Origin of the sequence: Mycolicibacterium anyangense, assembly GCF_010731855.1 — a bacterium.
Taxonomy (GTDB): domain Bacteria; phylum Actinomycetota; class Actinomycetes; order Mycobacteriales; family Mycobacteriaceae; genus Mycobacterium; species Mycobacterium anyangense.
In genome coordinates this window covers 397775-455445 of sequence record NZ_AP022620.1, presented here as the reverse complement: position 1 = coordinate 455445, position 57671 = coordinate 397775, and the positions used below count along the sequence as shown (strand labels likewise).

General features: G+C 68.8%; 52 protein-coding genes and 2 tRNA genes (2 of these 54 running past the window's edge). 13 read left to right on the top strand and 41 right to left on the bottom strand.

Translation table 11 applies throughout. The features are described from left to right. The 3 genes from G6N35_RS02090 to ftsY form a co-directional block, all read right to left on the bottom strand. Positions 1 to 229, bottom strand: the 5' portion of a protein-coding gene (locus G6N35_RS02090; protein ID WP_059020834.1) for a P-II family nitrogen regulator. It extends 110 nt beyond the left edge of the window; the window shows 229 of its 339 coding nt (coding positions 1-229); it begins with the start codon at positions 227 to 229; its stop codon lies beyond the left edge, outside the window. Positions 230 to 268: 39 nt separating this feature from the next. Continuing rightward, on the bottom strand, positions 269 to 1585 hold the full coding sequence (locus G6N35_RS02085; RefSeq protein ID WP_163802740.1) for an ammonium transporter: 1317 nt from the start codon (positions 1583 to 1585) through the stop codon (positions 269 to 271). Positions 1586 to 1780: 195 nt separating this feature from the next. Then, positions 1781 to 3145: a signal recognition particle-docking protein FtsY gene (gene ftsY / locus G6N35_RS02080; protein ID WP_163802739.1), complete on the bottom strand. Its 1365-nt coding sequence runs from the start codon at positions 3143 to 3145 to the stop codon at positions 1781 to 1783. 66 nt (positions 3146 to 3211) lie between these two features. Here ftsY and fni point away from each other — a divergent pair, with 66 nt between their 5' ends. Continuing rightward, positions 3212 to 4243 carry a type 2 isopentenyl-diphosphate Delta-isomerase gene (gene fni / locus G6N35_RS02075; RefSeq protein WP_163807416.1) on the top strand — a complete coding sequence of 344 codons (1032 nt, stop codon included), beginning with the start codon at positions 3212 to 3214 and terminating at the stop codon, positions 4241 to 4243. Here the strand turns inward: fni and G6N35_RS02070 are convergent. The 16 genes from G6N35_RS02070 to G6N35_RS01995 all read right to left on the bottom strand — a co-directional run bounded on the left by G6N35_RS02070 (position 4240) and on the right by G6N35_RS01995 (position 21574). Beyond that, the gene (locus tag G6N35_RS02070; protein WP_163802738.1) at positions 4240 to 5199 is read right to left on the bottom strand and encodes a DUF7064 domain-containing protein; all 960 of its coding nucleotides are present in this window, start codon (positions 5197 to 5199) and stop codon (positions 4240 to 4242) included. The two genes, fni and G6N35_RS02070, sit on opposite strands and share 4 nt — an antisense overlap. Further along, positions 5196 to 6260 carry a phosphotransferase family protein gene (locus tag G6N35_RS02065; RefSeq protein ID WP_163802737.1) on the bottom strand — a complete coding sequence of 355 codons (1065 nt, stop codon included), beginning with the start codon at positions 6258 to 6260 and terminating at the stop codon, positions 5196 to 5198. The genes G6N35_RS02070 and G6N35_RS02065 overlap by 4 nt, the downstream gene beginning before the upstream one ends. A gap of 91 nt (positions 6261 to 6351) precedes the next feature. Beyond that, positions 6352 to 9942, bottom strand: coding sequence for a chromosome segregation protein SMC (gene smc / locus G6N35_RS02060; protein WP_179967304.1), 3591 nt, complete (start codon positions 9940 to 9942; stop codon positions 6352 to 6354). 26 nt (positions 9943 to 9968) lie between these two features. Continuing rightward, on the bottom strand, positions 9969 to 10259 hold the full coding sequence (locus tag G6N35_RS02055; protein ID WP_407664595.1) for an acylphosphatase: 291 nt from the start codon (positions 10257 to 10259) through the stop codon (positions 9969 to 9971). Continuing rightward, positions 10240 to 10659, bottom strand: a complete 420-nt coding sequence (locus G6N35_RS02050) for an OsmC family protein (RefSeq protein WP_163802736.1) — start codon at positions 10657 to 10659, stop codon at positions 10240 to 10242. Before G6N35_RS02050 ends, G6N35_RS02055 begins: the two co-directional genes overlap by 20 nt. A gap of 44 nt (positions 10660 to 10703) precedes the next feature. After that, the gene (locus G6N35_RS02045; RefSeq protein ID WP_163802735.1) at positions 10704 to 11162 is read right to left on the bottom strand and encodes a cupin domain-containing protein; all 459 of its coding nucleotides are present in this window, start codon (positions 11160 to 11162) and stop codon (positions 10704 to 10706) included. 20 nt (positions 11163 to 11182) lie between these two features. Further along, positions 11183 to 12046 carry a bifunctional DNA-formamidopyrimidine glycosylase/DNA-(apurinic or apyrimidinic site) lyase gene (gene mutM / locus G6N35_RS02040; RefSeq protein ID WP_163802734.1) on the bottom strand — a complete coding sequence of 288 codons (864 nt, stop codon included), beginning with the start codon at positions 12044 to 12046 and terminating at the stop codon, positions 11183 to 11185. Positions 12047 to 12065: 19 nt separating this feature from the next. Beyond that, positions 12066 to 12758: a ribonuclease III gene (gene rnc / locus G6N35_RS02035; RefSeq protein WP_163802733.1), complete on the bottom strand. Its 693-nt coding sequence runs from the start codon at positions 12756 to 12758 to the stop codon at positions 12066 to 12068. Beyond that, on the bottom strand, positions 12755 to 13351 hold the full coding sequence (locus tag G6N35_RS02030) for a YceD family protein (protein WP_163802732.1): 597 nt from the start codon (positions 13349 to 13351) through the stop codon (positions 12755 to 12757). The genes rnc and G6N35_RS02030 overlap by 4 nt, the downstream gene beginning before the upstream one ends. A gap of 96 nt (positions 13352 to 13447) precedes the next feature. Beyond that, positions 13448 to 14185 (bottom strand): cell division protein SepIVA, encoded by a 738-nt coding sequence (gene sepIVA / locus G6N35_RS02025; protein ID WP_163802731.1) that lies wholly within the window; start codon positions 14183 to 14185, stop codon positions 13448 to 13450. Positions 14186 to 14418: 233 nt separating this feature from the next. Beyond that, entirely contained in the window at positions 14419 to 14901 is a 483-nt protein-coding gene (coaD, locus tag G6N35_RS02020) for a pantetheine-phosphate adenylyltransferase (protein WP_163802730.1), read from the bottom strand. Between the two features lie 22 nt (positions 14902 to 14923). Beyond that, positions 14924 to 15478 carry a 16S rRNA (guanine(966)-N(2))-methyltransferase RsmD gene (gene rsmD, locus G6N35_RS02015; RefSeq protein ID WP_163807413.1) on the bottom strand — a complete coding sequence of 185 codons (555 nt, stop codon included), beginning with the start codon at positions 15476 to 15478 and terminating at the stop codon, positions 14924 to 14926. Continuing rightward, the gene (locus G6N35_RS02010) at positions 15475 to 18876 is read right to left on the bottom strand and encodes a pyruvate carboxylase (RefSeq protein ID WP_163802729.1); all 3402 of its coding nucleotides are present in this window, start codon (positions 18874 to 18876) and stop codon (positions 15475 to 15477) included. Before G6N35_RS02010 ends, rsmD begins: the two co-directional genes overlap by 4 nt. A 35-nt stretch (positions 18877 to 18911) precedes the next feature. After that, the gene (locus tag G6N35_RS02005) at positions 18912 to 19550 is read right to left on the bottom strand and encodes a vitamin K epoxide reductase family protein (protein WP_163802728.1); all 639 of its coding nucleotides are present in this window, start codon (positions 19548 to 19550) and stop codon (positions 18912 to 18914) included. Beyond that, entirely contained in the window at positions 19547 to 20401 is an 855-nt protein-coding gene (locus G6N35_RS02000; RefSeq protein WP_170313106.1) for a DsbA family protein, read from the bottom strand. The genes G6N35_RS02005 and G6N35_RS02000 overlap by 4 nt, the downstream gene beginning before the upstream one ends. A gap of 75 nt (positions 20402 to 20476) precedes the next feature. After that, the gene (locus tag G6N35_RS01995; RefSeq protein WP_163802727.1) at positions 20477 to 21574 is read right to left on the bottom strand and encodes an alpha/beta hydrolase; all 1098 of its coding nucleotides are present in this window, start codon (positions 21572 to 21574) and stop codon (positions 20477 to 20479) included. A gap of 192 nt (positions 21575 to 21766) precedes the next feature. Here G6N35_RS01995 and G6N35_RS01990 point away from each other — a divergent pair, with 192 nt between their 5' ends. After that, on the top strand, positions 21767 to 22606 hold the full coding sequence (locus tag G6N35_RS01990) for an aldo/keto reductase (protein WP_163802726.1): 840 nt from the start codon (positions 21767 to 21769) through the stop codon (positions 22604 to 22606). On the opposite strand, the gene G6N35_RS01985 is transcribed toward G6N35_RS01990, so the two are convergent. The 4 genes from G6N35_RS01985 to G6N35_RS01970 all read right to left on the bottom strand — a co-directional run bounded on the left by G6N35_RS01985 (position 22603) and on the right by G6N35_RS01970 (position 27523). Beyond that, positions 22603 to 22848, bottom strand: a complete 246-nt coding sequence (locus G6N35_RS01985; protein WP_163802725.1) for a fibronectin-binding protein — start codon at positions 22846 to 22848, stop codon at positions 22603 to 22605. The genes G6N35_RS01990 and G6N35_RS01985 overlap by 4 nt on opposite strands. Before the next feature lie 69 nt (positions 22849 to 22917). Beyond that, positions 22918 to 23625 (bottom strand): HNH endonuclease family protein, encoded by a 708-nt coding sequence (locus G6N35_RS01980; RefSeq protein ID WP_163802724.1) that lies wholly within the window; start codon positions 23623 to 23625, stop codon positions 22918 to 22920. After that, entirely contained in the window at positions 23622 to 25841 is a 2220-nt protein-coding gene (recG, locus tag G6N35_RS01975) for an ATP-dependent DNA helicase RecG (RefSeq protein WP_163802723.1), read from the bottom strand. The genes G6N35_RS01980 and recG overlap by 4 nt, the downstream gene beginning before the upstream one ends. A 2-nt stretch (positions 25842 to 25843) precedes the next feature. Continuing rightward, positions 25844 to 27523 (bottom strand): fatty acid kinase ATP-binding subunit FakA, encoded by a 1680-nt coding sequence (locus G6N35_RS01970; protein WP_163802722.1) that lies wholly within the window; start codon positions 27521 to 27523, stop codon positions 25844 to 25846. 330 nt (positions 27524 to 27853) lie between these two features. Here G6N35_RS01970 and G6N35_RS01965 point away from each other — a divergent pair, with 330 nt between their 5' ends. Next, positions 27854 to 29083, top strand: a complete 1230-nt coding sequence (locus G6N35_RS01965; RefSeq protein ID WP_163802721.1) for an SfnB family sulfur acquisition oxidoreductase — start codon at positions 27854 to 27856, stop codon at positions 29081 to 29083. 136 nt (positions 29084 to 29219) lie between these two features. Beyond that, on the top strand, positions 29220 to 29414 hold the full coding sequence (gene rpmB / locus G6N35_RS01960) for a 50S ribosomal protein L28 (RefSeq protein WP_163802720.1): 195 nt from the start codon (positions 29220 to 29222) through the stop codon (positions 29412 to 29414). Positions 29415 to 29480: 66 nt separating this feature from the next. Here rpmB and G6N35_RS01955 read toward each other — a convergent pair whose 3' ends face one another. Then, the gene (locus tag G6N35_RS01955; protein WP_246224168.1) at positions 29481 to 30209 is read right to left on the bottom strand and encodes a uracil-DNA glycosylase; all 729 of its coding nucleotides are present in this window, start codon (positions 30207 to 30209) and stop codon (positions 29481 to 29483) included. Between the two features lie 22 nt (positions 30210 to 30231). Continuing rightward, positions 30232 to 31188 (bottom strand): thiamine-phosphate kinase, encoded by a 957-nt coding sequence (locus tag G6N35_RS01950; protein ID WP_281356951.1) that lies wholly within the window; start codon positions 31186 to 31188, stop codon positions 30232 to 30234. A 160-nt stretch (positions 31189 to 31348) separates the two neighbouring features. Here G6N35_RS01950 and G6N35_RS01945 point away from each other — a divergent pair, with 160 nt between their 5' ends. Next, positions 31349 to 31585: an Lrp/AsnC ligand binding domain-containing protein gene (locus G6N35_RS01945; RefSeq protein WP_163802718.1), complete on the top strand. Its 237-nt coding sequence runs from the start codon at positions 31349 to 31351 to the stop codon at positions 31583 to 31585. Further along, positions 31575 to 32141, top strand: coding sequence for a DUF3515 domain-containing protein (locus G6N35_RS01940; protein ID WP_163802717.1), 567 nt, complete (start codon positions 31575 to 31577; stop codon positions 32139 to 32141). The genes G6N35_RS01945 and G6N35_RS01940 overlap by 11 nt, the downstream gene beginning before the upstream one ends. Here G6N35_RS01940 and G6N35_RS01935 read toward each other — a convergent pair. From G6N35_RS01935 to G6N35_RS01925, 3 genes are all read right to left on the bottom strand, one after another. After that, positions 32138 to 33235: a D-alanine--D-alanine ligase family protein gene (locus tag G6N35_RS01935; protein ID WP_163802716.1), complete on the bottom strand. Its 1098-nt coding sequence runs from the start codon at positions 33233 to 33235 to the stop codon at positions 32138 to 32140. The genes G6N35_RS01940 and G6N35_RS01935 overlap by 4 nt on opposite strands. A 77-nt stretch (positions 33236 to 33312) precedes the next feature. Further along, positions 33313 to 34422: a cystathionine gamma-lyase gene (locus G6N35_RS01930; RefSeq protein ID WP_163802715.1), complete on the bottom strand. Its 1110-nt coding sequence runs from the start codon at positions 34420 to 34422 to the stop codon at positions 33313 to 33315. A gap of 4 nt (positions 34423 to 34426) precedes the next feature. After that, positions 34427 to 35425: an NAD(P)H-dependent glycerol-3-phosphate dehydrogenase gene (locus G6N35_RS01925; RefSeq protein WP_163807410.1), complete on the bottom strand. Its 999-nt coding sequence runs from the start codon at positions 35423 to 35425 to the stop codon at positions 34427 to 34429. Positions 35426 to 35525: 100 nt separating this feature from the next. Here G6N35_RS01925 and cofC point away from each other — a divergent pair, with 100 nt between their 5' ends. The 3 genes from cofC (at position 35526) to mutT1 (ending at position 39421) form a co-directional block, all read left to right on the top strand. Continuing rightward, positions 35526 to 36167: a 2-phospho-L-lactate guanylyltransferase gene (gene cofC, locus G6N35_RS01920; protein ID WP_163802714.1), complete on the top strand. Its 642-nt coding sequence runs from the start codon at positions 35526 to 35528 to the stop codon at positions 36165 to 36167. 50 nt (positions 36168 to 36217) lie between these two features. Continuing rightward, entirely contained in the window at positions 36218 to 38383 is a 2166-nt protein-coding gene (locus tag G6N35_RS01915; RefSeq protein WP_163802713.1) for an RNA degradosome polyphosphate kinase, read from the top strand. A 123-nt stretch (positions 38384 to 38506) separates the two neighbouring features. Beyond that, a complete protein-coding gene (gene mutT1 / locus G6N35_RS01910) occupies positions 38507 to 39421 on the top strand; it encodes an 8-oxo-(d)GTP phosphatase MutT1 (protein WP_246224537.1) in 915 nt (304 codons plus the stop codon). Between the two features lie 70 nt (positions 39422 to 39491). Here the strand turns inward: mutT1 and G6N35_RS01905 are convergent, their stop codons facing one another. The 3 genes from G6N35_RS01905 to leuC all read right to left on the bottom strand — a co-directional run bounded on the left by G6N35_RS01905 (position 39492) and on the right by leuC (position 42424). Continuing rightward, positions 39492 to 40178, bottom strand: a complete 687-nt coding sequence (locus G6N35_RS01905; protein ID WP_163802711.1) for an HU family DNA-binding protein — start codon at positions 40176 to 40178, stop codon at positions 39492 to 39494. A gap of 199 nt (positions 40179 to 40377) precedes the next feature. Beyond that, on the bottom strand, positions 40378 to 40974 hold the full coding sequence (gene leuD / locus G6N35_RS01900) for a 3-isopropylmalate dehydratase small subunit (protein ID WP_163802710.1): 597 nt from the start codon (positions 40972 to 40974) through the stop codon (positions 40378 to 40380). 19 nt (positions 40975 to 40993) lie between these two features. After that, the gene (gene leuC / locus G6N35_RS01895) at positions 40994 to 42424 is read right to left on the bottom strand and encodes a 3-isopropylmalate dehydratase large subunit (protein WP_163802709.1); all 1431 of its coding nucleotides are present in this window, start codon (positions 42422 to 42424) and stop codon (positions 40994 to 40996) included. A gap of 76 nt (positions 42425 to 42500) precedes the next feature. Here leuC and G6N35_RS01890 point away from each other — a divergent pair, with 76 nt between their 5' ends. Together G6N35_RS01890 and G6N35_RS01885 are read left to right on the top strand one after the other, a co-directional pair. Further along, a complete protein-coding gene (locus tag G6N35_RS01890) occupies positions 42501 to 43202 on the top strand; it encodes an IclR family transcriptional regulator (protein WP_163802708.1) in 702 nt (233 codons plus the stop codon). A gap of 68 nt (positions 43203 to 43270) precedes the next feature. Beyond that, positions 43271 to 43768 carry a pyridoxamine 5'-phosphate oxidase family protein gene (locus G6N35_RS01885; protein WP_163802707.1) on the top strand — a complete coding sequence of 166 codons (498 nt, stop codon included), beginning with the start codon at positions 43271 to 43273 and terminating at the stop codon, positions 43766 to 43768. A gap of 10 nt (positions 43769 to 43778) precedes the next feature. Here G6N35_RS01885 and G6N35_RS01880 read toward each other — a convergent pair whose 3' ends face one another. From G6N35_RS01880 to G6N35_RS01855, 6 genes are all read right to left on the bottom strand, one after another. Beyond that, positions 43779 to 45317 carry a zinc ribbon domain-containing protein gene (locus tag G6N35_RS01880; protein WP_163802706.1) on the bottom strand — a complete coding sequence of 513 codons (1539 nt, stop codon included), beginning with the start codon at positions 45315 to 45317 and terminating at the stop codon, positions 43779 to 43781. Further along, a complete protein-coding gene (locus tag G6N35_RS01875; protein ID WP_163802705.1) occupies positions 45310 to 46947 on the bottom strand; it encodes a S53 family peptidase in 1638 nt (545 codons plus the stop codon). The genes G6N35_RS01880 and G6N35_RS01875 overlap by 8 nt, the downstream gene beginning before the upstream one ends. 126 nt (positions 46948 to 47073) lie before the next feature. Then, positions 47074 to 47149 (bottom strand) — tRNA-Glu (locus G6N35_RS01870). Between the two features lie 95 nt (positions 47150 to 47244). Beyond that, a tRNA-Gln gene (locus G6N35_RS01865) sits at positions 47245 to 47316 on the bottom strand. Between the two features lie 115 nt (positions 47317 to 47431). Continuing rightward, on the bottom strand, positions 47432 to 48910 hold the full coding sequence (gene gltX / locus G6N35_RS01860; RefSeq protein WP_163802704.1) for a glutamate--tRNA ligase: 1479 nt from the start codon (positions 48908 to 48910) through the stop codon (positions 47432 to 47434). Next, on the bottom strand, positions 48910 to 49686 hold the full coding sequence (locus G6N35_RS01855) for a fumarylacetoacetate hydrolase family protein (RefSeq protein ID WP_163802703.1): 777 nt from the start codon (positions 49684 to 49686) through the stop codon (positions 48910 to 48912). Before G6N35_RS01855 ends, gltX begins: the two co-directional genes overlap by 1 nt. Positions 49687 to 49838: 152 nt before the next feature. On the opposite strand from G6N35_RS01855, the gene G6N35_RS01850 reads away from it, so the two are divergent. Next, on the top strand, positions 49839 to 51029 hold the full coding sequence (locus G6N35_RS01850; RefSeq protein WP_163802702.1) for an MFS transporter: 1191 nt from the start codon (positions 49839 to 49841) through the stop codon (positions 51027 to 51029). Here G6N35_RS01850 and G6N35_RS01845 read toward each other — a convergent pair. Next, complete coding sequence (locus G6N35_RS01845; RefSeq protein WP_163802701.1) at positions 51026 to 52036, bottom strand: 3-isopropylmalate dehydrogenase; 1011 nt, start codon at positions 52034 to 52036, stop codon at positions 51026 to 51028. The genes G6N35_RS01850 and G6N35_RS01845 overlap by 4 nt on opposite strands. Next, positions 52033 to 53619 carry a phosphoglycerate dehydrogenase gene (gene serA / locus G6N35_RS01840; protein ID WP_163802700.1) on the bottom strand — a complete coding sequence of 529 codons (1587 nt, stop codon included), beginning with the start codon at positions 53617 to 53619 and terminating at the stop codon, positions 52033 to 52035. Before serA ends, G6N35_RS01845 begins: the two co-directional genes overlap by 4 nt. Positions 53620 to 53741: 122 nt before the next feature. Here serA and G6N35_RS01835 point away from each other — a divergent pair, with 122 nt between their 5' ends. After that, positions 53742 to 55169, top strand: a complete 1428-nt coding sequence (locus G6N35_RS01835; RefSeq protein ID WP_163802699.1) for a phytoene desaturase family protein — start codon at positions 53742 to 53744, stop codon at positions 55167 to 55169. Between the two features lie 8 nt (positions 55170 to 55177). Here G6N35_RS01835 and G6N35_RS27010 read toward each other — a convergent pair whose 3' ends face one another. Both G6N35_RS27010 and G6N35_RS01825 read right to left on the bottom strand, forming a co-directional pair. After that, the gene (locus G6N35_RS27010) at positions 55178 to 57112 is read right to left on the bottom strand and encodes a hypothetical protein (protein ID WP_179967303.1); all 1935 of its coding nucleotides are present in this window, start codon (positions 57110 to 57112) and stop codon (positions 55178 to 55180) included. A 398-nt stretch (positions 57113 to 57510) separates the two neighbouring features. Then, on the bottom strand, positions 57511 to 57671 hold the end of the coding sequence (locus G6N35_RS01825) for a PecA family PE domain-processing aspartic protease (RefSeq protein ID WP_163802698.1). The gene runs 2122 nt beyond the window's last position; 161 of the gene's 2283 nt are visible here — the last part of the coding sequence; the start codon falls outside the window, past its right edge — the gene reads right to left on this strand; the stop codon is at positions 57511 to 57513.

Here is a 57671-nt window from a genome sequence, read left to right as displayed (position 1 = left end):
TGACGTCCACCACCTTGTCGACGGCGGAATCATCGACCAGGACCTCCACTCGGACCTTGGGCACGAAGTCGACGGAGTATTCCGCACCGCGGTAGACCTCGGTGTGGCCCTTCTGGCGGCCATACCCCTGGACTTCGCTGACGGTCATTCCAAGGATACCCGCCTGCTCCAGACCGGTCTTGACGTCTTCGAGCGTGAACGGCTTGACGATCGCAGTGATCAGCTTCATTTGGTCGATCCCTTCCAGGTCGCTGTCAATTCTTCCCGATCATGCGAGTTCATAGGCGGTTTCCGCATGCTCAGCCTCGTCGATGCCACTGGCTTCATCCTCTTCGTCAACGCGCAAGCCGATCGTGAACTTGAGGATGTAGGCCAAGATCGTCGTGACGATGAACGAGTATGCCAACACCGCGAATGCACCGACAGCCTGGCGCCAGAGCTGATCGAAACCGCCGCCGTAGAACAGACCCTTGACCGCGGCGGGCGCCTCCGGGGTGGCGAGGAACCCGATCAGCAACGTGCCGGTGAGACCACCGACCATGTGCACGCCGACCACGTCGAGTGCGTCGTCGAAGCCGAACTTGAACTTCAGGCCGACTGCCAGTGCACACACCGCACCACCGATCGCACCGACGGCGATGGCGCCGAGGACGTTGACCGAGGAGCAGGACGGAGTGATGGCGACCAGGCCGGCCACGATGCCCGAAGCAGCACCCAGGGACGTCGCGTGGCCATCGCGGATCTTCTCCACGAGAAGCCAGGCGAGCATCGCGGTGCCGGTGGCAACGGTGGTGGTGACGAACGTCGTGGCGGCGATGCCGTTGGAGTTCAGTGCCGAACCGGCGTTGAAGCCGTACCAGCCGAACCACAGCAGACCGGCACCCAGCATGACGAACGGCAGGTTGTGCGGACGCATCGGAGAGCCCGGCCAGCCCTTACGCCGACCGAGAACCAGACACAGGGCAAGACCTGCAGCACCGGAGTTGATATGGACCGCCGTGCCGCCCGCGAAGTCGATCGCCTTGAGCTTGTTGGCAATCCAGCCGCCGTGCTCACCGGTGAAGCCGTCGAAGGCGAACACCCAGTGTGCCACCGGGAAGTACACGATCGTGGCCCACAGGCCGGCGAAGACCAGCCAGGCACCGAACTTCAGACGGTCGGCAACCGCACCGGAAACCAGCGCGACGGTGATGATCGCGAACATGAGCTGGAACATCACGAAGACCAACTGCGGGATGGTCCCCGCGAGCGGAATCTCTACCGCTGCCTTGGCCGCAGTCCCGGTGGCCGGGTCCGCGGCGACCGCCGCGGCCGCGTTACCACCGATCAGCCCCTTGAGACCCCAGTACTGGGTGGGATCGCCGAAGAGGTTGAACTTGTCGTTGCCGAAGGCCAGCGAGTAGCCGAACAGCACCCACAGCACGGTCACGACACCCATGGCGCTGATGCTCATCATGATCATGTTGAGCACGCCCTTGGCGCGAACCATGCCGCCGTAAAAGAACGCAAGGCCCGGCGTCATCAGCAGAACCAACGCCGAACTCACCAGCATCCATGCAGTGTCCCCGGTGTCGGGGACACCCATTATCGGGAAGCCATCCACTCGCAGTTTCCTCCTTCACCCATGCCGCGGTTAGTCACCGTCGACCTAGGCCAAGACAATGCGCAGTGGTTGTTTCCGCGACGACGCCTCTGTGTTTCGCGAATGTGAACGGATCTGCGGTATTCGTTTCGCGGTTGTTACATCCCGCAATTCGGGCCGCTCGGAAGGGATTTGCGGCTATCCGAGCAGCGCATCCACGAAGGCACCCGGCTCGAACGGAGCCAAGTCGTCAGGGCCTTCGCCCAGGCCGACCAGCTTCACCGGGACACCCAGCTCCTGCTGCACGCGGAACACGATGCCGCCCTTCGCGGTGCCGTCGAGCTTGGTCAACGCCACACCGGTGATGTCGACGACGTCGGCGAACACACGTGCCTGTGCCAGTCCGTTCTGACCGATCGTGGCGTCCAGCACCAGCAGCACCTCGTCGACGGCAGCCCGTTTGCTCACGACGCGCTTGACCTTGCCCAGCTCGTCCATCAGGCCGGTCTTGGTGTGCAGACGCCCGGCCGTGTCGATGACGACGACGTCGGCGCCAGCGGCGATGCCCTTGTCGACGGCGTCGAAGGCCACCGAGGCCGGGTCGGCGCCCTCGGGGCCGCGCACCACCTCGGCGCCCACCCGTGACGCCCAGCTCTGCAGCTGATCGGCGGCCGCCGCGCGGAAGGTGTCCGCCGCGCCGAGCACCACCCGGCGGCCGTCGGCCACCAGGACGCGGGCCAGCTTGCCGACGGTGGTGGTCTTGCCGGTGCCGTTGACGCCGACGACCAGCAGCACCGAGGGCTTGTCGGCGTGCGGCAGGGCCTTGATGGAACGGTCCAGGCCGGGGTTGAGCTCGGCGATCAGCACCTCGCGCAGCACCGCGCGGGCGTCGGCCTCGGTGCGGACGGTGCTGCTGGCCAGCCGGCTTCGCAGCTGTTCGATGACCGAGGCGGTGACCACCGGGCCCAGATCGGCGATGAGCAGGGTGTCCTCGACCTCTTCCCAGGACTCCTCGTCGAGGTCACCACCGCCGAGCAGGCCGAGCATGCTGCGGCCGAGGGCGTTCTGCGACTTGGCCAGGCGGCCCCGCAGGCGCTCCAGGCGGCCTTCCGGAGGCGCTATGGCGCCGACATCAGGGCCGGCAGGCGCTATGGCGCCGACATCAGGGGCGGTAGACGCAGCTGGGGCTTCCGGTGCCGGGGTCTCCGGAACTTCTGGGGCGACCGGCGCTTCCGGCGCCTCCTCCACCACCGGCGGTTCGGGCAGCCGGACCTCGGAGATCGGCCGCTTGACCGAGTCGCGGGGCAGCGCGGCGTCGTCACCGACCCCGGGGCGTCCCACGCCGGAATCGGCCCCCGAATCCAGCGTCGCCGTTGCTGACGATTGTGTGAACGATATGCCCGACGAGGCCGTATAGCCGCCCGACCGGTCAATCGGTGTGGCAGCCTCTGAGCTGCGGCGCAAACTGATCTGCCGCCGCCGATACCGAACCAGACCGATGATCAGTGCAGCGACGACCAGGACGGCGATGACCGCGATAGCGATCCAGAGACCCTCTGACACCGTGCCATTCTTTCAGGGCGCGATGCGGGGCCGTGTCGCGCCCGGACAACCGGGTAGGCCGTGACCATGGACCGCGGCCCGCTGGCGACCCGCAAACTGCGCCACATCGACGCCTGCCTGACCGGCCCGGTCGAGTACGTCGGCGTCACCACCGGCTTCGAGCGCTACGAGCTGCCCTACAACGCGCTCACCCAGACCAGCCTGACCACCATCGACCTCGGCACGCAATTCCTCGGCGCGCAGCTGAGGGCGCCGGTCCTGGTCGGAGCGATGACCGGCGGGGCCGAGCTGTCCCGCACCATCAACCGCAACCTCGCCGAGGCCGCTCAGAAGCTCGGCGTCGGGATGATGCTCGGGTCGCAGCGCATCATGCTCGACAGTGATGAGGCCGCCCGCAGCTTCGAGGTGCGCGAGCTGGCCCCGGACGTGCTCTTGATCGGCAACATCGGGCTCGCACAACTGTCGGATGCGGTCATCCCGAAGCTGGCGGCCGCGCTGGAGCGCGTCGGAGCGAACGCCCTGGCCGTGCACACCAACCCCCTGCAGGAGGCCATGCAGGACAACGGCGACACGGACTTCAGTGGTTCGCTGGACCGGCTGCGCCAGCTGGCCGAGGCGCTGCCCTGCCCGGTGATGGTCAAGGAGGTCGGCCACGGGATCGGCACCGCCGCGGCGCAGCAGCTGCGTGGTCTGCCGATCGCGGCCGTCGACGTCGCCGGTGCCGGCGGCACCTCGTGGGCCCGGGTGGAGCAGCTGGTGCGCTACGGCGAGGTGCGCTACCCCGCGATCGCCGAGTGGGGCGTGCCCACCGCACAGGCACTGCGGGAGGTCCGCCAGACGCTGCCGGACATGCCGCTGGTGGCCTCCGGCGGCATCCGGACCGGGATGGACGCGGCCAAGGCGGTGGCGCTGGGCGCCGACGTGGTGGCGCTGGCCCGGCCGCTGCTGGCACCCGCGATCGAATCCCCGGCCGCCGCGCTGGATGCTCTGGAGGGGTTCGTCGAGGAGCTGCGGATCTGCCTGCACGGCTGCGGGGTGGGTGACCTGTCGGCGCTGCGCCGGCTCGGTGTCACCGCGGTGAGCCAGCGGCTGGGCTAGCGACGGGCCCGGGCGAGGAACCCCCTGGCGAACTCGCGCTGGCCGGCCATGCTCCAGTTGTCGTGGTCTTCGCCGTAGGCGGTGATGCCGTCCCACGTCCACTCGGTCAGGCAATTCCACGTCCACAGATTGGGGTTGATGGCGAACCCCAACCGGTTGAGGGCCGATCCGGTCGCCTCGATGGTGCGGCCGTGTTCGTCGGTCACGGTGAGCAATACCCGGGTGGGTGCCCCCGATGACGCATCCCGGTCCAGGACCTCGCGGCGTCCGCCGGTGAGCTTGCCCCACAACCCGTCCCGGACGATGTAGCCGTGAATCGCGATCGCGCCGCCGTCGCCGAAATCCATGGTGATCGCATGGAACCCGTCACGTTCGGAGGCGGTGGCGTAGCTGTACCCTCCGCGCTTGCTCGGGGTCCCGTGGATACCGGTGCCGTGCTGGGTGCGCCTGCCCCAGGACCGGTCCCGGAAACCGTAGGCGTCTACCGGGATTCGGTCACCGTGCAGGATGATCTCGCCGGTGAATCGCCCCGGCTGGTCGAGGTGGCTCTCACCCAGGAGGTGTGCCTTCGCGACACCGGTGAAGGTCAGATCGACGTGCAGTTCGTCGCCGTCGGGATCGTGGTAGCCGATCCGGTAGCGGTTACCCGGGTCGAGCACCTCGTAGGACGCCCCGTTGGCCAACCGAAGATCGGACAGTGGTTCCTCCGGTAGCGGGAGGTGCCAGAAGTTCTTGGCGTACAGGCAGTTCCAGATCTGGTCACCGGTGTCATCCCAGAAATACGCGCCGGCTGCAAGCACCCCGAGCGTCGGTTTGAAGAACGGGTACAGCTGCCCGGACAATCGTCGTTGTGGGACCGTGAAGGTGAACCAGCAGGTTTCGGCCCACTCCGGGTCGGCCGGATCGGCCGGCGGGTGGAACTCGTCGTCGCTGTCCGCGTGCGGGCCGATGATCACGACGGCGCCCCGTCCGCGAGGATCGCCGCAATGAGTTCGGTGGCGGGATTGTCACGCCAGATGGTGTGGTCGGCGGGCAGCGCGCCGGCCTGCTCCCACTGGTTCATCACGAAGACCACGGTGGTGGCGAATCGGTAGGCCGCAAACAATTCGTACCAGTCGAGTGGGGCCACAAGGTGTCCGGCGGCGGATTCGTAGATCGCCACCTGCTCGGCGCGGGTGGGTTCACCGGCCAGCCGGGCCGCCCCGGAACCCTCGTGCATCCAGCGGTCGGCCATCAGCCACCAGCCCAGGTCCAGCTCACGCTCCCCTAGCGCGGCACCCTCGAAGTCGGTCAGGGCGCGCACAGTGCCCCGCGCCGGGTCCCAGATGATGTTGCCCAGCCGGGCGTCTCCCCACAGCAGCACGACGTCCTCCGCGGCGGGTTGAGCCGGCAACGTCGAGCGCAGCCGATCCAGCGCGGTGTCGAAGATGTGGGCGCCACGACCCCGTAAACCCTTGCGCAGGTGACTGCTCCAGAGTTCGAGCTGACGGGCGGAACCGGGCGCCTCGGTGGCTACGTCGAGAACCGCCAGCTCGCCGTCGCGCCAGGGCACGGCGTGGACGGCCGCCAGCGCCTGCAGCCCGTGGGTGATCATCGCCGTCCGGAGTTCGGGGTCGGCGTCGAGGTAGAAGCCTTCTGCGGTGTACGGCGGAGTCTCCTTGGGCACGACCCCGTCGACGAAATCCATCACCAGGAACGGAGCGCCCAGGACCGCGGCGTCGTGCTCCACCCCGAGAACCGGTGCCACCGGGGCCCAGCGGCCCACGGCCTGCATGACAGCCGATTGCAGGGCCACCCCGGTGCCCAGACCGGCGGACTGCTCCGGATAGGGCTGCGCGTGGGGCGAGTCGACCCGCAACACATGGGTCGTGGTGCGCTCCCCCACGGTCGCGGTGAAGATCAGGTTGTCCGCCGAGAACCCGCTGCCGGGACGACCGCGGGCCGCCAGCTCGAGCGGACCGCCGAGCCGGGCGGCCAGCCAGCCCCGTACCTGATCGAGCGGCACGTCGTCGGTCATCGGTGGGCCGCCCAACGGGATTGATGCACTCCCGGAGTGTACAGATTGTGAAATCCGTCTACTGGAGGTTTCGCGGCCCCGCCAGCCCCGACTAGGTCGGGGTGGCGACCAGTTCCTGGCCGCGCAGGCGCTGCGAGATCACGGTGGTGATGCCGTCGCCCTGCATGGTGACGCCGTAGAGCGCATCGGCGACCTCCATGGTCGGCTTCTGGTGGGTGATCACGATCAGCTGGGACTGGTCGCGTAGCTGCTCGAACAACCCGATCAGGCGGCGCAGGTTGACGTCGTCGAGGGCGGCCTCGACCTCGTCCATCACGTAGAACGGGGACGGGCGGGCGCGGAAGATCGCCACCAGCATCGCCACCGCGGTCAGCGACTTCTCGCCACCGGACAGCAGCGACAGCCGCTTGACCTTCTTGCCCGGCGGGCGCGCCTCCACCTCGACACCGGTGGTCAGCAGATCATTGGGGTCGGTGAGCAGCAGTCGGCCCTCGCCGCCCGGGAACAAGGTCGCGAACACCTGCTCGAACTCACGCTCGACGTCGGCATAGGCCTCGGCGAACACTTGCAGGATCCGGGTGTCGACGTCGGCGATCACGTCCAGCAGGTCCTTACGGGCGGCCTTGACGTCTTCGAGTTGGGTGGCCAGGAAGTTGTAGCGCTCCTCCAGCGCTGCAAACTCCTCCAGCGCCAGCGGGTTCACTCGGCCCAGTTCGGCGAGCTCTTTTTCGGCCCGCTTGGCGCGACGTTCCTGGGTGGGCCGGTCGAAGGGCATCGGCGCCGGGGCCATCACCTGTTCGCCGCGCTCCTTCGCCTGCTCGTATTCGGCCATCTCGAGCTCCGAGGGCGGCAGCGCCACCTCGGGCCCGTACTCGGCGACCAGGTCGTCGGCTGCCATCCCGAACTGTTCGAGCACCATCTCCTCGAGCTGTTCGATCCGCAGCGCCGCCTGGGCCTTGGCCACCTCGTCGCGGTGCAGCGAGTCCGTCAGCGCGGTGATCCGACTGTTCAGAGCGGTGACTTCCTCGCGTGCGGCGGCCATCGCGGTAGCCCGGTCCTGCCGTTCGGCGGCCAGCGCATCGCGACGCTGTGAGGCCGCCGCGACAATCCCCCCCAGCCGCTCGGCGACCGTGCGGCCGGACTCTGCCACCGCAGCGGCGACGGTCGCGGCGTGGGCTCTGGCGGCACGGGCTCGCTGCGCACGGATCCGGGCCTCGCGTTCGGCGGCGGCGGCGCGGCGAAGCGAATCAGCCCGTCCGCGAACGGCATTCGCCCGCTCCTCGGCGGTCCGAACGGCCAGCCGGGCTTCCACCTCGATCGCCCGCGCACCCTCGGCTGCGGCCTGCATCTGCTGGCGGTCCACCGGCCCGTCCTCGACGACGCTCTGCGTCTCCTGAGCCGCGGCGAGCCGGCCCTCCAGCGCCGTCAGCTCCTCGACGGTCTGCACCCGGCTGGCCTCGAGCTCGTCGCGCTGAGCGAGCTGGCGACGCCACTCCTGCTCGGCGGCGCGGGCATCCTGTCCGAGCCTGCCGAGCTGTTCGTAGATCGCCGAGATCGCCGCATCGGACTCGTTGAGCGCGGCCAGCGCCTGCTCCGCGAGGTCCTGCCGGTTGGCCTGCTCGCTCAGCGCACCGGCCAGTGCGGCGGACAACTCCTCAACCTGCGTCTCGGCCGCGGCGAGTTCTGCTTTGGCCTTGTCGATTTCGGAGGCGATCTCCAGCGTGCTCGGCTTGCGGTCCGAGCCCCCGCTGACCCAGCCAGCACCCACCAGATCGCCGTCGAGCGTCGCGGCGCGCAGCACGGGACGAGCCGCCACCAGATCCAAGGCCGCAGCGAGGTCCTCGACGACGGCGACGTCGGCGAGCATTGCGCTCATCGCGCCCTGCAGCCGCGGCGGAGCATCCACCAGATCGACGGCCCAGTGCGCTCCGCCGGGAAGTGGCGCGCTGTCACTTCCGGGCCGAACAGGCCAGTCCCCCAACACGATCGCCGCACGGCCGCCGTCGGCCTCCTTCAGCGCACGCACTGCCGATCGGGCGGCGTCGAAGTCGTCGGCGGCAACGGCGTCGGCCGCCGCACCCAGCACCGCCGCCAGCGCCACCTCGTAGCCGGTATGCACCTTGACCAGCTTGGCAATGGTGCCGAAAAGTCCGGCGCCCCCGCGGTTCTGCACCAGCCAGGCCGCGCCGTCCTTACGTTCGAGGCCCACGGCCAGCGCGTCGATCCGGGCCCGCAGTGAGGCCACCTGACGCTCGGCCGCCCGCTCGGCGGTCTGCAATTCCGCGACCCGCTCGTCGGCCAGTCGCAGCGCGGCGATGCTGCGGTCGTGCTGTTCGTCCAGGCCGACCTCACCCTGGTCGAGTTCACCGACCCGCCCCTGCACCGTCTCGAACTCGGCCTTGGCCTGCTGCGCGCGCGCGGCGGCCTCTTCGATGGCAGTGGTCAGCCGGACCACGCCGTCGTCGATCGACTCGACCCGGGCGCGCTTCGTCTCCACCTGACCGGCCAAGCGCGCCAATCCTTCTCGGCGATCAGCCTCGGCGCGGACGGCAGCCATGTGGGCGCGCTCGGCCTCGGCCGCGGCACGTTCCTTCTCGGTCAGGTCGGCGCGGGCGGCCTCCAGCCGGGTGCGCGCCTCGGCCAGCTCGGCCTGCAGCTTCTGTTCGCGCGCGGCGACCTCGTTGGCCTCGGCCTCCAGCCGGTCAGGATCGGGACCGGTGCTGGCAGTCGGCTCGGTGTCCAGGTACTGGGCGCGCTCGCTGGCGATGCGCACTGTCGCGCTGACCCGCTCGGCCAGCGCCGAGAGCCGGAACCAGGCCTGCTGGGCGGCATCGGTGCGCTCCGAGAGTGTCGCGACCGCCGCTTCGTGGGCGGCCAGCGCCTCGGTGGCCGCGGCGAGGCGCTCGGCAGCCTCGTCGTGCTCGCGGCGCAGCGTGGTCTCGGTGCTGTCGGCGCCGGCGAACTCGGTGCGCCGGGCCACCAGGTCGTCGGCCGCCAGCCGCAGCCGCGCATCGCGGAGGTCGGCCTGGATGGTCTGGGCTCGACGCGCCATCTCGGCCTGCCGGCCGAGCGGCTTGAGCTGGCGGCGCAGCTCGGTGGTCAGGTCGGTCAGCCGGGCCAGGTTCGCCGCCATCGAGTCCAGCTTGCGGACCGCTTTTTCCTTGCGCTTGCGGTGCTTGAGCACGCCGGCGGCTTCCTCGATGAAGGCTCGGCGGTCCTCCGGGCGCGACTCGAGGATCTGCGACAGCCGGCCCTGACCCACGATGACGTGCATCTCGCGGCCGATGCCCGAGTCCGACAGCAGCTCCTGAATGTCCATCAGCCGGCAGCTGCTGCCGTTGATCTCGTACTCACCGGCGCCGTCACGGAACATCCGGCGGGTGATGGACACCTCGGAGTACTCGATCGGCAGCGCGTTGTCGGAGTTGTCGATGGTCAGGGTGACCTCGGCGCGACCCAGCGGGGCTCGGGACGACGTACCGGCGAAGATGACGTCCTCCATCTTGCCGCCGCGCAGAGTCTTGGCGCCCTGCTCGCCCATCACCCAGGTCAGGGCATCGACGACGTTGGACTTACCGGAGCCGTTGGGACCGACCACGCAGGTGATGCCCGGTTCGAAGCGCAGAGTCGTCGACGAGGCGAAGGATTTGAAGCCCTTCAGCGTCAGACTCTTGAGGTACACGAGCAGTGAGATTACCGGCGGTCGGCTCAGCGTTCGCGGAAGCCCACGATCGGCTCGCCGGGTTCGGTCAGGTCGGCGACCACATTGTCCACCGATCCGGGAGTCTGGCCACCGCGCAGCAGCTCGAGAAGCCGCTCACAGTCGGCCCGGGGCCCCTGGGCGACCACGAGCACGCGGCCGTCGGCCTGGTTACTGGCGTAGCCGGTCAGGCCCAGCTCGAGCGCCCGCGAGCGGGTCCACCAGCGAAAACCCACGCCCTGCACGTGGCCGTGCACCCAGGCGGTCAGGCGGACGTCATCACTCACGATGCCCGGTATCGGTGATGTCGAAGCTGACCGTGGCCCCGTTCTTCAGGGTGCGCCCAACGGTGCAGACCTGGTCGATGGCCCGGTTGACCACCACGACCAGGCGCTCCACCTCCTCGGGCGACAGGCCGGACAGGTCGATCTCGAGTTTCTCGGTGAGCACCGGGTATCGCTCCTGCTCCCGGTCGGCCTCACCCGAGACCCGGATGACGGCCGGGTAGTCGTCGCCGAGCCGGCGGCGCAGCGGCTGATCGCTGCTCAACCCGCTGCACCCGGCCAGCGCGATCTTGAGCAGCTCACCAGGAGTGAAGACGCCCTCGTCGGTCTGCGAGCCGATGAGAACCTCGGCTCCTCGGCTGCTGCGCCCCGTATAGCGCCGGATACCGGTGCGTTCCACCCACAGTTCAGTCATGGCACATTCCTACATCCCCCGGCCCGGGGATATTCCACCCACCGTCACAGCCGCGGTGTTTCCGGGGCGGCGCCGCGGCCGAGCAGCCGCCGCAGCAGATGTTTGGCCCGTCTGCCCCAGATGACCTGCAGGCGCAGCGGCCCGGGCAGGTTGGTCCGCACCACGGCGTGTTTGCGGACATAGGTCGGCACGTACCAGGTGGCCCAGGTGCCGGTGCGGAAGATCGCCGAGTCCCCGGCGCGCAACCAGACCGGGGCGATACCCTCGGTGCTCACCTCCACCTCGCCCTCGATGATGTGGACCGTCTCGTCACATCCGAAGTACCAGCGGAAGCGTCCGGCCGTGCAGTCCCAGACGAAATTGCCCGCCAGCCCGTCGGTGTCACTGGACCACCAGGTGCACCGGATCTGCGGGTCACCCTCGATGACCCAGTCCGGGTTGATGGTGTCGGGAGCCAGGTCGACGGGCGCGCCGGGGCGCACCTCGATGGGACGTTGGGTCATGTGACAGTAGTACCAGGCCGCTACCCGCGCGGGCGTGGCCTGCGCGGAACCGGTTGACAGATCGGGCAGTAGAACGACGAGCGGTTCATGAACTTGTCCCGGCGGATCACCGCCCCACAGCGCCGGCAGTTGCGGTCTTGGCGCCCATAGACGTTCAGCGAGCGGTCGAAGTATCCGGATTGCCCGTTGACGTTGACATACAGCGAGTCGAACGACGTCCCGCCCTGGCCCAGCGCCTCCCGCATCACCTCTGCGGCGGCGTCGAGCAGTTCCTCGAGTTGGCGGCGGGTCAGCTTCTCGGCCAACCGTGCCCCGTTGATCTTGGCCCGCCACAGCGCCTCGTCGGCGTAGATGTTGCCGATTCCGGAGACCACGGTCTGATCGAGCAGCTGTCGCTTGATCTCAGAGTGCTTGCGGCGCAAGACCGTTACCACAGCATCGCGATCGAATAGCGGGTCCAGCGGGTCACGGGCGATATGCGCCACCGGGGCGGGCACCCGACTACCGTCGACGGTCACCAGATCAGCCAGTTGCCACCCGCCGAACGTGCGCTGATCGACGAAGCTGAGTGCGGTGCCGTCGTCGAGCAGGGTGGCGATGCGCAGGTGATCGGTGTTGGGTACCGGACCGAGCAACATCTGCCCGCTCATTCCGAGGTGCACCACCAGCGCCTCGTCGTCAGAAAGGTTGAGCCACAGGTACTTTCCTCGCCGATCGGTGCCGAGCACCTGCGCCCCGAGCAGCCGGGCGGTCAGGTCGGCGGCACCGGCTTCGTGTCGGCGCACCGCCCGCGGATGGTGCACCCGCACCGCGGTGATCGTCCTACCGGCGACGTGGGCCTGCAGACCGCGGCGAACCACCTCGACTTCGGGCAGTTCAGGCATCAGCGAATCAGGTTGGGAGTCACGCTGTATCCAGCGCGTTCCACGCCGCCGCGGCGGCCCGCTGTTCGGCTTCCTTCTTGGACCGGCCGACACCGCTGCCGTACTCGGTGTCCATCACGACCACGACGGCGGTGAACTCCTTGTCGTGGTCGGGTCCGGTGGAGGTGACGACGTAGGACGGCGGGCCCAGGTTTCGGGCGGCGGTGAGTTCTTGCAGGCTGGTCTTCCAGTCCAGGCCGGCACCCAGGGTCGGGGCGGTGTCGAGCAGAGCACCGAACAGGCGCAGGATCACGTCGCGGGCGACCTCGATGCCATGGTGGAGATAGACCGCACCGAGCAACGACTCCATTCCGTCGGCCAGGATGCTGGACTTGTCCGCTCCGCCGGTGTTCATCTCGCCGCGCCCGAGGAGCAGGTGGGCACCGAGCCCCTCCCCGGTCAGCCCCCGCGCCACGTCGGCAAGCGCCTGGGTGTTGACCACACTGGCCCGCAGTTTGGCCAGGTCGCCCTCGGTGCGTTCGGGGTGGCGGTGAAACAGTTCGTCGGTGACCGTCAGTCCCAGCACGGCGTCACCGAGGAATTCCAGACGTTCGTTGGTGGGCAGCCCACCGTGTTCATAGGCATAGCTGCGGTGGGTCAGTGCCAGGGTGAGCAGATCCTCGGGCAGCTCGACTCCGAGGGCGTCCAGGACGTGCTGTCGCGGCGCCGTCATGAGCGGCCCGCTTCCGGCCCGGACCCGTCCCCCTCGTCCAGCATCCCGGCCAGCTTGGCCCAGCGCGGGTCGATCTTGTCGTGCTGATGACCGGGTTCCGCGGTGGCCAGCGCCACCCCGCAGTCCGGGCACAGACCCGGGCAATCGTCCGAGCACAGCGGTGCGAACGGCAGCGCGAGGCCGACAGCGTCGACGACGGCCTGCTCGATGTTGACGGTCTGGTCGATGACCCGCCCCACCTCGTCTTCCTCGGTGGTGGACTCGGTGGCGCTGTCGGGGTAGGCGAACAGCTCGGTCAACACGATCTCGATATCACCGGCGGCGGGCCCCAGACAGCGCGAGCATTCGCCGCTGGTCGGGGCGTGCACGGTGCCCGAGACCAACACGCCCTCGGACACCGATTCCAGGCGAAGGTCCAGGTCCATGTCGGCGCCGCGCTCGATCGCGAGCAGGTCGAGCCCGATCCGCGAAGGACTGGGGACCGTCTCGTGGACCTCCATCATGGAACCGGGCCGACGGCCGAGCCGGGACACGTCGAAGACCAGGGGCGAGCGCGGATCGGGGTGCTGCCCTGCACGTTGTGGCGTCGGCATAACTATCGATCTTAGGCCGCGGCAGGACAGGATCCGGACGGTAACCGCCGGCCGGGCGACTCAGTGTTGGACGTCGACTCAGTGTTGGACGTCGACTCAGTGCTGGACGTAGTCGTGCGTTCCCGCGGCGGTGCGCAGCTGGTGGCGGCCGCGACTCACCGAGCGCAGCGTGCCGTTGAGGTAGTCCTCGAACTGGGCCAGCTTGTTGTCCACGTAGATGTCGCACTCGCCGCGCAGCCGGTCGGCTTCGGCGTGCGCGGTGTCGATGAGCCGGGTGGATTCGGCGTTGGCGGCCTGCACGACCTCGGTCTGCGAGACCAGCCGCTGCTGCTCCTTGATGCCTTCCTGCACGGCCTTCTCATACGACATGTTGCCGCTCTCGACCAGGCGGTCGGCCTCGGCCTTGGCCCGGCTGGTGGCGGCCTCGTACTCCCTCTTGGAGGTCGCGGCCAGCCGCGATGCCTCTTCGCGGGCTTCGTGCACCATGCGTTCGCTGTGCTGGCGGGCCTCGGCCACCATGCGGTCGGCCTGCGACTTGGCGTCGGCCAGCAGCCGGTCCGCCTCGGCGCGGGAGTGGCTCAGCAGCGAGTCGGCCTCGGCCGTGGCGTTGGCGACCATGGAGTCGGCATGCTCCTTGGCCTCGCGCAGCAGCGCGTCACGGGCGTCCAGGACGTCCTGGGCGTCGTCGAGCTCGCCGGGGATCGCGTCCTTGATGTCGTCGACCAGCTCCAACACGTCCCCGCGCGGAACCACACAGCCGGCCGTCATCGGCACGCCGCGGGCCTCCTCGACAATTGCGCTCAGTTCGTCGAGCGCTTCAAAAACTCGGTACACGGCGCCGCCCTCCTGGCGTAGTTGGTAGTGACCAGTGTGCCTGGTGTTACGCCTGTGACTGCGGTGCCGTGTCGGTGTGTCGGAATCCGAGTTATGACAGGCCCACTGGTCAGAGGGTGGTCCACCCGCACTGTGGTGTTCATTATGTCGGCCTGAGTGGGCTGGCGGTACCGATGCGCGAGGGTGCGCGGCCGTGCGCGCGCGGCGGTCTGTCGAGGTACCGACGCGCGGCGTCAGGAACGCTGCGCGAGCTTGGCCTGCAGCCGGCGGTTCACCACGTCGGGCAAGAGCGCCGAGACATCCCCGCCGAACGCGGCCACCTCTTTGGCCAGCGACGAGGACACGAACGAGTACTGCGGGGTGGTCGCGACGAAGAAGGTGTCGACCCCGGCGATGTGCTTGTTCATCTGCGCCATCTGCAGCTCGTACTCGAAATCGGTTCCGGTCCGCAGGCCCTTGACGATCGCGGTGAAGCCGCGGTCGCGCACGAAGTCGACGACCAGGCCGCTGCCCGACTCAGCGCGCAGATTCGGTAGGTGGGCGGTGGCTTCGGAGATCATCGCGATGCGCTCGTCGATGTCGAACATCCCCGACTTGTTCGGGTTGACCAGCACCGCGACGATCACCTCATCGAACTGCGCGGCAGCGCGCTCGAAGATATCGATGTGTCCCAACGTCACCGGGTCGAACGACCCCGGGCAGACCGCACCACTCATGCAGCCAAACGCTAGCAGCCCGTCAGTCCACCTCGGCGGCCTCGACCCGGGTGTCGCCGTAGCGGCGCGGCGGCCACGCCGTCCACCCCGGCGGCCAATTCAGCTCGGGTGACGACGCCGCCCGCTCGACCACCACCACGGCACCGGGCGCGAGCCACCCGTTGCGTACCAGGAGGCCGAGTAGAGCGTCCACCTCCGCGGCGGGCACGTCGTAGGGCGGATCGGCGAGCACCAGATCCACCGGTCTCGACGGCGCCGCGTTCAGCACGGTGGCGACCGCACCGCGGCGCACCGTCGCCCCGGCCAGCCCCAGCGCGTCGATATTGCGGGCGATCACCGCAGCCGCGCGGCCGTCGTTCTCGACGAACAGCGCCGAGGCCGCACCGCGGGACAGCGCTTCGAGCCCAAGGGCCCCCGACCCGGCGAACAGGTCCAGCACGTGCAGGCCGTCGAAGTCACGCCGCGCGCCCAGCACGTTGAACAACGCTTCCCGTACCCGGTCGGTGGTCGGCCGGGTTCCCTTGGGCGGCACGTTGATTCGCCGCCCACCCGCCACGCCGGCGACGATCCGGGTCAGGTCGTCGCTCCGTTGACCCCGATCACCACGAGCAGGTCACCGCCTTCGACACCGGCGGTGCTGCCCACGGCCACCCGTGTGACGACGCCGGCCTTGGGTGCAGTGATCGCGGCTTCCATCTTCATCGCCTCGATGGTGGCGATGGTCTGCCCCGCGCTGACCTGGTCACCGACGCCGACCCCCACCGTCACCACACCGGCGAACGGGGCGGCGACGTGGTCGGGGTTGGCGCGGTCGGCCTTCTCGGCGGTGGGCACGGTGTCGGCGATGCTGCGGTCGCGAACCTGGATCGGGCGCAGCTGACCGTTCATGATGCACATGACGGTGCGGACGCCGCGGTCGTCGGGATCGGAGATCGCCTCGAGGCCGACGATCAACTGCACTCCGCGTTCGAGCTGGATGCGGTGCTCGTCGCCTTGGCGCAGGCCGCTGAAGAACTGGTTGGCCGACAACCCCGAGGTGTCGCCGTACTCCTCGCGGTGGGCCTCGAATTCCCGGGTAGGGCCGGGGAACAGCAGCCGGTTCAGCACCGCTTGCCGGGCCGGACCCGGTTCGACGAGGGCCTTCTCATCGGCGACCGCCAGCGGCTGCTCGGGCTTGGCCGGTCCGCGACCCTCTAATGCCTTGGTGCGCAATGGTTCCGGCCAACCGCCCGGCGGGTCACCGAGCTCACCGCGGAGGAACCCGATGACCGAGTCGGGGATGTCGTGACGCGCCGGGTCGGCGGCGAACTCCTCGGCGGTGATGCCCGCGCCGACCAGGGCCAGCGCCAGATCGCCCACGACCTTGCTCGACGGGGTGACCTTGACCAGCCGGCCCAGGATCCGGTCCGCACCGGCGTAGGCGTTCTCCACGTCCTCGAACCGGTCCCCCAGCCCCAGCGCGATCGCCTGGGTGCGCAGGTTGCTCAACTGCCCGCCGGGTATCTCGTGGTGGTAGACCCGCCCGGTCGGAGCGGGCAGGCCGGCTTCGAACGGTGCGTACACCCGGCGCAGCGCTTCCCAGTACGGCTCCAGATCGCAGACCGCGGCCAGGTCCAGCCCGGTGTCGTAGGAGGTGTGCGCGGCAGCGGCGACGATCGCCGACAGCGGCGGCTGACTGGTGGTCCCGGACAGCGGAGCCGCCGCACCGTCGACCGCGCTGGCACCGGCGTGCCAGGCCGCGGTGTAGGTGGCCAACTGCCCACCCGGGGTGTCGTGGGTGTGCACGTGCACCGGCAGGTCGAAGCGGCTGCGCAGGGCCGCGACCAGGGTGGCGGCCGCAGGCGGGCGCAGCAGGCCGGCCATGTCCTTGATCGCCAGCACGTGGGCGCCGGCCTGCACGATCTGCTCGGCTAGGCGCAGCCAGTAGTCGAGCGTGTAGAGCGTCTCGGCGGGGTCCGACAGGTCGCCGGTGTAGGACATGGCCACCTCGGCCACCGCGGTTCCGGTGTCGCGCACCGCCTCGATCGCCGGACGCATCGACTCGACGTTGTTCAGCGCGTCGAATATCCGGAAGATGTCCACCCCGCTGCGCGCGGCCTCGTCGACGAACGCGTGCGTCACCGTCTCCGGATAGGGGGTGTAGCCCACCGTGTTTCGGCCACGCAGCAGCATCTGCAGACAGATGTTGGGCACCGCCTCGCGCAGTGCGATCAGCCGCTCCCAGGGATCCTCTTTCAGGAAGCGAAGCGCCACATCGTAAGTCGCCCCGCCCCAGCATTCGATCGACAACAGCTGCGGCATCATTCGCGCGATGTAGGGGGCCACCGTCAGTAGACCCGACGTCCGCACCCGGGTGGCCAGCAGCGACTGGTGGGCGTCCCGGAAGGTGGTGTCGGTGACGCCGATGGCCGGTGAATCCCGCAACCAGTCCGCGAATCCCTGCGGTCCGAGTTCGACCAGACGCTGCTTGCTGCCCGGCGGCGGAGTGCTCGCCGCGAGGTCGAGGGCGGGCAGCTTGTCCTGCGGATAGACCCGGTCGCGGTCCCGATAGGGCGAGTTCACGGTGACGTCGGCCAGGAACTTCAACATCTTGGTGCCGCGGTCGGCCGAGGTCCGTGCGGTCAGCAGCTCCGGGCGCTCGTCGATGAACGACGTGGTGATCCGCCCGGCGCGGAAATCGGGATCATCCAGAACCGCCTGCAGGAAGGGGATGTTCGTCGACACCCCGCGGATCCGGAACTCCGCGACCGCGCGCACCGCGCGGGCCACCGCGGTCGGAAAGTCGCGGCCCCGGCAGGTCAGCTTCACCAGCATCGAGTCGAAGTGCGCCCCGACCTCGGCACCGAGATGGGTGCCGCCGTCCAGACGGATACCCGCCCCGCCCGGTGAGCGGTAGGTGGTGATCCGGCCGGTGTCCGGACGAAAACCGTTGGCCGGGTCCTCGGTGGTGATCCGGCACTGCAGGGCCGCGCCGTGCGGACGTACCGCCTCCTGGGACAGGCCAAGCTCGTCGAGTGTCGCCCCGGCAGCGATCTTCAGCTGCGAGGAGACCAGATCGACGTCGGTGATCTCCTCGGTGACAGTGTGCTCCACCTGGATGCGCGGGTTCATCTCGATGAACACGTGCCTGCCACGCTCGTCGAGCAGGAACTCCACCGTGCCGGCGCAGGTGTAGCCGATATGCCGGGCGAACGCCACCGCATCGGCGCAGATCCGTTCCCGCAGAGCAGGATCCAGATTGGGCGCCGGAGCCAGCTCGATCACCTTCTGGTGGCGGCGCTGAACACTACAGTCGCGCTCGTAGAGGTGGATGACGTTGCCGTGGGTATCGGCCAGGATCTGCACCTCGATGTGGCGCGGATTGACCACCGCCTGCTCGAGGAACACCGTCGGGTCACCGAATGCGGACTCCGCCTCACGGCTGGCCGCCTCGATGGCCTCCGGCAACGCCTCCGGGTCGCTGACCCGGCGCATTCCGCGACCACCACCGCCGGCCACCGCCTTGACGAACAGCGGGAAATCCATTGTGGCCGCCGCCGCGACCAGGTCGGCCACCGACGCCGACGGCTCCGAGGATGCCAGCACCGGAAGGCCGGCCGCGCGAGCGGCCGCGATCGCACGCGCCTTGTTTCCGGTCAGTTCCAGGATCGAGGCGTCCGGGCCGATGAAGGTGATCCCCGAGGCCGCGCACGCCGCGGCCAGATCGGGGTTCTCCGAGAGAAATCCGTAACCGGGATAGATCGCGTCGGCTCCGCAGGCTAGCGCGGTGCCGACGATCTCGTCGACCGACAGATAGGCCCGCACCGGATGACCGACATCGCCGATCTGATAGGACTCGTCGGCCTTCAAACGATGCAGTGAATTGCGATCCTCGTAGGGGTATACCGCCACCGTGGCGATACCCATCTCATAGGCGGCGCGGAAGGCGCGGATCGCGATCTCACCACGGTTTGCGACCAGAACTTTAGAGATCACGGGCAAACCCTACCCTCACCGCGGAACCGACGCCGCTAGATCAGGGTCGACCAGTAACTCCAAAACCGCACGAGGATCATCAGAATGACGGCGGTGTACCACAGCGTCACGATCGACCATCGCCACGTGTAGAGCCCGCGGGCCACCGCATTGCCGGCCAGGGGCCGCAGCGCGATCGAGGCCACCACCACCCACAGTGGAACAGTCACCGACCAGACCACCATGCAGTACGGGCACAGCGCACCGATCACGTACAGCGTCTGGTAGATCAGCCAATGGATGAACACCACGCCGAGGCTCACCCCGGCCAGCAGGCCCACCCAATACCAGTGCGGCAGGCGCACTTTCGCCACGGCAAGCACACCGGTGACGATCACCACGGCGAAACCGGCGATGCCCATCAGCGGGTTGGGGAACCCGAAGACCGACGCCTGATGCGTCATCATCACCGATCCACAGGACAGCACCGGATTGATGCTGCAACTCGGCACGTAGGTCGGGTTGATCAGCATCTCGACCTTTTCGATCGTCAGCGTCGCGGACGCGACGAAGCCGATCACCCCCGCGATCAGCACCCACCAGGCGCTGGTGGCGCGCACCGGGACGCCGGCCGGCCGGCCCGCCGAGTCGGCGGGTTCGGTCGGGCCGACAGAAGCCGGTGTCGCGACGCTCACGGGGTTGCGGGTGCCGGGGCGGCCGGAGCCGGGGACGGGGCGGGAGCCGCAGCCGGAGCGGGAGCCGCAGGAGCCGGGGCCGCGGGAGCGGCACCCGGCACAGGCGCCCCAGCCGAAGCGGGCTCCAGGCCGGGCACGTTACCGACGACGGCCTTGACCTTCGCGACCAGGTCGTCCGGCGAGGCCGGGCTGATGTCCTCGCCGTTGAGCCGGATCGTCGGCGTGGCGTTGATCTTGGCCGCTGCGGCCAGACCCTCGATCATGCTGTTGTACTTGCCGCCGTTGATGCACGACGAGACCTTGTCGGTGGGCACACCGGCCTGCCGGGCGGTTTCGATCAGCCGGGAGTTGTCCGGGGCGCTCGCGCCTTCTTCGGGCTGCTGAGCGAACAGTGCGGAGTGGAACCGGACGTAGGCGTCCTTGTCGACGTCGGCGACGCAGTAGGCCGCGTTGGCCGCCCGGGTCGAGTAGTTGTCGTTGACCCGCGAGTTGAGGATGGCGACCGAGTAGTAGTCGGCGGCCACTGCCCCGCTTTGCACCAGCTTGTTGATGGTCGGGCCGAAGGTCTTCTCGAAATCCCGGCAGTGCGGGCACTGGAAGTCCTCGTAGACCGCCAGCACCGCCTTCGGGTCGCTGCTGCCGTCCTTCTTGATCAGCGCGCTCGAGGTGATCCGGACTGCCTGCGCGTCACCGGCGGACACCTTCTTGTCGTGGCCCATCACGATGTAGAGCACGAGGGCGACGGCGAAGATGACGACGATGGCCGTCAGACCCAGCTGAATGGCCAGGTTGCGCTTGCGGTCCGCAGCCTTCAGGTCGTAGCGGGGCGTGCTTTTCTTGTTGTTGGCCACGGGTCGGGAGATCCTCGCTGATTCTGGACTGTCGTGTTAGCGCCTCCAGAGTACCGGCGTGCGGTCGCTGTCTCGTCAGGCGCGGGCAAGGTGGGCGCGCAGCGCCGAGATCATCTCGGCGTTGGCCCGGGCCACCTGGCCGCCGAGTGCGTTCAGATTGATGAAGGCATGGGTCATCGATCCCATCCGCCTGACGTCGACGACCACTCCGGCGTCCCGCAGTTTGGCGGCGTACTGCTCCCCCTCGTCGCGCAGCGGATCGAATCCCGCCGTGACGACCAGCGCCGGTGACAGGCCGCTGAGGTTCTCGGCCAGCAGCGGCGAGATCCTGGGGTCGGCGGCGTCCAGCCCGGACCCGTCCAGCAGGCACGCGGTGAAGAAGTCCATATCGCGCTTGGTCAACAGAAACCCGTCGGCGAACAGGGTTCGGGACCGGCTCTGCCCGCGGAAGTCGGTCACCGGGTAGATCAGCCATTGCAGCGCCGGCAGCGGGTCACCGGCATCGCGGGCACGCAGCGTCACCAGCGTCGCCAGATTCCCGCCGGCGCTGTCACCGCCGACGGCCACCCGGTCCGGGTCGGCGCCCAGGTCACCCGCGTGCTCGCGAGCCCACACGTACGCGGCGTGCCCGTCGTCGACGGCCGCCGGCGCCTTGTGCTCGGGGGCCAGCCGGTAGTCGATTGCCAGCACGTGCACACCAGCGTCGCGGCAGATCAGCCGGCAGGCCGCGTCGTGGCTGTCGAGGTCGCCGACGACGTATCCACCACCGTGGTAGAAGACCAGCAGCGGGGCGGGGTCATCGCCGAGGGGGCGGTAATGCCGGGCGGGAATGACCCCGGCCGGCCCGGGGATGGACACCGCACTGGTGGCGGCGACCAGGATCTCGGTTTCGTCGAAGCTGCGGGCGAGTTCGGTGGTCTGGATGCGGCTGGCCACCGGGTCGTCATGGGCGCTGAAACCGGTCAGGCCCTGCAGACGCTGCGCAGTCGCCAGCATCTGCAGCGACGGGTCGAGGGTATTTCCGTCGATCGTCACGGCCCGGCCACCGGAGACCAGCCGTTTGACAGCGCCGGGCAGATGCGGGATCACCTTCACCCCGGCCCGGTTGCCCAGTGCGAGGGCCTTGCGCGTCAGCGGACCGTGGGTCGGTGCGCCGGTTGTCGTCGCTGCCATGGACTCAGCTTTGCACAGCGCTGGGGTTGACGGCTTCGACAAATACGGCGCACCCAGCTCGCGATCCGCCGTGCCGCGCCACCGGGCCTGATCAGACGCCTGTCCAGCCGGGTACTATCCTCACCCGAGGTCGCAGACCCGCCACATGGTGGGTACCCGACTGAAGAACCCCCGACAGCACAGGCAGGTGACATGACACCGGCGGCCGAAATCCCCACCGTCACGCTCAACGACGACAAAACCATCCCCGTGATCGGACTTGGCGTCGCCGAGTTGTCGCCAGAGGAGACCGAGCGGGCGGTGACCGACGCGCTGGCGGCCGGCTACCGGCTGATCGACACCGCCTCGGTCTACGGCAATGAAGAGGCCGTCGGCCGCGCGGTGGCCGCCTCGGGTGTGCCCCGCGAGGAGCTGTTCATCACGACCAAGCTGGCCACCGCCGACCAGGGCTTCCAGGCCTCGCAAGACGCCGTGAAGGTCAGCCTGGAGCGTCTCGGGCTGGACTACGTGGATCTGTATCTGATCCATTGGCCCGCCGAGCAGAACGGCAAGTACGTCGACGCGTGGGGCGGGCTGCTGCGGATCCAGGAGGACGGCCTCGCCAAGTCGATCGGCGTCTCGAACTTCACCGCTGAGCACCTGTCGAACATCATCGATTTGTCGTATTTCACCCCGGCGGTCAACCAGATCGAACTGCATCCGCTGCTCAACCAGGCCGAGCTGCGTGCGGTGCACGCCGAGTACTCGATCACCACCGAGGCCTACAGCCCGCTGGGCGTCGGCAAGCTGCTGGAGAATCCCACCATCGCCACGGTGGCAGCAGCCCACGGCAAGTCACCGGCGCAGGTGCTGATCCGCTGGAGCCTGCAACTGGGCAATGTGGTGATCCCCCGCTCGGCGAACCCGGCCCGGATCGCCGAGAACATCGACGTGTTCGACTTCGAGCTGACCGCCGACGAGGTCGAGGCCATCAACGGTCTCGACGACGGCACCCGGTTCCGGCCCAACCCGGACACCTACACCGGCGCCTAGTTCCCCAGCGGCGGCTGCGCGGGCGTCGGGCCCTGCGGATTCGGGACCAGACTGACCGGGGTGCCGTCCGGATTCTGTGTCAGGTCGATGTCGTGGTCGAGATCCGGAAAGATCGGGACCAGCTGGCACAGCCCAAACGGTACGGAGGCACAGGGGTTCGGATCGGCGCACGCCGGTGCCGCCCCGAGCACTGCAGCGGCCCACAGTGCGGCAACCGTCGCAACGACTCGGCCTGATCGCATCCTGTGACTCCCTTCGCAATCCCTGCATTCAAGCAGATGCGGGCCGGCCCGGTCAGGGCTCAGCCGGCCTCAACCGGTCGGGCAGGTGGTCGTCGCGTCCCGCAGCTCACGGGCCGAGGCCTCGTCGACCGGTAGCCCGTAACCGCGCAGCACCGCGATGAACTGCACGGCGTATTGGCACCAGAAGGCGTGATTGGGCGGCATCCAGCTGGCCGGGCCCTGATCGCCCTTGTCTTGGTTGGCGCCCCCGGCCACGGCGATCAGGTTGGCCGGGTCGTTGGCGAAGCGCAGGCGCAGCCCGTCCGGCCAGTCTCGCGCCCCCATGTCCCAGGCGTAGGCCAGCGGCACGATGTGGTCGATCTGCACCGAGGCACCGACCTGGGCGCCGCGCACGAAGGAGATGGTCTCGTCGGTGTACGGGTCGTGCAGCACGCCGGTGGCCACCGCGTGCGGGCAGCGCTTGACCGACACGTACGCCTTGTCGACGAGATCGCGGTCGAGGATGTCGTTGCGGGTATCGCAGCCGTTGTGCCCCAGCGGCGCATCGTTGTCGTCGTCCCAGGCGTCGCCGAACGCCGAGCGCCGGTAGTCGTAGCCTCGTTGCCGTTGCGGCACAACGACAATCCCGGCCAGCACGTCGGAACCCGGTGCCACCGTCGGCACATCGGCACGGGCCAGCAGTTCCCGGTCGTCACCGGTGGCACCCACCACCTGGACCGCGACGATCACCGTCAGCGCGGTCAGCGCCGCGAGCCACACCAGGTGCCTGGGCGTCACGCCTTGTCCAGGAAGTCGACGCGGTCGGACCCGGTGAACTGTCCGGCCAGCACGGCCATGCCGCGGTCGTCGGGGTTGGCGGCGTAGAGCTGCTGGCACAGTTCGCGGGCCTCGACGATGAGATCGAGGTGCTCGGCCAGCGACAGGAACCGCAGAGTAATCGGTCGACCGGACTGGTTGAGCCCCAACACATCGCCCTCCCGGCGCTCCTGCAAGTCCAGGTCGGCCAGAACGAACCCGTCGAGTGTCCCGGCGACCGCCTTCAACCGCTCCCCCGCCTTGGAGCCCTCGGGAAGGCCGGTGGCCAGCAGGCACAGGCTCGGGTGCTGGCCGCGCCCGATGCGACCGCGGAGCTGGTGCAACTGGCTGATGCCGAACCGGTCAGCGTCCATCACCACCATCACGGTGGCATTGGGCACGTCGACGCCGACCTCGATGACGGTGGTGCACACCAGCACGTCGATCTCACCAGCCCGGAACGCGGCCATCACCGAGTCCTTCTCGTCGGCCGACAACCGCCCGTGCATCAGGCCCAGCCGCAGCGAGCTCAACGGCCCGCGCTGGAGCTTCTGGAAGAGCCTGACGACGGTCTCGGCGGGTGGGCCGGGCTGCTCACCGCCGGTCTTGTCGTCCTCGTCGATGCGCGATGCCACCACATAGGCCTGGCGGCCGGCGGCCACCTCCTCCGTGATCCGCCCCCAGGCCCGGGCCAGCCATTGTGGCTTGTCGTTGATGAAGATCGTGTTGGTGGTGATGGGCTGACGTCCACGCGGAAGTTCGCGCAGTGTCGAGGTTTCCAAATCGCCGTACACCGTCAGCGCCACGGTGCGCGGGATCGGCGTCGCCGTCATGACCAGCAGGTGCGGAGTCAGACCGGCAGGAGCCTTGGCCCGCAACCGGTCCCGCTGCTCCACCCCGAACCGGTGCTGCTCGTCGACCACCACGAAGCCGAGGTTGTGGAACTCGACGGCGTCCTGCAACAGCGCGTGGGTGCCCACGACGATGCCGGCCTCACCGGCGGACACCTCGTCGCGTACCTGACGTTTCTGCGCCGCCGACATCGAACCCGTCAGCAGCGCGATGCGGGTGGCGTTCTCCGCCCCGCCGAGCTGACCGGCCAGCGCTAGCGGGCCGAGCACGTCGCGGATCGACCGGACATGTTGGGCGGCAAGCACTTCCGTGGGCGCCAACAGGGCACACTGATACCCGGCGTCGACCATCTGCAGCATCGCCAGCACCGAGACGATGGTCTTGCCCGAGCCGACCTCGCCCTGCAACAGCCGGTGCATCGGCTTGGTCGCCGCCAATTCACCGGAGATCACGCCGAGCACCTCGTGCTGGCCGGCGGTGAGTTCGAAGGGCAGCCGGCCGATCAGCTCGGCGAGCAGACCGTCAGCGCGGCGAGGGGCGGGCGGTCCGGACTCGGCGAGCTCACTGTTACGCCGCTGGGCCAGCGCCCACTGCAGCCCGATCGCCTCGTCGAACGTCAGCCGGTGACGGGCCTCCTCGCGTTCGGCGTCGTTCTCGGCGAGGTGGATCGCCCGCAGGGCGGCATCCTCGCTCATCAGACCACGTTGGCGGACAACGCTTTCCGGCAGTGGATCGGTGATCGGGTCCAGCACGGCCAGCACCTGGCGCACACAGGCGTAGATCTCCCAGCTCTGCAGCTTGGCGCTGGCCCCGTAGATGGGGAAGAACTCGCGCTCGAACGCCGACATCGACAGTTCGCCGGTCTCGGCCTTCGACACGTCGGCGATGGTCTTGAGCGACTTGCTGCCGAATTGGCGATCACCCTTGGGTGAGCTGAGGACCAGGAAGTCGGGGTGGGTCAGCTGCATGGTGCTGCGGAAGTAGCCGACCTCACCGGACAGCATCAGCTTGGTGTGTTCCACAAGTCCGTGCTTGAGGTACTTGGCGTTGAAGAACGTCGCGGTGACCTTGCGCCGCCCCTGGGTCAGCGTGATCACCAGGTACTCACGCTTCGGGCTGCGATTGGTCCAGCGCACCTCGGCCTTGTCGATCTCGCCGACGAACGTGACGTGTTCGCCTTCCTCCGGGGGCACCTCGTCCTCGCCCCAGACCGTCATGCCGTGGCTGTACTTACGCGGGTAGTGCCGCAGCAGATCGTCGACGGTCTGGAAGCCGAACACCTCGTCGAGCAGGCCGGCCGCCTTGGCTCCCACGATTCCGTCGAGGCGATCGGTGAGGCCGACCACGGCTACTCCACCCCGATCAACAGCACGTCCCCGCGGTGGCCGGTGTCATACGTCGTCAACTCGATGCCGGGGTGCCGGCGGTGCATGTGGGCGGCCAGCGCCTCGGCGACACCCGGGTCGACGCCCTGCCCGAGCAGCACGGTCACCAATTCCCCGCCGGCCACCAGCAGCAGATCGACCAGACCCGCGGCCGCGGTGCTGACGTCCTTGCCGACCACCAGCACCTCGTCGCCGGCGATGCCGAGACCATCACCGGGCTGGCAGGCGCCGGCCCAGGTCAGAGCGTGCTCGGTGGCGATCCGCACCGAACCGTGCCGGGCCCCGGCTGCCGCGCGGGCCATGGTGTACCCGTCGTCGACGGCCTGGCGACCCGGATCGTGGACGGCCAGCGCCGCGAGTCCCTGCACCATCGAGGCCGCGGGCAACGCGACGACGTCGATTCCCCAGCCGATGCCGGCGGTGGCGCCGGCGACCATCTCCTCGGCGGCCACATATCCGTTGGGCAGCACCATGACCTGTGCGGCGCCGGTGTCGACCAGGGCCCGCAACAGCTGCCGGGCGCTGACCCCATGCGGTGATACCGGGGGGCCGGAGCGAAGCGACGGGGGGATCTGGTCGGATTCCGGGCGCAGCACGAACGCACCCTCCTGGCTGAACAGTGCCGCGGCACCGTCGCCGTCGACCACCGCCAGCACGGCGCGCTCGCGGCTCCACCCGCCCGGCGAGACCCGGGCCGGTCCGGTGGTCAGCACCGAGATCTGGATCTTGCTGACCGCCCCGGCGGCCAGCCCGGCCTCCACCGCCGCGCCGGCGTCGTCGGTGTGCACATGCACCGAGTAGCGGTCCGATCCGTCGCCCGAGGCGGCGATTCCCACCGAATCGCCGAGTTCGTCCAGGCGGGAGCGCAGCCCGTCCACCACCGCGGCCTCGCAGTCGGCGAGCAGATACATCACCTCGAACTGCGGTGGTGCCGGCTCGGCGGCGGTGATCTCCAGCGGCGGAGGCGCAGGTTCATAGGGCCGACGCGCCGCGGCGTGGCCGCTGACGGTCGCGGTCAGGGCGTCCAGCAGCACCAGCAGGCCGCGCCCGCCGGCGTCGACCACGCCGGCGTCGGCCAGCACCGTCAGCTGATCGGGGGTGCGTTCGAGTGCCGCGGCGGCAGCGTCCCCGGCTGCGGCGAGCGCGTCGCCCAATTCAGCGCCCTGGGCCGCCTCGTGCTCGACGGTCTCGGCGGCGGCCAGCAGCACCGAGACGATGGTGCCGTCGACCTGCCTGCCACCCATCGACGACACCACCAGCCCGACGCCGTGGCGCAGTGCCGCGCCGAGCAGAGCCGCGTCGACATCGGCCAGTGCGCCGCCGGTGTCGGCGGCCGCCGAGGCGGTCACATCGGCCAGCCCGCGCAGGATCTGGGACAGGATGACCCCGGAGTTGCCGCGCGCGCCGTGCAGCGCGCCCTCCGACAACGCTGCCGCCACCGCCGTGACGTCACCGGAACCGGCCGACGACTTGGCCTCGGCGAGCGCCGAGCGCATGGTGAACAGCATGTTGGTACCGGTGTCGGAATCGGCCACCGGGAAGACGTTGAGCCGGTTGATCTCGTCGGTGTGGGTGATCAGTTCGCCGACGGCGGTGTGCGCCCAGTCGCGCAGGGCGGATGCGTCCAACCGACGGTCCGGCATCTGCACCTCCTCACGACCCTGGCACACGGCTTCCGTCGCGCCAGCCTAGCCAGTCCGGCCGACAGTTCGACGTCACGCGAGCGTCGAATGCCCCCGGGGCTGTGGATGGCCAGCGCAACTCACTCAGCGTGATTTTTTCCCGTGCCGGCGCCACGGCCGCCGTCCCCGTCGCGTCCGGCGGCGCGGATACACCGTGGACGGCGGCATTTCGCGGCGGCGTCGCTCTCCCCTGGCACCGGCCGGGCCAGCGCCCGGCCACCGCAGCCCCGCCAACGGCCCGATCTGCGCGCGATCATGGCTGCGCACGTATCGGCACGTCCAAGGGATCTGATGACCACCTCACCCGCCGCCGAAGCCGGCACCACCCGAATCACCTCGGCGCAGCAGGCACTGGCGGTGGCCGCCGAACTCTCGGAGGCGTTCGCCGCAGGTGCACCGGCCCGCGACGCCGGTCGCGAGCTGCCCCACGAGCAGGTCCGGCAGCTCAAACGCTCCGGCCTGCTGGCCCTTCCGGTGCCGGCCGCCTACGGCGGGATCGACGCACCCGCGGTCGTGCTCGCCGAGGTGTTCCGCCTGCTGGGCCATGGGGACCCGTCGCTGGCCCAGATCCCACATTCGCATTTCACCTTCTCCGAGGCGCTGCGGCTGGAAGGCACCCACGACCAGAAGGCGTTCTTCTACGGGCACATCCTCGACGGGGCGCTGGTGGCCAACGCGCAGTCCGAGCGGGGCCCGCACCCGATCGACGTGGACACCACCGCGCTGGTGCCCGCGGGCGGCGATTTCCTGCTCAGTGGCCGCAAGTTCTATTCGACCGGCGCGCTGTTCGCCGACTGGATCGTGGTCCGGGCGTCATGCGCGGATGGCAGCGGCACCGTCCCGACCGCGCGCACCCCCAAGGCGGTGGCGTTCGTTCCCCGCGACGCACCGGGCCTCGACGTCGTCGACGACTGGGACGGGATGGGGCAACGCACCACCGCATCGGGCACAGTGACGCTGGACCGGGTGCGGGTACCGGCCGCACACGTGGTGCCCTATTCGCCGATCTTCACCCGGCCGACCCTCTACGGTGCCCGGGCCCAGCTGCTGCACGCGGCGCTGGATGTGGGGATCGCGACGGGTGCGCTCGCCGAAGGTGTCCGCCAGGCCGGCAAGGCCCGGCCGCACTTCGAGGCCGCAGTAGCGGTGGCCGCCGAGGATCCGACCCTGATCCAGGTGGCCGGCGAGGTGACCGTGACGGTGCGGGCAGCCCAAGCCCTGCTCGGTGATGCGGCACGGGCCGTCGATGCCGCACGGGCCGACACCACCGAGGAGGCGACGGCCGCGGCCTCGGTGGCGGTGGCGGTGGCCAAGGTCGCGGCGGTGCGCGCCTCGCTGGAGGCCTCCAGCGTGCTGTTCGAACTCGGTGGCACCCGCAGTGCCACCGACGGGGCCAACCTGGCCCGCTACTGGCGGGATGCGCGCACCCACACGCTGCATGACCCCACCCGGTGGAAGCTGCAGCACATCGGCCGGTACACGCTGTCGGGCACCCGGCCGCCCCGGCACGGCCAGCTCTGATCCACCCAGCTCACCGGCCTCGGGGGGACCATTTTGGCGTTCACCGCACGCGACGGCTATCCTTATCAGGTTGTCGGGTCACCCGTCGCTCGGTCGTTGGCCCCTTGACCAAACGTTTACTACAGAGGAGTTCTACATGGCTGCCGTGTGCGAGATCTGCGGAAAAGGCCCCGGCTTCGGCAAGTCGGTGTCGCACTCCCATCGCCGGACCAGCCGTCGCTGGAATCCGAACATCCAGACCGTCCACGCGGTGTCCCGCCCCGGCGGCAACAAGCAGCGCGTCAACGTCTGCACCTCCTGCCTGAAGGCCGGCAAGGTCACCCGCGGCTGATGCCGCACGCCCTGCGGGGCACAGAACGACACATCGGCGGGCACAGGACTGTGCCCGCCGGTTCTGTCACGGCAGGCGCCAGTCGATCGGTTCGGCCCCCATCCCCGCCAGCAGCTCGTTGGCCCGGCTGAACGGCCGCGACCCGAAGAAACCCCGCGACGCCGACAGCGGCGACGGGTGCGGCGACTCGATGGCCGCGCAGCTGGGTTGAATCCCCGAGTCGCTTCGCTCCTGCCCGCCGGAGCCGCCGGTGAGCATCGGCTTGAGTGTCGAGGCGTCCCGGCCCCACAGGATCGCCACCAGCGGCTGATCGCGTGCGACCAGCGCCCGGATGGCGCACTCGGTAACTGCTTCCCAGCCCTTGCCGCGATGCGAGGCCGGGGTGCCGGGCCGGACCGTCAGCACCCTGTTGAGCAACATCACCCCGCGCTGCGCCCACGGCGTCAGATCGCCGTTCGACGGGGGCGGATAGCCGAGGTCGGCGCTGTACTCGGTGAAGATGTTGGACAGGCTGCGCGGCAGTGGCCGGACATCGGCGGCCACCGAGAAGCTCAGGCCCACCGCATGACCCGGCGTCGGGTAGGGGTCCTGCCCGACGATCAGCACCCGCACCGAATCGAACGGGAAGGTGAACGCCCGCAGCACATTCGGCCCGGCCGGCAGGTACCGGTACCCCTCGGCGATCTCGGTGCGCAGGAACTGGCCCATCTGGGTCACCTGGTCGGCCACCGGAGCCAGGGCCTGCGCCCAGCCATCCTCGACGAGTTCGGTCAGCGGGCGGGCGGAGGTCGTCACGCAGGCAAACCTACCGAGGCCGTCAGTCGAAGGATTGCCAACCCGCCGGTCCGGTCCACGGCCGACCATCCACCACCACGCCGGGCTCGCCCTCGCCGACCGATCCGATGACCCGCCAGCCGTCGGGGACCTCACGGTCGAAGCAGGCCACCAGAGCGTGATCTTCACCACCCGAGAGCACCAGGGACCACGGGTCGGTACCGGTGGCGGCTGCCGCGGCGGCCACCGCATCGACATCGGGACGCAGAGCGTCGGTGAACAGGTCGATCACGACGGCCGACGCCCTGGCGATCTGGTCGACGTCGGCAAGCAGACCGTCGGACACGTCAGTCATCGCCAGCGCGCCGGCATCGGCGGCCCGTACCCCCTGACCGTAGGGCGGTTGCGGCACCAGGTGCCACTGCCGCAACTCATCGAATTGACGTATTCCCTTGTCCCACAACATGTATCCGGCAGCCGAGCGGCCGAGCTCGCCGGCCACAGCGAGCACCGATCCGGGCTTCGCCCCGCTGCGCAGCACCGGCGCGCGGCCACCCAGATCCCCGAGCGCGGTCACCGACACCACCCAGTACGGGCTGGCGACGAGGTCACCACCGACCACGCCGGCGCCGAATTTCCCGACCTCGGCCCACATTCCGTCGGACAGCTCCTTCGCGCGCCGCGATGACGTGTCCGAGGGCGCACCGAAGGCGACCACGAACGCGGTGGCGCGGGCACCCATCGACTCCACGTCGGCGGCATTCTGCGCGATCGCCTTGCGCCCGACATCGTGTGGGGTGGACCAATCCAGCCGGAAGTGGCGGTTCTCCACGAGCATGTCGGTGGTGACGACCACCCGGCCGTCCGGCGCGCTGACCACGGCCGCGTCGTCCCCCGGACCCACCGCCACCCCTGGTGGCTGCGGTCGCCCGGTGACCAGTCGGTCGATCATCGGGAACTCGCCCAAGTCGCGCAGCGTCGGATCCGGCCCGTCGGCCACCACGTCTCCCCTTCCACATCAGGCCCGCTCACAACCGCAGCACATCCCAACCTGCGGTAGGTTTGGTGCCTGCCGACGCGCAGCCGCGTCGCCGTCCCGGCCGTTCACCGATGCCGGTCAGGACACCGGGACACGCCAGTGTAAGACGAGGAGACGACGGGTGGCCGAGGCGTACATGCTGATCCAGACCGAGGTGGGTCGCGCCGAGGTCGTCGCCAAGCAGGTTGCCACGCTGCCCGGTGTGCTCTCCGCGGAGTACGTCACCGGGCCCTATGACGTGGTGGTGCGGATCGGGGCGAGTAGCGCCGAGGAGCTCGCCGCCACCGTTGTTCCCACTGTTCAGCAGGTCGCCGGAATCACCCGCACGCTGACGTGCGCGGTCGCCGATGCCGACTGAACCGCTGCCCGCTGCCGCCGACGACGACATTTCCGACGGTCCGCCCCGCGCCGTCCTGATCGCCGCAGTGGCGATCGCCGTCGTGGCCATCGGCGCGGTGCTGGCCATCGCGGCCACCCGGCACACCCCGACCCAGCCGGTGGCCATCGCCTCGGTGCCCGCCCCGCAATCGGACTCCGCCGACTGCCGCACCCTGGTGAACGATCTACCGGACCGATTGGGCGATGTCAGCCGAGCACCGGCGGTGGAGCCGGTACCCGCCGGCGCGGCGGCCTGGCGGGCCGAGCCCGACGGCGACGCGGTGATCCTGCGCTGTGGAATCGACCGGCCCGCCGAATTCGTGGTGGGCTCCCCCATCCAGATGGTCGACCAGGTGCAGTGGTTCCGGCTCGACGACCCGGCCGCGGACCGCAGCACGTGGGTCACCGTCGACCGGCCGGTATACGTGGCGCTGACCCTGCCGTCGGGTTCGGGGCCCAGCCCCATCCAGACGGTGTCGGACCTGATCGCACGCACCCTGCCGCAGGTGGCGATCAGGCCGGGCGCTGCCAGTTAGCGCAGACCCGTCCCGCGGGCCAGCGCCGTCTCGACCATGGTGCCCACCAGTGTCGGGTAATCCATCCCGCTGGCACCCCACATCCGTGGATACATCGAGATGGTGGTGAAACCTGGCATGGTGTTGATCTCGTTGACCACCGGACCCTCGTCGGTGAGGAAGAAGTCGACGCGCGCCAATCCCTGGCAGTCCAGCGCCTGGAATGCGCGAATCGCCAAGCGCTGCAGCTCTTCTGCCACATCGTCGTCGATCTTGGCCGGGACGTCCAACTCGGCGGCGTCGTCGAGGTACTTGGTGGCGAAATCGTAGAAGGCATCCTCGCGGCCCCGCACACCGGCAACCCGGATCTCACCGATCGTGCTGGCCCGCACCGAACCGTCCGGGAATTCCAGTACGCCGCACTCGAGTTCACGCCCGACGATGGCTGCCTCGATGATCACCTTCGGATCGTGACGGCGCGCCTCGGCGATCGCGCCGGGCAGCTCATCGGCATGCATGACCCTGCTCACACCGATCGAGGAACCGCCGCGCGAGGGCTTGACGAACATCGGGAAGCCAAGGCGCTCAATATCATCCAGCGCCGGAGCGGCCTGCTGCGGCCGCAGCACCACGTGGTCGCCGATCGGAAGACCGTCGGCGGCGAGCAGTTTCTTGGTGAATTCCTTGTCCATTCCCGCGGCGCTGGCGAAGACACCGGCGCCGACGTAGGGCACCCCGGCCAGTTCCAGCAGGCCCTGGATGGTGCCGTCCTCACCGTAGGGACCGTGCAGGATCGGGAAGACGACGTCGACGGAAGCCAGGATGTCGCCGGCGCCGTCCAGCGAGACCAGCTCGCCGCGGCGTTGCGGATCGGCGGTCAGCGCCAGCGCAGCACCGGCGCCCTGGCTGACCTCGGGAAGCTGACGCCCACTGATGGCCAGGCTGTCGGGCTGGGCGTCGGTGAGCACCCACGAGCCCTCCGGCGTGATGCCGATGGCAACCACCTCGAAGCGCTGCGGGTCGAGGTTGCGCAGGATGCTGCCCGCCGACACGCAGGAGATGGCGTGTTCGGAGCTGCGGCCGCCGTAGACGACGGCGACCCGGATGCGTGTCACAACCTAGAGAGGCTACAGCCCGGGCGTCTGCCGCACGATCCGATAACGTGACCAGCGGTTTTGGTGGCCGGCACCGGTCACGGCCGGTCGAGGGCCGCCAAGACGTCGGCCAGCAGATCGTCGGTGTCCTCGATCCCGGCCGAGATCCTGGCGAATCCGTCGCCGACCGGATCGCCCCAGCGGGCCCGGCGGTCCACCGAGGTGTGCAGACCGCCGAAGCTGGTGGCGGCCACCAGCAGTTCGCTGCGCCGCACCAGGTCGTGGACGGCGGAGGCGTCGGCGAGTTCGACGCTCACCAGACCGCCGAAATGGCGCATCTGGGCAGCGGCCACGGCATACGAGGCATCCTCGGGCAGACCCGGGTAGCGCACCGCACGCACAGCCGGATGACGACGCAGCGCGGTAGCCAGGGCGAGCGCGTTCTGGCACTGACGCGTGAACCGCAGCCCCACACTGCCGATGCTGCGCAGCACCAGCCAGGCTTCGAAGGCGCCCAGGATGGCTCCGGACAGCAGCCGCTCACGTTCCAGCGCCGCCATCAACTCGGGCTTGCTGCCCGCGGCGTAGCCGGCCAGTACGTCGCTGTGCCCGGCCAGCGCCTTGGTGGCACTGGCCACCACCAGGTCCGCGCCCAACGACAGCGGCTGCTGCCCGAGCGGGGTGGCAGTGGTGTTGTCGACGACCAGGGGGGCCCCACGGCGCCGGCAGATCCCGGCCAGCCGATGCAGATCCACCACATCCAGACCCGGATTGGTCGGGGTCTCGGCCAGCACCGCGTCGGCCTGCTCGGCAGCCTCGTAGATTTCGCCTGCCGACGCTTCGCGCACGACAATGCCTTGGGGAGCAAGACTTTCCGCGGCAAATCGACGCACCTGGTAGTAGCCGTCGGACGGCACCACCAGAACCGATCCGGGTGCGGTGACCACTCGCAGCGCGGCGGAGATGGCCGCCATCCCGGAGCCGAAACTCAGCGCGGTCGTGGCTCCCTCGAGCACGGCAAGCGCCGACTCCAGGCTCCGCCAGCTCGGATTCGAGCCGCGGCCATAGGTGTCCTGCTCGGTGCCCTCGTCCGGGGACAGATGATAGGCCGCGGCGGGCACCGGGGTGGGCCCGACGGGCTGACCCGGAATCGCTTGGCTGTCAACCGCTTTCACCGCGCGCGTCGAGTCTCCGTAGCCGTCGATCATGGCGCTACTCCGGCTTGGTGCTGCGACCGAGCAGCAGGATGACGGCTTGATCCACCGACAGGCCTTTGTGGCAGACCTGCTGCACGGCATCGGTGAGCGGCATCTCGACGTCGTAGCTCGAGGCCAGCGCCAGGATCGAGGTGCACGAGGTGACGCCCTCGGCGATGTGGCCGTCGGTCGCCCGCAGGGCGGCCTCCAGGGTCTCACCGCGGCCGAGTCGCTCTCCGAAGGTCCGGTTACGCGACCGCGGCGAGGTGCAGGTGGCCACCAGGTCGCCGACACCGGCCAGCCCGGCCAGAGTGGCGGGCTTGGCGCCCAGGGCGATTCCGAGCCGCATGATCTCCGCGAGGCCGCGGGTGATGATGGCCGCAGCGGTGTTCTCCCCCAGACCCACCCCGGCCGCCATCCCGCAGGCCAGCGCGATGACGTTCTTGCACGCCCCGCCGATCTCGGTGCCGATGACGTCGGCGTTGGTGTAGGGCCGCAGATATCCGGTGCTCAGGGCCCGCTGCAGCGCTACCGCACGACCGGAGTCGGTGCAGGCCACCACGGTGGCGGCGGGCTGTTCGTCGGCGATCTCGGCAGCCAGGTTCGGCCCGGACAGCACCGCGACCTGTCCCGGGTCGACACCGGTGACCTGCGCGATGACCTGACTCATCCGCATCAGACTGTCCAGTTCGATGCCCTTGGCCAGGCTGACCAGGGTGGCGCCGTCGGCCAGCAGGCCACGCCAGTGTTCGAGGTTGGTGCGCAGCGTCTGGGACGGGACACCGAGCAGCACCGTGGTCAGCCCGTCGAGCGCGTCGGCGGGATCGGTGGTGGCGCGGATCCGCGCGGGCAGGTCGACACCGGGCAGGTACGCGGCGTTGGTGTGTGCGGTGTTGATCTCCTCGGCGACTTCCGGCCGCCGGGACCACAGCCGGACGTCGGCGCCGGCGTCGGCCAGCACCTTGGCCAGGGCGGTTCCCCAGGCGCCGGCGCCCATCACCGCGGCCGTGCCCACCGTGCTCGTCATCCCCATAACCTACCCAGCACCGCGGGGCGCCCGCGCCGACGACCTACCGCGGCGCCGGACCCTCAGCCGGCGCTGGCAGGATGGCACCATGAGCGGCGGACCCGATGTCGGCGTGATCATCGCGGTCAAGCGCCTGTCGCAGGCCAAGACCCGGCTGGCGCCGGTCTTCGCCGACGGTGTCCGCGAACAGGTCGTGCTGGCGATGCTGGTCGACACCATCACCGCCGCCCGAAGCGTCGCGGCCGTGCGCTCGATCACCGTCGTCACCCCGGACGAGACGGCTGCTGCCGCGGTGCGTGCGCTGGGTGCCGACGTGCTGGCCGACCCCACCGCACCCGGACACCCCGATCCGCTCAACAGCGCCGTCACCGCGGCATGGGCTGCCGTGACGAATCACACTCCCAACACCATTGTGCTGCAGGGAGATCTACCCGCCCTGCGTAGCGGCGAACTGGCTGAAGCGCTGGCACAGGCCCGCCAGCACCGGCGCAGCTTCGTCAGCGATCGCCACACCAGCGGCACGGCGGCGCTGTTCGCCTTCGGTGTGGCGCTGGATCCGCGGTTCGGGTCGCAATCGGCAACGTGGCATCGCGACTCCGGTGCGGTGGAGCTGACCGGCACCTGGCCGGGGTTGCGCTGCGATATCGACACCCCCGACGACCTGCAGCGGGCCCGTCAGATCGGTGTCGGGGACGCGACAGCCCGGGCACTGAACCTGAACAACGCCTGAACGGCAGCCGACTTTCGGCGGCTGGCATCCGCCGGTGGTTCGGATAAGGGATGATCGCTGGTGTGACCGATACGGAAGCAGAAGCGAGATCCACGGATGACGACTGGCAGCCGGGTGAGGCGCCGGAAGCTCCGCCCGCGGCCACCGCTGCCGCCGTCGACGATGCGCTGCCCGAGGATCGCTACCTCAACCGCGAGCTGAGCTGGCTGGATTTCAACGCCCGGGTGCTGGCCCTGGCCGCCGATACCTCGATGCCGCTGTTGGAGCGGGCCAAATTCCTGGCGATCTTCGCCTCCAACCTCGACGAGTTCTACATGGTCCGGGTGGCCGGGCTCAAGCGCCGCGACGAGATGGGCCTGTCGGTCCGCTCGGCCGACGGCCTGACCCCGCGAGAACAGTTGCGGCGCATCGGTGACCGCACTCGGCAGATCTCGCTGCGGCACGCTCAGGTGTTCCTGGAGTCGGTGCGGCCGGGCCTCGCCGAAGAGGGCATCTATATCGTCACCTGGAACGAGCTCAGCGAGGACGACCGCGCCGACCTGTCGAAGTACTTCCACGAGCAGGTCTTTCCGGTACTCACGCCGCTGGCCGTCGACCCGGCGCATCCGTTCCCGTTCGTCAGCAGCCTGAGCCTGAACCTGGCGGTCGCCGTCCGCTCCCCCGAGGACGGCGGTGAGCACTTCGCCCGGGTCAAGGTGCCCGACAACGTCGATCGCTTCGTGGTACTCAAGAGCGCCGATCCCGAGGACAAGTCGGTCCGCTTCCTGCCGATGGAAGAACTCATCGCCGCGTTCCTGCCGGTGCTGTTCCCGGGTATGGAGATCGTCGAACACCACGCGTTCCGGATCACCCGCAACGCGGACATGGACGTCGAGGACCGCGACGAAGACCTGCTGCAGGCGCTGGAGCGGGAACTGGCCCGGCGGCGATTCGGGCCGCCGGTGCGCCTGGAGGTGGCCGACGACATGACCGAGCACATGCTCGAGCTGTTGTTGCGCGAACTGGACGTCAACCCCGGCGACGTGGTGGAGGTGCCAGGGCTGCTGGATCTTTCAGCGCTGTGGCAGGTCTACGGCGTGGACCGGCCCGCACTCAAGGACCGTCCGTTCGTCCCCGCCACGCATCAGGCCTTCGGTGAGCGCGAAACCCCGAAGAGCATTTTCTCGACGCTGCGCGACGGTGACGTGCTGGTGCACCACCCCTACCACTCGTTCTCGACCAGCGTGCAGCGGTTCATCGAGCAGGCTGCGGCCGACCCGAATGTGTTGGCCATCAAGCAAACCCTGTACCGGACCTCCGGTGACTCCCCGATCGTCAACGCACTGATCGAGGCAGCAGCCGCGGGCAAGCAGGTCGTCGCACTCGTCGAACTCAAGGCGCGCTTCGACGAGCAGGCCAACATCAAGTGGGCCCGTGCCCTGGAAGACGCTGGCGTGCATGTGGTCTACGGGCTGATCGGCCTCAAGACGCACTGCAAGACCTGCCTGGTGGTCCGCCGCGAGGGTTCGACGATCCGCCGCTACTGCCACATCGGCACCGGCAACTACAACCCGAAGACGGCCCGCCTCTACGAGGATGTCGGCCTGCTGACGGCGGACCCCAACATCGGTGCCGATCTGACCGACCTGTTCAATTCACTCACCGGCTACTCCCGGAAGGTGAGTTACCGCAATCTCTTGGTCGCTCCGCACGGCGTACGCAAGGGCATTGTCGAACGCATCGAACGCGAAATCGAAGCCCATCGTGCCGGCGGCAACGGCCGCATCCGCCTCAAGGCCAATGCTCTTGTCGACGAACAGGTCATCGATGCGCTCTACCGGGCCTCTCAGGCCGGCGTCCGGGTCGAGATCGTGGTGCGCGGAATCTGTGCGCTCAAGCCGGGTGCCGAGGGTTTCTCCGAGAACATCGTGGTGCGCTCGATTCTGGGCCAGTTCCTGGAACATTCGCGCATCTTCCATTTCCGGGCGATCAACGAGTTCTTCATCGGCAGCGCGGACATGATGCACCGCAATCTCGATCGTCGCGTCGAGGTGCTGGCCCAGGTGAAGGATCCCCGACTCACCGGGTACCTGGACGAGATCTTCGAGTCTGCGATGGATCCGTCGACCCGCTGCTGGGAACTGGGCCCCGACGGAAGTTGGACCGCATCACCGCAGGACGGACGCCAGGTCCGTGACCACCAGGTGTGGCTCATGGAACTGCATCGGCAGCGCTGAGCTCGCCTTCCATGACAACCGGCCAGGCCCTGCGCACGCGGTGGCCCGAATTGACTTGTGGGAGTTGAGGTGGCCAAAGGACCGTCACATGACGGCTCGAAGACCAAATCGACCAAGGATGTTGTGGCCAAGAAGGCCAAGCCTACCCAACGCGTGATCGCAGCGGGTGCGGTGCTGTGGCGACCGGACCCGGACACCGGCGAGCCGTGCATTGCCGTGATTCACCGACCGCGTTACGACGACTGGTCGCTGCCCAAGGGCAAGGTGGACCCCGGCGAGAACGAACCGGTGGCCGCGGTGCGCGAAATATGGGAAGAGACCGGCCAGCGTGCACATCTGGGCAGACGCCTGATCGAGGTGAGCTATCCGATCCCGGAAGGCACCAAGGTGGTCCACTATTGGGCGGCGCGGGCAGTCGGCGGCGAATTCACTGCCGGCGACGAGGTCGACCGGCTCGAGTGGCTGTCACCCGCCGATACCGCCGATCGACTCACCTACCCGCACGATCGGGATGTGCTCGCGTCGTTCGGTGAGCACCCTGGCGACACCCAGACGGTGCTGGTGGTGCGGCACGCAACCGCAGGCGTGAAGTCCCGATACAAGGGCGACGACCGGGATCGGCCGCTGGACAAGAACGGTCGTGCACAGGCCGAATCGCTGGTGGCGCAGCTGATGGCGTTCGGCCCCACGGCGATCCATGCCGCTGATCGTGCCCGCTGCACCCAGACCGTCGAACCGCTGGCGCAGGAGCTCGGGGTGCCGATCGTGGTCGAGGCGGATCTCACCGAAGAGGCCTACGCGGCGAATCCGAAAGCCGCCCGCGACCGGGTGCGAGAGATCGCCGGCCACGGCGGTACACCGGTGATCTGCACGCAGGGCAAGGTGATTCCGTACCTGCTGGCATGGTGGCGCGACGGCGAGCGCGGCAAGCCCGACAAGCTCCGTAACCGCAAGGGCAGCACCTGGGTGCTCTCCCTGGCAGACGACCAGATCGTCGCCGCGGAGTACATCGCCAGCCCGTTGGCACTCAAGGGCTGAGCGGCCTCCAGGCCCCAGATACACGAATACGCCGCGGGCACTGGGCCCGCGGCGTATCCGACGGAGAACTTTAGCGACGGCCCTTCTTGGCCGGAGCCTTCTTGGCCGGCGCGGCCTTCTTGGCCGGAGCGGCCTTCTTGACCGGAGCCTTGGCAGCGGCCTTCTTGACCGGAGCGGCAGCCTTCTTGACCGGCGCGGCCTTCTTGACCGGAGCGGCCTTCTTCACGGGCGCGGCCTTCTTGACCGGAGCCTTCTTGGCCGGAGCGGCCTTCTTGACCGGCGCGGCCTTCTTGGCGGGCGCGGCCTTCTTGACCGGAGCGGCAGCCTTCTTGACCGGAGCGGCCTTCTTCACGGGCGCGGCCTTCTTGACCGGAGCCTTCTTGGCGACGGCCTTGCGGACCACCTTCTTGGCGGCGGCCTTCTTGGCCGGACCGCCGACAGCGCCGCGCTTGACGGCAGGTCCCTCAGCCGGAAGCTTCTGCGCGCCAGAGACGACGGCCTTGAACTGCGCGCCGGGGCGGAAGGCGGGAACGGAGGTCGGCTTCACTTTCACGGTCTCACCGGTGCGCGGGTTACGCGCAACGCGAGCGGCACGACGGCGCTGCTCGAAGACACCGAAACCGGTGATGGTCACACTGTCGCCCTTGTGCACCGCGCGCACAATGGTGTCGACGATGTTCTCGACTGCGTCAGTAGCCTGACGACGATCCACGTTCAGCTTCGCGGTGAGAGCGTCGATCAGCTCTGCTTTGTTCATTCAATTCCTCCGAAAACAGTGGTCCTTTCTGGACCGACTGCCAAATACGGTAAACCCAATGCCAGCAGATCTCCAAGTGCCACGCCCAATTTCAGGCATTGCTTAGCGGGATTTCAGCAAACCGCTTGCCGCCCTAGGGCGGTGAATGTCGGGGGCGCGAACCCCCGTTTAGGGGCGGGAATTCGCGCCCCGAGGGCCCTCAGGAGGGTATCGAGATGCGCGGTTTCCAGTTCGGCCTGGTCGCCTCGTATGATTCGATTTCAGCGCGTTTCCGCAGGGTAAGGCCTATATCGTCGAGCCCCTCGAGCAGTCGCCAGGCGGTGTAATCGTCAATCGTGAACGGCACCACTGTCGTTCCGGCGGTGATGTTCCGATCTTGAAGATTCACAGTGATTTCCAGCCCCGGATTCTGCTCGAGCAGCTTCCAGAGCAGTTCGACGTCATCCTGAGCCACTTCAGCCGCCAGCAGACCGGCCTTGCCGGCATTGCCCCGGAAGATGTCAGCGAATCTGGACGAGATCACTACTCGGAATCCATAGTCCATGAGCGCCCACACCGCATGTTCGCGCGAGGAGCCGGTGCCGAAATCGGGGCCGGCAACCAGGACCGAGCCGCGGTCGAAAGGGCTCAGATTCAGGATGAATGACGGATCGTTGCGCCATGCGGCGAAAAGGCCGTCCTCAAAACCCGTTCGGGTGACGCGCTTCAAATACACCGCCGGAATGATCTGGTCGGTGTCGACATTGGACCGCCGCAACGGGACCCCGATGCCGGTGTGGGTGTGGAAGGCATCCATCGTGTTCTCCTTAGCAGGGCTAGTTTTCGAGATCAGCGGGCGAGGACAGCGTGCCGCGAACCGCGGTAGCCGCGGCGACCGCCGGTGACACCAGGTGGGTGCGGCCGCCCTTGCCCTGCCTGCCTTCGAAGTTCCTATTCGACGTCGACGCGCAGCGCTCGCCCGGGGCCAGCTGATCGGGGTTCATTCCCAGGCACATCGAGCAGCCCGCCTGCCGCCATTCCGCGCCGGCAGCGGTGAAGATCTCGCCCAGGCCTTCAGATTCGGCTTGGGCCCGCACCCGCATGGACCCGGGCACGACGAGCATGCGCACGCCGTCGGCGACCGTGCGGCCGCGCAGCACATCGGCCACCACCCGCAGATCCTCGATGCGGCCATTGGTGCACGAACCCACGAACACGGCATCGACAGCCACGTCACGCAACGGGGTACCCGGCGCAAGGTCCATGTATGCCAAAGCTTTCTCGGCGGCCTGACGCTCGGAATCGGGCATCAGCTCCGGATCCGGCACCGCCTCGGACAGCGGCAGACCCTGGCCCGGGTTGGTGCCCCACGTGACGAACGGGCTCAACGTGGTGGCGTCGATGTGGACCTCGGCGTCGAATTCGGCGCCCGGATCGGTCTTGAGCAGCTCCCAGGCCGCCACCGCCGCATCCCAATCCGCACCCGTCGGCGCGTAGGGACGGCCGCGCAGGAATTCATAGGTGGTCTCGTCGGGGGCCACCAGGCCGGCTCGGGCGCCGGCCTCGATGCTCATATTGCAGATCGTCATCCGGCCTTCCATCGACAGCGATTCGATGGTGCTGCCGCGGTATTCGATGACATAGCCCTGGCCACCGCCGGTGCCGATCTTGGCGATGACCGCCAGAATGATGTCCTTGGCCGTCACTCCTGGCGGCAGTTCGCCCTCGACGTTGACTGCCATCGTCTTGAACGGGCGCAGCGGAAGCGTTTGTGTCGCCAGCACATGCTCGACCTCGGAGGTGCCGATGCCCATCGCGATCGCACCGAAGGCGCCGTGAGTCGAGGTGTGGCTGTCACCACAGACGATCGTCATCCCGGGTTGGGTGAGACCGAGTTGTGGGCCCATCACGTGCACGATGCCCTGCTCGGCATCACCCATCGGGTGCAACCGGATTCCGAACTCGGCGCAGTTGCGCCGCAGCGTCTCGACCTGGGTCCGCGAGATGGGGTCGGCGATCGGCTTGTCGATGTCGACGGTGGGCACATTGTGGTCTTCGGTGGCGATCGTCAGATCCGGCCGGTGCACCGGGCGACCGGCCAGCCGGAGACCGTCGAAGGCCTGCGGGCTGGTCACCTCGTGGATGAGGTGCATATCGATATAGATCAAATCGGGTTCACGCGAGGCACCACTGCCGGCACCGGCAACCACGACGTGGTCGTCCCACACCTTCTCGGGCAGCGTTCTGGGCTTGTCGATCTGGGCCATCACTTCTCGATTCCTCCGTCGGCCACCCCGGGCTGGAAAGTGGCCATCTCACATTTCGGGACGTTAGTATCTCGATATGAGACAGGATAGCGGCATCGGCGTCCTCGACAAAGCCGTGGGCGTGCTGCATTCGGTTGCCGAGTCTCCCTGTGGGCTGGCCGAACTCTGCGAGCGCACCGGGCTTCCCCGCGCCACCGCACACCGGTTGGCCGCCGGCCTGGAGACCCATCGCCTGCTGGCCCGCGACGCCGAGGGACGCTGGCGGCTGGGACCGGCGCTCAGTGAGCTGGCCACCCAGGTCAGCGATCCCCTGCTGGCGGCCGGGGCCGCGATCTTGCCCAGGCTGCGGGAGATCACCGGCGAGAGCGTGCAGCTCTACCGTCGCGAGGGAACCGCGCGGGTGTGCATCGCTGCCCTGGAACCACCTGCGGGGCTTCGCGATACGGTTCCGGTCGGCACACGGCTGCCGATGACGGCCGGATCCGGCGCCAAAGTCCTGTTGGCCTACAGCGACGCCGCCACCCAACAGGCCGTGCTGCCCTCGGCGAAGTTCACCGAACGGACGCTGGCCGATGTGCGCCGGCGGGGTTGGGCGCAGAGTGCGGCCGAGCGTGAACCCGGGGTGGCCAGTATCTCTGCACCGGTTCGTGATCGGAGCGGTGCGGTGATCGCCGCGGTGTCGGTGTCCGGACCGATCGACCGGATGGGCCGCCGGCCCGGCGCGCGCTGGGCGGCCGACCTGCTCTCGGCGTCCGAGGCACTCACCCGGCGACTGTGATCGGACTGTGCACCCGCATAGTGAGACGTCCACGCGGCCGCCGATGAGACACCTGCCACACTGACGCCATGGGAACCAGCCAGCGCAACCAGATCGTCATGAGCGACGACGAGATCGCCGACTTCGTCGCCCGCAGTCGCACTGGCACCATGGCCACCGTCGGCCCGGACGGACAGCCGCATCTGGTCGCCATGTGGTACGGCGTGATCGATGGTGAGATCTGGGTCGAAACCAAGGCCAAATCGCAAAAGACGGTCAACTTGCGCCGCAACCCACGGGTGAGTTTCCTCATCGAGGACGGCGAAACGTACGACACCCTGCGTGGCGTGGCATTCGAAGGGGTGGCCGAGATCGTCGACGACCCGGACACCATTTTCGCGGTCGGCGTCAATGTGTGGGAGCGCTACAACGGCCCCTACTCCGATGACCTCAAGCCCGCCGTCGACATGATGATGAACAAGCGCATCGCGGTTCGCATCGTCACCGCACGCACCCGCTCCTGGGACCACCGCAAGCTCGGCCTGCCTGCCATGCCGCTGGCGGGTTCCACCGCACCACAGCAGTGAGCCCGACCGGTCAGGGCCGGTGACCGTAGCGGTCGCCGCCCCACCGGAAGCTGTTGACGTACTTGCCCATGTCCATGGCCAGCTCCAGGTTGGCCCCGGACGGATGGCCGCTGCCGTAGTCCGGACTGAATTCGTGATAGGGGCCGACCGCGGCCGCGATGAGCGCGTAGTCGTGTTTGATCGCGGCCATGACGATGACCCGCAGCCTGGTGAACGACGCCGCCGAGTCGCGCGAATACACGTCGGCGACAACGCCGTATCCCGGCTGGTAGCCGACCGATGCGTTCGGGACTTCGTAGCTGACGACGGCGTCCGGGTATTTCGAACCCAACACCTGTTCGACGATCTGACGGGAGGTACGTCCATCCGCGGGCTCGCCGAACAGCATCATCGTGCCGGTGTCCCCGCCGAGATACGCCAGCTTCACCCCGGCCAATCCGTGCGGCTCGAAGGTGACCTGATACGCCGCACCCTCTTCCGGGTAGGCCACTGAGAACGCCCCGTTGTCACCGCTGTAGCGCGGGTTGGTCTCCACCGGCGTACCCAACGGCGGCCGGCCGCAGTCCGGCGGACACACATAGGCCTTGGCAGGCGGTGTGATCAGTGCCGAGATCCCGGTGCTCACGGCGGCCAGCACGCCGAGAACACCAATCAACGGCACCAACACACCGCGGTAGCTGGCCGTACCCACATCTGACACCCGGCGCGCGACGGTACGCGCCACCACGATCCGCCAGGCGATAACCGCCAACAGCGAGATGCCCAGTTGCGCGGCGATATAGGGCCGCACCGAGATCGGTAGGACGTCCACCAATCCCAGCGCCGTCACCACGATCAGCCCCGCCGCCAGCGCGCCCACCACCGTCGCTCGGTTCCTCCCCGACGGTGCGGCGGGCGTCAACCACAACGCGATCCCGAAGATGGCGCCCACCGCCAGGCACGCCGACGGCCATGCCAGACCCTCGACGATCGCCTCGGCGAGCAGGCTTTCCGCGGATTGGTCGTGGGCGCTCACCCCCATGGCCAATTGCGGCCACAGCAGGGTCGCGGTAGAACCGGCGTTGAAGACCGTCGCACCCCACGCACCGACGGCCATCCCGCTGCGCGGGTCGCGGATCGACCGGATCGTCACCCGGACCACCACCGCCGGCGCCAGCATCAGCAGTGCACCGCTGCCGGGGATGGCGATTCCGGAGAGCAGGATGTGCCGTAGATCGGTCTGTGCGCCCAGCGCGGCACTGTAGGCCTGTGCCATGACCGGGCCGACGACCATCGCCCACCCTGCACCGAGGGCGAGGCCGACCAAGCCTGCGATCGCGACCGCGCTTGCGGGCACGCGGATCTGGCGTGCATAGCAGAGCAGCACGGTGGCCAGCCCGAAGCTGGCCAGCGCGATCATCGGCGCCTGCCAGCGCAGCAGAGCACAACCGGTGAGCGCGATGACGAAGACGGCCATCCCGGCGCCGATTACGGCGCCGTCCCGTGACCCCAACCGCCCCAACAACGTACCCGGTTGGTCAAACAGCTTGTCCGGCAACGACTTACCCACCCACGGGCAGATAATCACCGGCGATGGATCGTGCCGTCTGCGCATCGAGAAGGTCGCTGGCCAGATTGGCGACGTTGGGACTGCCGAGACCGGTGACGAGGTCGTAACCCGGCCCTGGGGTGTCCACCGCGTTGCCGCCCCTGGTGATGTCGCGGAATCCCGGTAGGTGCGCCCCCGTTGCCACCCGGTACAGCAGGGCGTTGATGTCACCGAGTGGTCGGCCGCCGCGGTCGATCACATACTGGTTCATCAAGACGGTGAAGCCCGCCCAGATCGGGGCGGACTGGGAGGTGCCGCCGCCGATCCTGGGCGCCTGCTCGTAGATCAGCTTCACACCGGTGAAGGGATCGGCGACGGCGGACACGTCCGGAACCAGCCGGTGCTCGGCATCCCGCTGCCCGGACAACTCATGCTGATAGGTGGGGCGGTCGAACAGCGTTGACACCCCGCCGCTGGTGCCCTGCGACATCGGCACGTCCACCCAGGCGCTCTCGTCGAGCCACCTGCCCGCCATGTCGGTAGACAGCGTGGTGCCGCCGACCGAGGTGATCTCGGGAAGCGACGCGATCGAGTCCACCCCGATATCGTCCGGCCCGGGGGCGGCCGACCAGTCGGGTCCGCCCTTGCATTCCAGTCCCCCGGCGTCGCCGCTGGCGTCGAACACCGCGATACCCCGCCGGTGCGCCGTGGCGAGCGCATCGCGTACCGGTTCGAGATCGGCTGCGGTGACCAGAGCCTCACAACCCCATCCGATCGACAGACTCCACACCGACCCCGGGTACCGGCGGGCCGCGTTGTCGAACATCGCGCCGATCTTCTCGAATGCGCCACCGCCCACGAGCGTCGGGCCGGCGTTGACCACCACCAGTCGGGCGTCGGGGGCGATGGCGTGCGCCACCTCCAGATCCATCACCGTCTCGCCGTGCGCCTCACCGAGTGGGCCGTCGATCACTACGGGGGTGAACCTGGGCAGCGCGGAGATGTCGGCGAACAGGTCCAGATCGCGTTGGTCGAATCCGTCGAAGGCGAAGAACACGATGGTCTGGCCCTTGCCGGTGTAGCCGGCAAGGGCCAGCGGTGTCGCGTTGTAGGCCGTCAGCAGGTGCTCGGGTCCCAGGCCGGGCCGGGGCACGTCCCGCGGCTCCGGCGGGAGCGCCATCCGGTACGGCAGGTAGCTCAGGATCCGGCCGACGGCGGTGGCCTCGGTGCGGACGGCGGCGGGCACGTCCGGCTGGCGCGGTGAGGCGTAGAACGTCTGGCCGCGCCGGCCCCGGTAGTCGTGGATGGGGACGGCGAAGGCGTCGGAAAGCCGTTGGGCGGGGCCGCTGACGATGGCCCAGTCGTCGCCGTCCCGCCAGCGCACCGTCAAGCCACGGGAGCGGGCCCAGCCGATCAGCGCGACGGGCCGCATGGCGTGGGACAAGGTCAGCGTCAACTGAGCACTCTGCGCGGCCGAGGGCCCGAGATTGGTCGAGGCGGCCAGCAGTGACGCGTACGGCCCGGTAATGGCCGGGCCGTAGGCCGCCAGCCGGGACGGCCACGGGCCCAGGGCGGCCACCACGATCAGCAGTACGGTCGCCGCAAGGATCGCCGGCCGGTCTGGCCTGCGGGTGCCCTGGTGGCCGTCCATCGCCGACATCCTCTCAGCACGCAATGTCAGCGCGAATTATGCGCCTCGATGCGGCCGGCCCGGGGCGTCTGCGAGAACGCCACACAAAGCAAACAACCCCTGGAGAAAATCCAGGGGTTGTCGGTTTGGTAGCCCCGATGGGATTCGAACCCACGCTACCGCCGTGAGAGGGCGGCGTCCTAGGCCGCTAGACGACGGGGCCAGAACCAATCCGTGGCGCGCCGTGCGGCGCACCGGGAAGTCAGCATAGCCCAGGAATTCGAACCAACGAAATCCGGTGCCGTACCGACGAAACTGCTGGGGTACCAGGACTCGAACCTAGAATGGCTGAACCAGAATCAGCTGTGTTGCCAATTACACCATACCCCATTGGCGGCCTATAACCGCTGGTCAGAAGGCTATCACCCAGTGTAGCGGGCGATCAGAGCCTGTCCGGCATCGGTTGCGGGCCGACGAGCACACTATCAAAGATTTCGGCCTACTTTTACCGCCCCCCGGCGTCGGCGTGGGCCTGGCGCAACCGGGCCAGGCTGCGGTCGCGTCCGAGCAGCTCCAGCGACTCGAACAGCGGCGGGCTCACGGTGGCTCCGGTGGCCGCGACCCGGATCGGCCCGAAGGCCTTGCGGGGCTTGAGTTCGAGTCCGTCGAGCAGTGCCGCCTTGAGCGCCTCTTCGATGCTCGCGGCCGCCCAGTCGCCGACGGCGTCCAGCGCGGTGATCGCGGCCTCGAGCACGGGCGCGGAGTCCGGGCCCAGCTCCTTGGCCGCGGCCTTGGGGTCCAGTTCGTAGGCGTCGTCGTTGAGGAACCTCAGCAGTACCCAGGCGTCGGAGAGCACGACGATGCGGGTCTGCACCAGGTCGGCGGCAGTGGCGAAGCCGGCGTCATCGAGTCCGGTGTCATGGCCGTGCTCGGCGAAATAGGCGGCCAGCCGCCGGGCGAACTCGGCCGGCTCCAGGCGGCGGATGTGCTCGGCGTTGACGGCGTCGGCCTTCTTCTGGTCGAAGCGGGCCGGATTGGAGTTGACGTCGACGACGTCGAAGGCGCCGACCATCTCCTCGATGCTGAAGATGTCACGATCCTCGGCAATCCCCCAGCCCAGCAACGCCAGATAGTTCAGCAGACCTTCGGGGATGAACCCGCGTTCGCGGTGCAGGAACAGGTTGGACTCAGGATCACGCTTGGACAGCTTCTTGGTGCCCTCCCCCAAAACTGGTGGTAGATGGGCGAATTCGGGTACCCGATCGGCAACCCCGACGCGGATGAGTGCCTGGTAGAGCGCGATCTGGCGCGGCGTCGACGGCAACAGGTCCTCACCGCGCAGCACGTGGGTGATCTTCATCAGCGCGTCGTCGACCGGATTGACCAAGGTGTACAACGGTTCCCCGGTAGCTCGGGTGAGCGCGAAGTCCGGAACCGTACCGGCGGCGAATGTCGTTGTGCCGCGAACCATGTCGTGCCAGCTGATGTCCTCGTCGGGCATCCGCAGGCGCAACACCGCGTTGCGGCCTTCGGCAGCGTAGGCGGCGCGCTGTTCGTCGGTCAGATCCCGGTCGTAATTGTCGTATCCCAGTTTGGGATTGCGCCCGGCGGCCAGGTGCCGCGCCTCCACTTCTTCGGGAGTGGAGTAGGCCGGGTACGCCTCGCCGGCGTCGACGAGTTTGGCCAACACCTCGGCGTAGAGCTCCTTGCGCTGCGACTGGCGGTAGGGCTCGTGCGGGCCGCCGACCTCCGGGCCCTCGTCCCAGTTCAGGCCCAGCCAGCGCAGCGCCTCCAGGAGGGCCAGATAGCTTTCCTCGGAGTCACGCTGGGCGTCGGTGTCCTCGATGCGGAAGACGAAGGTGCCGCCGGTGTGGCGGGCGTAGGCCCAGTTGAACAGCGCGGTACGCACCATGCCGACATGAGGAATGCCGGTGGGCGACGGGCAGAAACGCACCCGCACAGCACTAGTGGACGTCTGGCTCATCACTTGCCCTTCCGCACCACGGGGTTGGTCAGGGTGCCGATACCCTCGATGCTGACGCTGACGGTGTCGCCGTGCTCGATCGGCCCGACGCCTTCCGGCGTACCGGTCAGGATCAGGTCGCCGGGCAGCAGCGTCATCACCGAAGAAATCCATTCGATGATGGCGCCGATGTCGTGGATCATCATCGAGGTCCGGCTGAGCTGGCGCACCTCACCGTTGACCTCGGTGCGGATCTCCAGATCCGAGGGATCGAGGTCGGTGACGATCCACGGGCCCACCGGACAGAAGGTGTCATGGCCCTTGGCCCGGATCCACTGGCCGTCGGCCTTCTGCTGATCGCGCGCGGAGATGTCGTTGGCGATGGTGTAGCCCAGAATGTTCTCGGCCGCCCTCGCGGCAGGCACGTCCTTGCAGGGACGGCCGATGACCGCGGCCAGCTCGCCCTCATGGTGCACCGGCGAGGCCTGCGCCGGCAGCTGGATGGGCACCCCGGGCCCGATGATCGCGGTGTTGGGTTTGAGGAAGATCACCGGATCCTCTGGTGCCGGCCCCCCCATCTCCTCGATATGGGCCAGGTAGTTCTTGCCCATGCACACCACCTTGCTGGCCAGGATCGGCGCCAGCAGCCGGACGTCGGCCAGCGGCCAGCTCCGGCCGGTGAAGGTGGGGGTGCCGAAGGGATGCTCGGCGATCTCACGGGCAACGAGGTCCGACTGGTCACCTTCGATACTGACGAAGGCGACACCGTCAGGACTGGCAATTCGACCCAGGCGCATTCGGTAAAGCCTAGTAGTGCCCGTGCTGCCCGTTGAGCGAGGAGGCACGCGTACCCGCACCCGCACTCGGGGTGTGGGATTCCGCACCCGATGTATCCCATAATATGAGATATCAATTCAGCATTGTGGGATACGCATGCGACGATGGCGGCATGCCCGCTGCCGCGATCAGTACCGTCCGCCGATGGTCGATGCTCGTCATCGCACTGTTCGCCACGTTGTCGGCCAATGTGTTCATCAACGGCGTCGCCTTCCTGATTCCCACCCTGCACACGACGATGGGCCTGGACTTGGCCAAGGCCGGACTGATCTCGGCGCTGCCCAGTTTCGGCATGGTTGCCACCCTGTTCGCCTGGGGCTACGTCGTGGACCGCATCGGCGAGCGGTTCGTCCTGGCCGCCGGCTCGGCACTCACCGCGGCTGCCGCCTTCGGCGCCGCGACTGCGCACTCACTGGTCGTGATGGGCGTCTTCCTGGTGCTGGGCGGGATGGCCGCGGCCTCCAGCAACTCGGCCAGTGGGCGACTGGTCGTCGGCTGGTTCCCACCGCAGCAGCGCGGCCTGGTGATGGGCATCCGCCAGACCGCCCAGCCGCTGGGCGTGGGCGTCGGCGCGCTGGTGATCCCGCGACTGGCGCAGACGTTCGGCCTCGGCCCGGCGCTGCTGTTCCCCGGTGTGGTGTGCGCGGTCGCCGCAGTGGTGTGCGCGGTCCTGGTGCTCGACCCGCCGCGGCCGCCGCGCGCCGACGCACCCGCCGAGCACCTGGCCAATCCGTACCGCGGGTCGGCGGTGCTGTGGCGCATCCACGCCGTGTCGGTGTTGTTGGTGGTTCCGCAGATTGTGGTCTGGACCTTCGCCCTGGTGTGGCTCATCACTCAGCGCGGCTGGACACCGGAGTCCGCCGGCGTGCTGGTGATGGTCGCCCAAGTGTTCGGAGCACTGGGCCGGATCGCCGCCGGCCGATGGTCGGACTGGATGGGCCTGCGGCTGCGGCCGATTCGGATGATCGCCGCGGCGGCCGCGGCCTCGATGGTGGTGCTGGCGATCACCGACGCACTGCACTCGCCCTGGAGCATCGCGGTGATGATGGCCGCGTCGGCGATCACGGTCAGCGACAACGGTCTGGCTTTCACCGCGATCGCCGAGATCGCCGGCCCGTTCTGGAGCGGTCGGGCGCTGGGCGCGCAGAACACCAGTCAGTTGCTGACGGCAGGGCTGACCCCGCCGTTGTTCGGCGCGTTGATCGGCGCGCTGGGCTATCCCGTCGCGTTTGCGGTGTGCGCGCTGTTCCCGGTCGCCGCACTGCCTCTGGTGCCGACCGATCCGCCCAGCACTCAGACCTAGAGCGACGCGCGAATCCGCTGGCCGACCTCGCTGGTGGAATACGTCGCGTCGCCGCGGGTCGAAAGGTGTTCGGCCACCGCCTTGTCGACCCGGGCGGCCGCAGCGTCCTCGCCGATGTGGTTGAGCAGCAAGGCAACTGACATCACAGCGGCGGTCGGATCGGCGATCCCCTGGCCCGCGATATCGGGTGCGCTGCCGTGCACCGGCTCGAACATCGACGGATTGGCACCGGTGGCGTCGATGTTGCCACTGGCGGCCAGACCGATTCCACCGCAGACCGCGGCGGCGAGATCGGTGATGATGTCACCGAACAGGTTGTCGGTGACGATCACGTCGAAGCGGCCCGGGTCGGTCACCATGTGGATGGTCGCGGCGTCGATGTGCTGATAAGCCACCTCGACCTCGGGGTACTCCGCGGCCACCTCGTTGACGATCCGCGACCACAGGCTGCCCGCGAAGGTCAGCACGTTGGTCTTGTGCACCAGGGTCAGGTGCTTGCGGCGGGACTGGGCGCGCGCGAACGCGTCGCGCACCACCCGGTTGACGCCGAACGCGGTGTTGACGCTGACCTCGGTGGCGACCTCATGCGGGGTGCCGACGCGCAGGGCGCCGCCATTGCCGGTGTAGGGGCCCTCGGTGCCTTCGCGCACCACGACGAAGTCGATGCCGCTGACCCCGGTCAGTGGGCTGCTGACACCGGGATAGAGCCGGCCGGGCCGCAGGTTGACGTGGTGGTCCAGGGCGAAACGCAGTTTGAGCAGCAGGCCACGCTCGAGCACACCGCTGGGCACCGACGGGTCACCGATCGCACCCAGCAGGATGGCGTCGTAGCCGCGCAGCTCCTCGATCGTCTCCTCGGTGAGCAACTCCCCGGTGGCGTGGTAACGCCGCGCACCGAGGTCGTACTCGGTCGCGTCGACCCCTGGCAGCACGACGTCGAGGACCTGCAGGGCTTCGCCGATGACTTCCGGGCCGATGCCGTCGCCCGCGATGACAGCCAGTTTCATGAGAAATCCACCACTTCCAGGGTCACCGCACCCACCGCGTCACCGATGGCCGTCCGGACGTCGGCCGGGACGTCGCGGTCCAGCCGCAGCATCACAGTGGCGGCCGCACCGGTGGTGTCCTGGCTCAACTGCGCCGCCAGGATGTTCACGTCGGCTGCGCCGAGCAGGGTGCCGATCTTGCCGAGCGCGCCGGGCTGATCGGTGTAGTGCAGGATCAGGTTGACGCCCTCGGCGCGCAGATCGAAGTTGCGCCCGTTGATCTGGACGATCTTCTCGGTCTGTTGCGGCCCGGACAGGGTGCCCGACACGTTGGTCGCCGAGCCGTCCGGTCCGACCACTCGCACGTCGACCACGCTGCGGTGGTTGAGGCTCTCACTGGCGGTGGTCAGCTCGGTCTGCAGACCGCGGTCATTGGCCAGGCCCGGGGCGTTGACGAACGTGACCTGCTGATCGGTCACCGTGGAGAAGAAGCCACGCAGCGCCGAAAGCTTCAGTACCTCAACATCTTCGGCGGCCAGCTCGCCGCTCACCCGGACATTGAGGGTGGTCGGCGGCTCCTTGGTCAGCACACCGACGAGCACGCCGAGCTTGCGTGCCAGATCCAGCCAGGGCGACACTTCCTCGCTGACTGCGCCCGCTCCGACGTTGACGGCGTCGGGCACGAACTCCCCCGCCAGCGCCAGCTTCACACTTTCGGCGACGTCGGTGCCAGCCCGGTCCTGCGCCTCCGACGTCGACGCACCCAGATGCGGGGTGACCACGACCTGCGGCAGCTCGAACAACGGGCTGTCGGTGCACGGCTCGGTGGAGAACACGTCCAGGCCGGCCGCACGCACATGGCCGCTCTTGACCGCCTCGGCCAGGGCGTGTTCGTCGATCAGGCCGCCGCGGGCGGCGTTGACGATGATGACGCCGGGCTTGGTCTTGGCCAGGGCCTCCTTGCCCAGGAGGCCGGCGGTCTCCGGTGTCTTGGGCAGGTGCACGGAGATGAAGTCGGCACGCGGCAGCAGATCGTCGAGTGCGAGCAGTTCGATGCCCAGCTGGGCGGCGCGGGCCGGCGGCACGTAGGGGTCGTAGGCGATCACATGGGTGCCGAAGGCTGCCAGGCGCTGGGCGACAAGCTGCCCGATGCGGCCCAGGCCCACCACCCCGACGGTCTTGCCGTAGATCTCGGTGCCGTTGAACGACGAGCGTTTCCAGGTGTGCTCGCGCAGCGTCGCGTCGGCGGCGGGGATCTGGCGGGCGGCCGAGAGCATCAGCGCGAGGGCGTGCTCGGCGGCGCTGTGGATGTTCGAGGTCGGCGCGTTGACCACCAGCACACCGGCGGCGGTGGCCGCGGGCACGTCGACGTTGTCCAGGCCGACGCCGGCGCGGGCCACGATCTTGAGCTTGGGCGCGGCCGCGATCACCTCGGCGTCGACGGTGGTGGCCGAGCGCACCAGCAGGGCGTCGGCGTCCGCGACGGCTTCCAGCAGTTTCGGCCGGTCCGGGCCGTCGACCCAGCGCACCTCGACCTGGTCTCCGAGCGCGGCGACGGTGGATTCGGCGAGTTTGTCGGCGATCAACACAACGGGCAGATTCACGGCGGTCAGCCTATCGTGGCGACCTTCTGGCCTGGAAACGGCCAGAGATTCCCGACGGCCTCGTCCCGGCACCTGTCCCGCTCGGCTGGCCGCCGCCGTCGGCGGTGCGGTGTACTGGGTAGGTGGACGTCACCGTCGTCGGCAGCGGTCCCAACGGGTTGGCGGCTGCGGTCATCTGTGCCCGGGCCGGACTGGCCGTGCAGGTCCTGGAGGCCCAGCCTACGTTCGGCGGCGGAGCCCGCACCGTGGCGGACCCCGAGTACGACGGGGTGCACCACGACATCTGCTCGGCGATCCACCCGCTGGCGCTGGCCTCACCGTTCTTCGCCGAGTTCGACCTGCCCGCCCGCGGGGTGGAGCTGGTGGTTCCCGACATTTCCTACGCCAATCCGCTACCCGGCGGGCGGGCCGCCATCGCCTACCACGACCTGGAGCGCACCTGCGCGGAGCTGGATCACGGTGATTCGTGGCGGACCCTGCTCGGCCCGCTAACCGCCCGCCCCGAAGGGGTGCTGGGCTTCTTCCTCGGCGACAAGCGGTCGCTGCCGCCGGACCTGCCCACAACCGTCCGGACCGGCCTTCGGGTCCTGGCCCAGGGCAGCCCCGCATGGGGGATGCTGCGCGGCGAGGATGCCCGAGCCTTGTTCACCGGCGTTGGGACACATGCCATTTCACCGATGCCGTCGCCAGTGAACAGCGGTGCGGGCGTCATGCTCGCCACCGTGGCGCACACTGCGGGCTGGCCGGTGCCGGTCGGCGGCAGCCAGGTGATCGTCGACGCACTGCTGGCCGATCTCAAGGCCCACGGCGGTCGACTCATGGTGGGCGAGCCGGTGACATCGCCGCCGCCCGGGGTGGTCATCTACGACACCGCGCCGACCGCGCTGCTGGACATCTACGGTTCGGCGGTGCCCGACCGATATGCCAAGGCGTTGCGCCGCTACCGCTACGGGCCCGGCGTCTGCAAGGTCGACTTCGTGCTGTCCGGGGAGATTCCGTGGCGCGATGAACGGATGGCGTCGTCACCGACGGTGCACCTGGGCGGCACCCGGGCGCAGATGGCCCAGTCGGAGAAGGAGATCGCCGCCGGCCGTCATGCGCAGCGGCCGATGACGCTGGCCGCGCTGCCGCATCTGGGCGATCCGTCCCGTATCGACGCTGCAGGCCGCCGTCCGCTGTGGACGTACGCCCATGTGCCGGCCTACTCGTCGGCGGATCTCACCGACACCATCACCTCGATGTTCGAGGAGGCCGCCCCGGGGTTCCGCGACCTGGTGGTGGCGGCGCGCTGTGTACCAGCCGCGGACATGGCCGCGCACAACGCCAACTATGTCGGCGGCGACATCATCGTCGGCGGCGCAACGCTGTTCGGCGCTCTGATCGGTCCGACCCTGCGGTGGAATCCGTGGACCACCCCGATCCCCAAGGCCTACCTGTGCTCGTCGGCCACCCCGCCGGGCACCGGTGTGCACGGGATGTGCGGCTATTACGCCGCCCGCACCGTCCTGAAACGGGAGTTCGGGCTGACGCTGCCGTCACTGCGGCCCTGACCTTGTGATCAGGGCCCGTAGTCGAAGACCGCGACGCCGTCCTTCGTCGGGTAGGAGAAGTAGATCGGCCCCTGCCGGAACGGCGCGATGCCGGTATTGAGGTAATCGCCGGACTGGATGAAGGTCTTGAACGCGCCACCGGTGTCATCGGTGATGGTCGTCGAGTAGAGCAGCGTCGTGCCGTCCGGGGTGTACAGGTTGAACACGGTTCCCACCGGCAGCTTGTCCTTGTTGACCAGATCGGGGGGCAGATACTTGTCCGGTACCACTCCGCCCAGACCGCCGCTGTCGATCAGCGCGTTGTTGGTCACCGTCTGTATACCCGACGACGACCCGGTTGAGCTGATGACCTCGTAGGCCAGGGTGGTGTACCACCAGCCCGGTACGGAGTTCACGGCGGGAAGCGGGTTGGGGCCAAAGGTGATCGAGGTCGACGGGTTGCTCGCGGTCAGGTCGATGAGCAAGCCCTCGGCGAGGTTGCCGGGCAGTCCCTTGACCGGGCTGGCCAGGCCGTCGGCGATTCCGGGGGCCACGCCCATGTCGGTCGTGATCTGGTATTTCGGATCCGACCAGTCCGACGGCGGGATGATCTTCCAGCCGTCGCCGCCGTTGTATTCGACCTGGTAGATGACACCAACGGGTATCGCCGCGGTGACGATGCCGTTCTGGTACGACACCGGCACGTTGTAGACATCGTAGTAGACCCTCTGGAACTCCGGTGTGCCGTAGTGGATTTCGCCCGTCACGCCGGTCGATGGCCCGAGCGTGGCAGGGTTGAGCAGCGTCATGGGGATCGTCAGTCCCGGTGCACCGGTGTCGACTTCGGCGGTGATGGTCGTACCGAACACGGTGATCTGGGTGGTGGAGAAGTTCGTGGTGGGACCGTAGGTCACCGGAACGGTGGGTGCACCACCGCCGGGTCCCGCGGTACCCGGGCGACCGAACAGCCCGGCCGCGCCCCCGGTGCCGCCGGCGGCGGTGACCCCGCCCCCGCCACCCGAACCCCCGGCACCCAGCAGAACGCCGCCGGCGCCGCCGCTACCGCCCTGCGCCAGTGCGCCACCGGCCCCGCCTGCGCCGCCGACGCCGAACAGGCCGGCGTCACCGCCGGTGCCGCCGACGGCCGAAGGGCCACCCGTCCCACCAGCGCCGCCGACTCCGTACAGCAGCCCACTGTGCCCGCCGTTCCCGCCGGGCTGGGCGAAAGTACCTGCGCCACCGGCACCGCCGGTGCCGATCAATCCAGCCCGTCCGCCGGCGCCGGCCGTTCCGCCGGCCAGAGCGCCACTTCCGGCGTCACCGCCCGCGCCACCCGCGCCGAAGAGGGTCAGCAGACCGGCCGCGCCGCCCGCACCGCCAGCACCGCCGGTGCCGCCGGCACCGGTGGCCATTCCCCCGTCCCCTCCGGCGCCTGCGATACCGAAATGTGCCAGTAGGCCGGTATTACCCCCGGCTCCACCGAAACCAGCCAAGCCGCCGGCGCCGGAGGCGATTCCCCCCGCGCCACCGGCGCCGGCAACGCTGAACAGTGACAGCAGACCCGTGTCGCCGCCCCGGCCGCCGGCACCGGCCTGTCCGCCCGCTGATGTGCTGTAGCCGCCAGTTCCCCCGGCCCCACCGGCACCCCACAACAGGCCGCCGTGGCCACCGGCGCCCCCAGCGCCGCCCGAGGCGCCACTGATGCCCGGACCGCCGGCCCCGCCATTGCCGATCAGGAACGCCGATCCGCCGTTTCCGCCGTTGTACCCGTTTCCGCCGTCCCCCCACAGCAGACCGGCTCGCCCCCCGGCGCAGGCCGCCCCCTGGTTACAGGTCTGGGCAGTCCAGCTGTACCCGTTGCCGACCAGGAGCCCGGCATCGGGGTGCGCCGCGGTGCCATCGCTGACGAAGATGCTGACGAACTGCTGGATGGGGTTGGACCCGACGAGCGCCGCGTTGTCCACCAATGGCCTTGTGGCGAGGCGTGATTCATCGCCGGTAAGCGGTTTCGCGACGACGGCGGTCGCCGAACTGCGGCCCGTGACGGCCGATGACGACGGTCGAGCTGTCGAGTCGGCCCGGCCGCGCATCCCAGCCCCGCCCTGCGGGTACCGAGTGGACTGCACCGCAGCGGCTGGCGTAACTCTTTGCCGTACAATCTTATTCACCGGTCCGCGGTTCCGTGGTGCCGATGTCCCGGCCGCCGCATCGTGGGGCGATGGACTACCCACGTCGGCGTGGGCTGTCCCGGCCAACGACGCCAGGCCGACACCGATGCCGAGCGCGACCGCGAGCCCTCCGACTCGTCCCACGTAACGGGCATGGCGCAACGGTGTTCGGGTCATCCGCTTCCTCATCGCGGTCATGACGCGGACACCGACGGTGTGAAATCGAATTCGGCGGTGCCACCATAGAAGTCGTCGGGATTCGGAACGTAAGCGGGCGTGTACGAGAAGTAGATCGGCCCCTGCAGGAACGGGATGATCCCAGTGTTGAAGCCCAGGCTGGTCGGCCACAACTCGG

Bases quoted from the DNA above. Each gene is read 5' to 3' on its own strand.
- G6N35_RS02085 (WP_163802740.1), bottom strand. From the start codon at position 1,585: ATGGGTGTCCCCGACACCGGGGACACTGCATGGATGCTGGTGAGTTCG.
- fni (WP_163807416.1), top strand. From the start codon at position 3,212: ATGGACCGCGGCCCGCTGGCGACCCGCAAACTGCGCCACATCGACGCC.
- G6N35_RS02065 (WP_163802737.1), bottom strand. From the start codon at position 6,260: ATGACCGACGACGTGCCGCTCGATCAGGTACGGGGCTGGCTGGCCGCC.
- G6N35_RS02050 (WP_163802736.1), bottom strand. From the start codon at position 10,659: ATGACTGAACTGTGGGTGGAACGCACCGGTATCCGGCGCTATACGGGG.
- G6N35_RS02045 (WP_163802735.1), bottom strand. From the start codon at position 11,162: ATGACCCAACGTCCCATCGAGGTGCGCCCCGGCGCGCCCGTCGACCTG.
- mutM (WP_163802734.1), bottom strand. From the start codon at position 12,046: ATGCCTGAACTGCCCGAAGTCGAGGTGGTTCGCCGCGGTCTGCAGGCC.
- rnc (WP_163802733.1), bottom strand. From the start codon at position 12,758: ATGACGGCGCCGCGACAGCACGTCCTGGACGCCCTCGGAGTCGAGCTG.
- G6N35_RS02030 (WP_163802732.1), bottom strand. From the start codon at position 13,351: ATGCCGACGCCACAACGTGCAGGGCAGCACCCCGATCCGCGCTCGCCC.
- coaD (WP_163802730.1), bottom strand. From the start codon at position 14,901: ATGAGTGGTGCGGTCTGCCCGGGGTCGTTCGACCCGGTGACGTTGGGA.
- G6N35_RS01995 (WP_163802727.1), bottom strand. From the start codon at position 21,574: ATGGCAGCGACGACAACCGGCGCACCGACCCACGGTCCGCTGACGCGC.
- G6N35_RS01990 (WP_163802726.1), top strand. From the start codon at position 21,767: ATGACACCGGCGGCCGAAATCCCCACCGTCACGCTCAACGACGACAAA.
- G6N35_RS01985 (WP_163802725.1), bottom strand. From the start codon at position 22,848: ATGCGATCAGGCCGAGTCGTTGCGACGGTTGCCGCACTGTGGGCCGCT.
- G6N35_RS01970 (WP_163802722.1), bottom strand. From the start codon at position 27,523: ATGCCGGACCGTCGGTTGGACGCATCCGCCCTGCGCGACTGGGCGCAC.
- G6N35_RS01965 (WP_163802721.1), top strand. From the start codon at position 27,854: ATGACCACCTCACCCGCCGCCGAAGCCGGCACCACCCGAATCACCTCG.
- rpmB (WP_163802720.1), top strand. From the start codon at position 29,220: ATGGCTGCCGTGTGCGAGATCTGCGGAAAAGGCCCCGGCTTCGGCAAG.
- G6N35_RS01940 (WP_163802717.1), top strand. From the start codon at position 31,575: ATGCCGACTGAACCGCTGCCCGCTGCCGCCGACGACGACATTTCCGAC.
- G6N35_RS01930 (WP_163802715.1), bottom strand. From the start codon at position 34,422: ATGATCGACGGCTACGGAGACTCGACGCGCGCGGTGAAAGCGGTTGAC.
- cofC (WP_163802714.1), top strand. From the start codon at position 35,526: ATGAGCGGCGGACCCGATGTCGGCGTGATCATCGCGGTCAAGCGCCTG.
- G6N35_RS01915 (WP_163802713.1), top strand. From the start codon at position 36,218: ATGATCGCTGGTGTGACCGATACGGAAGCAGAAGCGAGATCCACGGAT.
- G6N35_RS01905 (WP_163802711.1), bottom strand. From the start codon at position 40,178: ATGAACAAAGCAGAGCTGATCGACGCTCTCACCGCGAAGCTGAACGTG.
- leuD (WP_163802710.1), bottom strand. From the start codon at position 40,974: ATGGATGCCTTCCACACCCACACCGGCATCGGGGTCCCGTTGCGGCGG.
- leuC (WP_163802709.1), bottom strand. From the start codon at position 42,424: ATGGCCCAGATCGACAAGCCCAGAACGCTGCCCGAGAAGGTGTGGGAC.
- G6N35_RS01890 (WP_163802708.1), top strand. From the start codon at position 42,501: ATGAGACAGGATAGCGGCATCGGCGTCCTCGACAAAGCCGTGGGCGTG.
- G6N35_RS01885 (WP_163802707.1), top strand. From the start codon at position 43,271: ATGGGAACCAGCCAGCGCAACCAGATCGTCATGAGCGACGACGAGATC.
- G6N35_RS01875 (WP_163802705.1), bottom strand. From the start codon at position 46,947: ATGGACGGCCACCAGGGCACCCGCAGGCCAGACCGGCCGGCGATCCTT.
- gltX (WP_163802704.1), bottom strand. From the start codon at position 48,910: ATGAGCCAGACGTCCACTAGTGCTGTGCGGGTGCGTTTCTGCCCGTCG.
- G6N35_RS01855 (WP_163802703.1), bottom strand. From the start codon at position 49,686: ATGCGCCTGGGTCGAATTGCCAGTCCTGACGGTGTCGCCTTCGTCAGT.
- G6N35_RS01850 (WP_163802702.1), top strand. From the start codon at position 49,839: ATGCCCGCTGCCGCGATCAGTACCGTCCGCCGATGGTCGATGCTCGTC.
- G6N35_RS01845 (WP_163802701.1), bottom strand. From the start codon at position 52,036: ATGAAACTGGCTGTCATCGCGGGCGACGGCATCGGCCCGGAAGTCATC.